Origin of the sequence: Pseudomonas sp. AL 58 (assembly GCF_036348395.1) — a bacterium.
Lineage (GTDB): Bacteria > Pseudomonadota > Gammaproteobacteria > Pseudomonadales > Pseudomonadaceae > Aquipseudomonas > Aquipseudomonas defluvii.
In genome coordinates, this window is sequence record NZ_JAZBQR010000010.1 from 1 (window position 1) to 55045 (window position 55045).

General features: G+C 59.2%; 55 protein-coding genes, 5 tRNA genes and 1 pseudogene (1 of these 61 cut by a window edge). 34 read left to right on the forward strand and 27 right to left on the reverse strand.

The annotated features are described in order from the left end of the window. The first annotated feature begins 206 nt into the window (after positions 1 to 206). The 3 genes from UIA24_RS12460 to UIA24_RS12470 are packed head-to-tail and all read left to right on the forward strand — an operon-like array spanning position 207 to position 3769. Positions 207 to 866, forward strand: coding sequence for a paraquat-inducible protein A (locus tag UIA24_RS12460; RefSeq protein ID WP_102053814.1), 660 nt, complete (start codon positions 207 to 209; stop codon positions 864 to 866). Beyond that, positions 853 to 1476, forward strand: coding sequence for a paraquat-inducible protein A (locus UIA24_RS12465; RefSeq protein WP_330522975.1), 624 nt, complete (start codon positions 853 to 855; stop codon positions 1474 to 1476). The genes UIA24_RS12460 and UIA24_RS12465 overlap by 14 nt, the downstream gene beginning before the upstream one ends. Next, on the forward strand, positions 1469 to 3769 hold the full coding sequence (locus UIA24_RS12470) for a PqiB family protein (protein ID WP_330522976.1): 2301 nt from the start codon (positions 1469 to 1471) through the stop codon (positions 3767 to 3769). Before UIA24_RS12465 ends, UIA24_RS12470 begins: the two co-directional genes overlap by 8 nt. A gap of 133 nt (positions 3770 to 3902) precedes the next feature. Here UIA24_RS12470 and rpsT read toward each other — a convergent pair whose 3' ends face one another. Beyond that, positions 3903 to 4175 carry a 30S ribosomal protein S20 gene (gene rpsT, locus UIA24_RS12475; RefSeq protein ID WP_065761566.1) on the reverse strand — a complete coding sequence of 91 codons (273 nt, stop codon included), beginning with the start codon at positions 4173 to 4175 and terminating at the stop codon, positions 3903 to 3905. A 251-nt stretch (positions 4176 to 4426) separates the two neighbouring features. On the opposite strand from rpsT, the gene murJ reads away from it, so the two are divergent. From murJ to ispH, 6 genes are all read left to right on the forward strand, one after another. Then, positions 4427 to 5965: a murein biosynthesis integral membrane protein MurJ gene (gene murJ / locus UIA24_RS12480; RefSeq protein WP_065761567.1), complete on the forward strand. Its 1539-nt coding sequence runs from the start codon at positions 4427 to 4429 to the stop codon at positions 5963 to 5965. 118 nt (positions 5966 to 6083) lie between these two features. After that, positions 6084 to 7034, forward strand: a complete 951-nt coding sequence (gene ribF, locus UIA24_RS12485; RefSeq protein ID WP_099775789.1) for a bifunctional riboflavin kinase/FAD synthetase — start codon at positions 6084 to 6086, stop codon at positions 7032 to 7034. Next, positions 7031 to 9862, forward strand: a complete 2832-nt coding sequence (ileS, locus tag UIA24_RS12490) for an isoleucine--tRNA ligase (RefSeq protein WP_330522977.1) — start codon at positions 7031 to 7033, stop codon at positions 9860 to 9862. Before ribF ends, ileS begins: the two co-directional genes overlap by 4 nt. Further along, positions 9855 to 10370 carry a signal peptidase II gene (lspA, locus tag UIA24_RS12495; RefSeq protein WP_099775787.1) on the forward strand — a complete coding sequence of 172 codons (516 nt, stop codon included), beginning with the start codon at positions 9855 to 9857 and terminating at the stop codon, positions 10368 to 10370. The genes ileS and lspA overlap by 8 nt, the downstream gene beginning before the upstream one ends. Next, positions 10363 to 10800, forward strand: coding sequence for an FKBP-type peptidyl-prolyl cis-trans isomerase (gene fkpB, locus UIA24_RS12500; protein ID WP_065761571.1), 438 nt, complete (start codon positions 10363 to 10365; stop codon positions 10798 to 10800). Before lspA ends, fkpB begins: the two co-directional genes overlap by 8 nt. Before the next feature lie 14 nt (positions 10801 to 10814). Further along, positions 10815 to 11762: a 4-hydroxy-3-methylbut-2-enyl diphosphate reductase gene (gene ispH, locus UIA24_RS12505; RefSeq protein WP_065761572.1), complete on the forward strand. Its 948-nt coding sequence runs from the start codon at positions 10815 to 10817 to the stop codon at positions 11760 to 11762. On the opposite strand, the gene UIA24_RS12510 is transcribed toward ispH, so the two are convergent. Beyond that, entirely contained in the window at positions 11739 to 12263 is a 525-nt protein-coding gene (locus UIA24_RS12510) for a GspH/FimT family pseudopilin (protein ID WP_102053817.1), read from the reverse strand. The two genes, ispH and UIA24_RS12510, sit on opposite strands and share 24 nt — an antisense overlap. Positions 12264 to 12371: 108 nt before the next feature. On the opposite strand from UIA24_RS12510, the gene pilV reads away from it, so the two are divergent. The 5 genes from pilV (at position 12372) to thiO (ending at position 15489) form a co-directional block, all read left to right on the forward strand. Then, positions 12372 to 12740, forward strand: a complete 369-nt coding sequence (pilV, locus tag UIA24_RS12515; protein WP_330522978.1) for a type IV pilus modification protein PilV — start codon at positions 12372 to 12374, stop codon at positions 12738 to 12740. Continuing rightward, positions 12737 to 13393, forward strand: coding sequence for a PilW family protein (locus UIA24_RS12520; RefSeq protein WP_330522979.1), 657 nt, complete (start codon positions 12737 to 12739; stop codon positions 13391 to 13393). The genes pilV and UIA24_RS12520 overlap by 4 nt, the downstream gene beginning before the upstream one ends. A gap of 20 nt (positions 13394 to 13413) precedes the next feature. Continuing rightward, on the forward strand, positions 13414 to 13905 hold the full coding sequence (locus tag UIA24_RS12525; RefSeq protein WP_371917263.1) for a pilus assembly PilX family protein: 492 nt from the start codon (positions 13414 to 13416) through the stop codon (positions 13903 to 13905). 12 nt (positions 13906 to 13917) lie between these two features. Continuing rightward, the gene (locus UIA24_RS12530) at positions 13918 to 14331 is read left to right on the forward strand and encodes a type IV pilin protein (RefSeq protein WP_330522980.1); all 414 of its coding nucleotides are present in this window, start codon (positions 13918 to 13920) and stop codon (positions 14329 to 14331) included. A 63-nt stretch (positions 14332 to 14394) separates the two neighbouring features. Next, positions 14395 to 15489 carry a glycine oxidase ThiO gene (gene thiO / locus UIA24_RS12535; protein WP_099775782.1) on the forward strand — a complete coding sequence of 365 codons (1095 nt, stop codon included), beginning with the start codon at positions 14395 to 14397 and terminating at the stop codon, positions 15487 to 15489. 54 nt (positions 15490 to 15543) lie between these two features. Here thiO and UIA24_RS12540 read toward each other — a convergent pair whose 3' ends face one another. Continuing rightward, on the reverse strand, positions 15544 to 15774 hold the full coding sequence (locus tag UIA24_RS12540) for a PP0621 family protein (RefSeq protein ID WP_330522981.1): 231 nt from the start codon (positions 15772 to 15774) through the stop codon (positions 15544 to 15546). Between the two features lie 91 nt (positions 15775 to 15865). Beyond that, on the reverse strand, positions 15866 to 16882 hold the full coding sequence (locus tag UIA24_RS12545) for an outer membrane protein assembly factor BamD (protein WP_065758831.1): 1017 nt from the start codon (positions 16880 to 16882) through the stop codon (positions 15866 to 15868). 150 nt (positions 16883 to 17032) lie between these two features. Here UIA24_RS12545 and rluD point away from each other — a divergent pair, with 150 nt between their 5' ends. The 7 genes from rluD (at position 17033) to UIA24_RS12580 (ending at position 22130) form a co-directional block, all read left to right on the forward strand. Next, positions 17033 to 17995, forward strand: a complete 963-nt coding sequence (gene rluD, locus UIA24_RS12550; protein WP_099776783.1) for a 23S rRNA pseudouridine(1911/1915/1917) synthase RluD — start codon at positions 17033 to 17035, stop codon at positions 17993 to 17995. Beyond that, complete coding sequence (gene pgeF, locus UIA24_RS12555) at positions 17992 to 18732, forward strand: peptidoglycan editing factor PgeF (protein ID WP_102053808.1); 741 nt, start codon at positions 17992 to 17994, stop codon at positions 18730 to 18732. Before rluD ends, pgeF begins: the two co-directional genes overlap by 4 nt. 125 nt (positions 18733 to 18857) lie before the next feature. Then, the gene (gene clpB, locus UIA24_RS12560; RefSeq protein WP_065758829.1) at positions 18858 to 21422 is read left to right on the forward strand and encodes an ATP-dependent chaperone ClpB; all 2565 of its coding nucleotides are present in this window, start codon (positions 18858 to 18860) and stop codon (positions 21420 to 21422) included. A 295-nt stretch (positions 21423 to 21717) separates the two neighbouring features. After that, positions 21718 to 21793 (forward strand) — tRNA-Asn (locus UIA24_RS12565). Between the two features lie 4 nt (positions 21794 to 21797). Further along, positions 21798 to 21874 (forward strand) — tRNA-Pro (locus UIA24_RS12570). Positions 21875 to 21880: 6 nt separating this feature from the next. Next, positions 21881 to 21956: transfer RNA gene (locus tag UIA24_RS12575), tRNA-Lys, on the forward strand. A gap of 97 nt (positions 21957 to 22053) precedes the next feature. Beyond that, positions 22054 to 22130, forward strand: a tRNA-Pro gene (locus tag UIA24_RS12580). A gap of 205 nt (positions 22131 to 22335) precedes the next feature. Here the strand turns inward: UIA24_RS12580 and UIA24_RS12585 are convergent. From UIA24_RS12585 to UIA24_RS12595, 3 genes are all read right to left on the reverse strand, one after another. Next, the gene (locus UIA24_RS12585) at positions 22336 to 23631 is read right to left on the reverse strand and encodes an NAD(P)/FAD-dependent oxidoreductase (protein ID WP_099775780.1); all 1296 of its coding nucleotides are present in this window, start codon (positions 23629 to 23631) and stop codon (positions 22336 to 22338) included. A gap of 84 nt (positions 23632 to 23715) precedes the next feature. Continuing rightward, a complete protein-coding gene (locus tag UIA24_RS12590; RefSeq protein ID WP_099775779.1) occupies positions 23716 to 23889 on the reverse strand; it encodes a DUF3094 family protein in 174 nt (57 codons plus the stop codon). Positions 23890 to 24057: 168 nt separating this feature from the next. Beyond that, the gene (locus tag UIA24_RS12595) at positions 24058 to 24687 is read right to left on the reverse strand and encodes a DUF1780 domain-containing protein (RefSeq protein WP_065758826.1); all 630 of its coding nucleotides are present in this window, start codon (positions 24685 to 24687) and stop codon (positions 24058 to 24060) included. A gap of 189 nt (positions 24688 to 24876) precedes the next feature. Between UIA24_RS12595 and UIA24_RS12600 the strand changes: the two genes are divergently transcribed. Further along, positions 24877 to 25566, forward strand: a complete 690-nt coding sequence (locus tag UIA24_RS12600) for an energy-coupling factor ABC transporter permease (RefSeq protein WP_065758825.1) — start codon at positions 24877 to 24879, stop codon at positions 25564 to 25566. Here the strand turns inward: UIA24_RS12600 and yacG are convergent. From yacG to UIA24_RS12620, 4 genes are read right to left on the reverse strand one after another with little or no spacing between them, the layout of a single operon-like run. Further along, on the reverse strand, positions 25563 to 25766 hold the full coding sequence (gene yacG, locus UIA24_RS12605; RefSeq protein ID WP_065758824.1) for a DNA gyrase inhibitor YacG: 204 nt from the start codon (positions 25764 to 25766) through the stop codon (positions 25563 to 25565). The two genes, UIA24_RS12600 and yacG, sit on opposite strands and share 4 nt — an antisense overlap. Next, positions 25763 to 26386: a dephospho-CoA kinase gene (gene coaE, locus UIA24_RS12610; RefSeq protein ID WP_065758823.1), complete on the reverse strand. Its 624-nt coding sequence runs from the start codon at positions 26384 to 26386 to the stop codon at positions 25763 to 25765. The genes yacG and coaE overlap by 4 nt, the downstream gene beginning before the upstream one ends. Next, on the reverse strand, positions 26383 to 27252 hold the full coding sequence (locus UIA24_RS12615; RefSeq protein WP_102052763.1) for a prepilin peptidase: 870 nt from the start codon (positions 27250 to 27252) through the stop codon (positions 26383 to 26385). Before UIA24_RS12615 ends, coaE begins: the two co-directional genes overlap by 4 nt. 2 nt (positions 27253 to 27254) lie before the next feature. Continuing rightward, a complete protein-coding gene (locus tag UIA24_RS12620; protein WP_330522982.1) occupies positions 27255 to 28418 on the reverse strand; it encodes a type II secretion system F family protein in 1164 nt (387 codons plus the stop codon). Between the two features lie 212 nt (positions 28419 to 28630). On the opposite strand from UIA24_RS12620, the gene UIA24_RS12625 reads away from it, so the two are divergent. Both UIA24_RS12625 and UIA24_RS12630 read left to right on the forward strand, forming a co-directional pair. After that, entirely contained in the window at positions 28631 to 29041 is a 411-nt protein-coding gene (locus UIA24_RS12625; RefSeq protein ID WP_330522983.1) for a pilin, read from the forward strand. Between the two features lie 82 nt (positions 29042 to 29123). Then, positions 29124 to 29199 (forward strand) — tRNA-Thr (locus UIA24_RS12630). 122 nt (positions 29200 to 29321) lie between these two features. Here UIA24_RS12630 and UIA24_RS12635 read toward each other — a convergent pair. From UIA24_RS12635 to UIA24_RS12645, 3 genes and pseudogenes are all read right to left on the reverse strand, one after another. Beyond that, on the reverse strand, positions 29322 to 29855 hold the full coding sequence (locus UIA24_RS12635; RefSeq protein WP_330522984.1) for a hypothetical protein: 534 nt from the start codon (positions 29853 to 29855) through the stop codon (positions 29322 to 29324). A 195-nt stretch (positions 29856 to 30050) separates the two neighbouring features. Further along, positions 30051 to 30660 (reverse strand): annotated as a pseudogene (locus UIA24_RS12640) (recombinase family protein). Between the two features lie 78 nt (positions 30661 to 30738). Next, a complete protein-coding gene (locus tag UIA24_RS12645; protein ID WP_330522985.1) occupies positions 30739 to 32121 on the reverse strand; it encodes an SIR2 family protein in 1383 nt (460 codons plus the stop codon). 221 nt (positions 32122 to 32342) lie between these two features. Here UIA24_RS12645 and UIA24_RS12650 point away from each other — a divergent pair, with 221 nt between their 5' ends. Then, a complete protein-coding gene (locus UIA24_RS12650; RefSeq protein ID WP_330522986.1) occupies positions 32343 to 32957 on the forward strand; it encodes a hypothetical protein in 615 nt (204 codons plus the stop codon). 106 nt (positions 32958 to 33063) lie between these two features. Here UIA24_RS12650 and UIA24_RS12655 read toward each other — a convergent pair whose 3' ends face one another. The 4 genes from UIA24_RS12655 to UIA24_RS12670 all read right to left on the reverse strand — a co-directional run bounded on the left by UIA24_RS12655 (position 33064) and on the right by UIA24_RS12670 (position 37083). Further along, positions 33064 to 33930: an isocitrate lyase/PEP mutase family protein gene (locus tag UIA24_RS12655; protein ID WP_065758814.1), complete on the reverse strand. Its 867-nt coding sequence runs from the start codon at positions 33928 to 33930 to the stop codon at positions 33064 to 33066. 244 nt (positions 33931 to 34174) lie between these two features. Beyond that, positions 34175 to 34783: a L(+)-tartrate dehydratase subunit beta gene (gene ttdB, locus UIA24_RS12660; protein ID WP_330522987.1), complete on the reverse strand. Its 609-nt coding sequence runs from the start codon at positions 34781 to 34783 to the stop codon at positions 34175 to 34177. Continuing rightward, complete coding sequence (gene ttdA / locus UIA24_RS12665) at positions 34780 to 35679, reverse strand: L(+)-tartrate dehydratase subunit alpha (protein WP_330522988.1); 900 nt, start codon at positions 35677 to 35679, stop codon at positions 34780 to 34782. The genes ttdB and ttdA overlap by 4 nt, the downstream gene beginning before the upstream one ends. Positions 35680 to 35742: 63 nt before the next feature. Then, positions 35743 to 37083: a dicarboxylate/amino acid:cation symporter gene (locus tag UIA24_RS12670; protein ID WP_330522989.1), complete on the reverse strand. Its 1341-nt coding sequence runs from the start codon at positions 37081 to 37083 to the stop codon at positions 35743 to 35745. Positions 37084 to 37278: 195 nt separating this feature from the next. Between UIA24_RS12670 and UIA24_RS12675 the strand changes: the two genes are divergently transcribed. Beyond that, positions 37279 to 38205 (forward strand): LysR substrate-binding domain-containing protein, encoded by a 927-nt coding sequence (locus tag UIA24_RS12675; protein WP_330522990.1) that lies wholly within the window; start codon positions 37279 to 37281, stop codon positions 38203 to 38205. 39 nt (positions 38206 to 38244) lie between these two features. Here UIA24_RS12675 and UIA24_RS12680 read toward each other — a convergent pair whose 3' ends face one another. After that, the gene (locus tag UIA24_RS12680; protein ID WP_330522991.1) at positions 38245 to 39285 is read right to left on the reverse strand and encodes a DMT family transporter; all 1041 of its coding nucleotides are present in this window, start codon (positions 39283 to 39285) and stop codon (positions 38245 to 38247) included. 179 nt (positions 39286 to 39464) lie between these two features. Here UIA24_RS12680 and chrA point away from each other — a divergent pair, with 179 nt between their 5' ends. Further along, entirely contained in the window at positions 39465 to 40757 is a 1293-nt protein-coding gene (chrA, locus tag UIA24_RS12685; protein WP_330523042.1) for a chromate efflux transporter, read from the forward strand. Here chrA and UIA24_RS12690 read toward each other — a convergent pair. Next, a complete protein-coding gene (locus tag UIA24_RS12690) occupies positions 40740 to 42335 on the reverse strand; it encodes a sensor domain-containing diguanylate cyclase (RefSeq protein WP_330522992.1) in 1596 nt (531 codons plus the stop codon). The two genes, chrA and UIA24_RS12690, sit on opposite strands and share 18 nt — an antisense overlap. Before the next feature lie 210 nt (positions 42336 to 42545). Here UIA24_RS12690 and UIA24_RS12695 point away from each other — a divergent pair, with 210 nt between their 5' ends. From UIA24_RS12695 to UIA24_RS12705, 3 genes are all read left to right on the forward strand, one after another. Further along, positions 42546 to 42884 carry a hypothetical protein gene (locus UIA24_RS12695; protein WP_065758808.1) on the forward strand — a complete coding sequence of 113 codons (339 nt, stop codon included), beginning with the start codon at positions 42546 to 42548 and terminating at the stop codon, positions 42882 to 42884. A 320-nt stretch (positions 42885 to 43204) separates the two neighbouring features. Further along, the gene (locus UIA24_RS12700; RefSeq protein WP_065758807.1) at positions 43205 to 43492 is read left to right on the forward strand and encodes a DUF3077 domain-containing protein; all 288 of its coding nucleotides are present in this window, start codon (positions 43205 to 43207) and stop codon (positions 43490 to 43492) included. 38 nt (positions 43493 to 43530) lie between these two features. Beyond that, entirely contained in the window at positions 43531 to 44475 is a 945-nt protein-coding gene (locus UIA24_RS12705) for an alpha/beta hydrolase family protein (protein ID WP_330522993.1), read from the forward strand. A gap of 871 nt (positions 44476 to 45346) precedes the next feature. On the opposite strand, the gene UIA24_RS12710 is transcribed toward UIA24_RS12705, so the two are convergent. From UIA24_RS12710 to UIA24_RS12725, 4 genes are all read right to left on the reverse strand, one after another. Beyond that, positions 45347 to 45688: a HopJ type III effector protein gene (locus UIA24_RS12710; protein ID WP_102052769.1), complete on the reverse strand. Its 342-nt coding sequence runs from the start codon at positions 45686 to 45688 to the stop codon at positions 45347 to 45349. Continuing rightward, positions 45681 to 45977, reverse strand: coding sequence for a DUF1244 domain-containing protein (locus tag UIA24_RS12715; protein ID WP_099775766.1), 297 nt, complete (start codon positions 45975 to 45977; stop codon positions 45681 to 45683). The genes UIA24_RS12710 and UIA24_RS12715 overlap by 8 nt, the downstream gene beginning before the upstream one ends. Positions 45978 to 46013: 36 nt before the next feature. After that, on the reverse strand, positions 46014 to 46709 hold the full coding sequence (gene folM, locus UIA24_RS12720) for a dihydromonapterin reductase (protein WP_099775765.1): 696 nt from the start codon (positions 46707 to 46709) through the stop codon (positions 46014 to 46016). A gap of 87 nt (positions 46710 to 46796) precedes the next feature. Then, complete coding sequence (locus tag UIA24_RS12725; RefSeq protein ID WP_330522994.1) at positions 46797 to 47372, reverse strand: antibiotic biosynthesis monooxygenase; 576 nt, start codon at positions 47370 to 47372, stop codon at positions 46797 to 46799. 218 nt (positions 47373 to 47590) lie between these two features. Between UIA24_RS12725 and UIA24_RS12730 the strand changes: the two genes are divergently transcribed. Next, positions 47591 to 48541, forward strand: a complete 951-nt coding sequence (locus UIA24_RS12730) for a MerR family transcriptional regulator (protein WP_330522995.1) — start codon at positions 47591 to 47593, stop codon at positions 48539 to 48541. A gap of 11 nt (positions 48542 to 48552) precedes the next feature. On the opposite strand, the gene UIA24_RS12735 is transcribed toward UIA24_RS12730, so the two are convergent. Next, a complete protein-coding gene (locus UIA24_RS12735; RefSeq protein WP_330522996.1) occupies positions 48553 to 49161 on the reverse strand; it encodes a hypothetical protein in 609 nt (202 codons plus the stop codon). A gap of 69 nt (positions 49162 to 49230) precedes the next feature. After that, positions 49231 to 49689, reverse strand: coding sequence for a PAS domain S-box protein (locus UIA24_RS12740; RefSeq protein WP_065758799.1), 459 nt, complete (start codon positions 49687 to 49689; stop codon positions 49231 to 49233). A 146-nt stretch (positions 49690 to 49835) separates the two neighbouring features. Here UIA24_RS12740 and UIA24_RS12745 point away from each other — a divergent pair, with 146 nt between their 5' ends. Both UIA24_RS12745 and UIA24_RS12750 read left to right on the forward strand, forming a co-directional pair. After that, positions 49836 to 50291: a flavodoxin gene (locus UIA24_RS12745; protein WP_099775761.1), complete on the forward strand. Its 456-nt coding sequence runs from the start codon at positions 49836 to 49838 to the stop codon at positions 50289 to 50291. A gap of 204 nt (positions 50292 to 50495) precedes the next feature. Next, complete coding sequence (locus tag UIA24_RS12750) at positions 50496 to 51395, forward strand: alpha/beta fold hydrolase (protein ID WP_330522997.1); 900 nt, start codon at positions 50496 to 50498, stop codon at positions 51393 to 51395. A 743-nt stretch (positions 51396 to 52138) separates the two neighbouring features. Here UIA24_RS12750 and UIA24_RS12755 read toward each other — a convergent pair. Continuing rightward, a complete protein-coding gene (locus UIA24_RS12755; protein ID WP_125862918.1) occupies positions 52139 to 52357 on the reverse strand; it encodes a hypothetical protein in 219 nt (72 codons plus the stop codon). Positions 52358 to 52690: 333 nt separating this feature from the next. Here UIA24_RS12755 and UIA24_RS12760 point away from each other — a divergent pair, with 333 nt between their 5' ends. After that, positions 52691 to 55045, forward strand: the 5' portion of a protein-coding gene (locus UIA24_RS12760; RefSeq protein WP_330522999.1) for a hypothetical protein. 417 nt of this gene lie beyond the right edge of the window; the window shows 2355 of its 2772 coding nt (coding positions 1-2355); its start codon is at positions 52691 to 52693; its stop codon lies off the right edge, out of view.

Sequence of the window (55045 nt, forward strand, 5' to 3'; positions counted from 1 at the left end):
CCCATGTGAGAGTAGGTCATCGTCAAGATTAAATTCCGAAACCCCTATCTGCACATGCAGGTAGGGGTTTTGTCTTTTCGCCTCCAAAGCTTGTCGGTAACGCCGGTTTTGACGCTGGCCCTTTCCCGGTCGATCTTTCGTTGTGTTCCCACAATTTGAGTTGGAACACTAGAATAGAGGTCGACGTTTTTACTCAGAATTCATTCATGCCTGATCCTGCCAATTCCGATCCACTCGCAGACCTGCCGCTGGACCAACTGGTAGCTTGTCATGAGTGCGACCTGCTGATGCACAAGCCGGTGCTCAAGCACAATGAGAAGGCGCAGTGTCCTCGCTGCGGCTATGAACTCTATGCGCATCGACATAATGTAGTTGAGCGCAGTATGGCCTTGGTGCTTGCTGCGCTTCTCCTCTATGTGCCCGCGAATTTTCTTCCGATCATGCAGCTCCACCTGTTGGGGCAAACTTCTGACGACACAGTCTGGAGTGGTGTCCTTGGGCTGTATGACAGCGGCATGCGTGAAATCGCTATCGTGGTGTTTCTGTGCAGCATGGCAATCCCTTTGCTCAAGCTGTTATGTCAGCTCGCTGTACTGCTCAGCATCAGGTTGGATGTTGGGCGCAGCTATGGGCTGCTGCTGTACCGTATGTACCACCATATGCGCGACTGGGGCATGCTTGAGGTTTACTTCATGGGTGTACTGGTCGCCATCGTCAAGCTGGTCGATCTTGCCGAGTTGAGTCTGGGGCTTGGTCTTGTCTGCTTTGTGAGTTTATTGCTGGTTCAGGTATGGCTGGAGGTGGTGATGTCACCTCACCAGATTTGGGTGGCTTTATCCGGGGAGGACGTTCATGCGGGCAATTGATGCAGGCATCCTGATTTGTATTGAATGTCACGAGCTGAATCGGCAGGAGCCTGATACCGATGAACAGGTCTGCACGCGTTGCGGTGCACTGGTGCATGCGCGGCGCCCGAACAGTCTGATACGAACCTGGGCGCTACTCATCACTGCTGCCATTCTTTACATCCCTGCCAACATTTTGCCGATCATGACAGTCAGTACATTGGGGCAGGGCAGTCCCGATACCATCATGTCTGGCGTCATCACGCTAATGAAGCACGGAATGTTTCCGATTGCCGCAGTGGTATTTGTCGCCAGTATTCTGGTGCCGACCTTCAAGCTGGTCGGGATTGCGCTGTTGTTGTACTCGGTGCAGCGCCATCAGCCGCTTTCTGCTCGTCAGCGAATAGTGATGTACCGTTTCATCGAATTCATCGGACGCTGGTCGATGCTGGATATCTTCGTCATTGCCATTCTGGTGGCGGTGGTGAATTTCGGCCGCATCGCCAGTGTTGAAGCCAATTTGGGTGCTGTCGCTTTCGCTAGCGTGGTGATTCTGACAATGCTCGCTGCAGTAACTTTCGATCCCCGACTGATCTGGGACAACACGGAGTCGGATGACGACAATGAGTGATTTGCCTACGGCTAAAACCCGCCCTGCCTCGAACTGGTCTGCTATCTGGATACTGCCTCTGATCGCCTTGGTCATTGGTGGTTGGCTTGGTTGGCAGGCTTACCGTGAGTCGGGAGTCGACATCGAGGTCCGCTTCCAGAGTGGCGAGGGCATCGTCGTCAACAAGACTGAAGTGGTTTACAAGGGCATGCCAGTCGGCAAGGTGAAGAACCTGGTGCTTGATGCCAAGGGCAGTAACACCGGTGTGATTGCCACGATTGAGATGAACAAGGCTGCTGAGTCTCAGCTGCGCACCAATACGCGTTTCTGGCTGGTGAAGCCGAGTGTAAGCCTGGCGGGTATTACCGGGCTGGAAACCTTGGTCTCAGGTAATTACATCGCTGTGAGCCCTGGTGACGGTGAGCAAACCCGGCGCTTCAAAGCGCTGGCCGAGGCACCACCGCTCTCTGACAACGAGCCGGGTTTGCACCTGACGCTCAAGGCCGATCGACTGGGTTCGCTCAATCGGGACAGCCCAGTGTTCTACAAGCAGATTCAGGTGGGCCGAGTGAAGAGCTATCGTCTTGCCGAAGGCCAGGGGATCGTTGAGCTCAAGGTATTTATTGCACCGGCCTATGCAAACCTTGTTCGCAAGCACACGCGTTTCTGGAATGCCAGCGGCATCAGTATTGATGCCAATCTTTCCGGCGTGAAAGTTCGCAGTGAGTCATTGGCCAGTATCGTGGCGGGTGGTATCGCCTTTGCCACGCCTGAGCACCGCAAAGACAGCCCGCCTACTGATACCAACCTGCCATTCCGTTTGTACGAGGACTTTGATGCTGCGCAGGCAGGCATCAAGGTCAAGGTCACGCTGAGTGACTTTGAAGGTTTGCAGGCCGGCAGAACGCCGGTGATGTACAAGGGTATTCAGGTCGGTTCGCTCAAAACGCTCAAGGTAGACCCTGATCTTTCCAGTGCTACGGCCGAGCTGACCCTGGACCCGTTGGCGGAAGACTACCTGGTTGCGGGAACCCAGTTCTGGGTGGTCAAGCCGTCGATCTCGCTGGCCGGTATCACCGGGCTGGAGGCTTTGGTCAAGGGGAACTACATTGCAATTCGCCCGGGCGATAAAGGCGCTTTGCCACAGCGGGAGTTTGAGGCGCGCGCCAAGGCACCACCGTTGGATCTGAAAGCGCCTGGTTTGCACCTGGTACTGTTTAGTGACAGCCTGGGTTCGCTGGAGGTCGGTAGCCCAATCCTCTACCGTCAGGTCAAGGTCGGTACCGTGCAGAGCTATCAGTTCTCAAAAACCCATAAGCGTCTGCTGATTGGTGTCCATATCGAAAAAGAGTACGCCAATCTGGTTAATGGCTCGACACGCTTCTGGAATGCCAGTGGTATTACCCTGAGTGGAGGTCTCTCTGGTATTCAGATCAAGAGTGAGTCCTTGCAGAGTCTGATGGCTGGCGGTATCGCTTTTGATACCCCGACACCGGATGTACCGCTAAAACGTCGTGTTCCACGGTTCAAACTGCACCTTGATCAAGAGGCGGCGAACCGTAGTGGTGTCACCGTGATGATCAAGGTGGAGCGCGCCGACGGGCTCAAGGCGGGTACGCCTATTCGCTTCAGGGGCCTGGACATTGGCAAGGTGGAAGATGTCAGGCTGAGTGATGATCTGGAGTCGGTCATGCTCAAGGCGCGTATTACCGAAGTGCCTGATCGTATTGCGCGGGTCGGAACGCAGTTCTGGGTAGTGAAGCCGGCACTGGGTATCGTCAAGACTGCCAATCTGGAAACACTGGTTACTGGTCAGTATCTTGAGGTTTTGCCCGCGGTGAAGAATCAGGGGCCGCAACGCAACTTTGTCGCGCTGGCCGAGGCGCCTGACCGCACCGAGCGTGAAGCAGGGCTCGCGTTGGTATTGAGTGCTGCGCGCCGAGGTTCGATTAAGCCAGGCGTTCCTGTGACCTATCGTGAAATCACGGTAGGCAAGGTCACAGGGTACGAACTGGGTCAAACAGCAGATCGCGTGTTGATCCATATTCTGATCGAGCCGCGTTATGCCTCACTGGTGCGTGGTGGTAGCCGGTTCTGGAACAGCAGCGGCTTTGGCATGGACTTCGGGCTGTTCAAGGGCGCAACGGTGCGTACTGAGTCGCTGGAAACGCTGATTGAGGGTGGGATTGCGTTTGCGACCCCGGACGGGGAAAAGATGGGTAATCCGGCGCTGCCTAAGCAGACCTTCGCCTTGTTTGATAAGGCTGAGGATGAGTGGCTGCAGTGGGCGCCAAAGATTCAGATCGGTAAATAGGCCGTGTAAGTGCTGGAGCGGTGGGGGCTGGGTTCCGGCTCCCATGCGTTCAGAGTGAGGTCGGGCAGGGCAGCGAAAAAACGCAGGCAACAAAAAACCGACCCTAAGGTCGGTTTTTTTACAAGCAGGTCACTTAGGCAGCAGTTTTCAGCGCCTTGATGTGGCCATTCAGACGGCTCTTATGACGAGCTGCCTTGTTCTTGTGGATGATGCCCTTGTCGGCCATACGGTCGATTACAGGGACAGCCAGAACGTAAGCGGCTTGTGCTTTGTCAGCGTCTTTTGTGTCGATGGCCTTAACTACGTTTTTGATGTAGGTACGGACCATGGAACGCAGGCTGGCGTTGTGGCTGCGACGCTTCTCAGCCTGTTTTGCACGTTTTTTGGCGGAAGGTGAGTTGGCCACCGTCGAGCTCCTCGAAAGACTTTAAATAGCAAACAAAATAGGCCGCGAATCATGCCGATGAGTTAAGCAGTTGTCAAGGGTACATATGCCCTTCTGCTAAGCGGTCGATGTAACCACGGAGATGATTCCCTTCTGGCACATGACCTGTAAACTCGGTCGTTTTCACTCGGCATCGCGGATGCGGCGCGGATTATCGCATATCCGCGCGCTCAGATGCCCAACCCTTCGTCTACAGGCGTGAAAATCTCTCGATGAATTTGCTCAAATCCTTGGCCGCCGTCAGTTCCATCACCATGGTTTCACGGGTGCTGGGCTTCGTCCGCGACACCATACTGGCGCGCATCTTTGGTGCCGGCGTGGCCACCGATGCCTTCTTCATTGCCTTCAAACTGCCTAACCTGCTGCGGCGGATCTTCGCCGAAGGCGCGTTCTCTCAGGCTTTTGTACCTATTCTGGCCGAATACAAAAGCCAGCAGGGCGAAGAGGCGACACGTACGTTTGTCGCGTATATCGCAGGGCTTTTGACATTGGTGCTGGCCGTGGTCACGGCGCTGGGGATCATCGCTGCGCCTTGGGTGATCTGGATAACGGCGCCGGGTTTTGTCGACAGCCCTGAAAAGTTCGAGCTCACCACCGACCTGTTGCGTGTCACGTTCCCTTATATATTGCTGATCTCGCTGTCGTCTCTGGCGGGCGCGATCCTTAACACCTGGAACCGTTTCTCGGTGCCAGCCTTCGTGCCGACGCTGCTTAACGTGGCAATGATCTTTTTTGCGTTGTTCCTCACGCCTTACTTCAATCCACCGGTCATGGCCTTGGGCTGGGCGGTGCTGGCAGGCGGGCTGTTGCAGTTGCTTTATCAACTGCCACACCTGAAAAAGATCGGCATGCTCGTTCTGCCGCGCCTGAATCTGCGGGACAGCGGCGTTTGGCGTGTGTTGAAACAGATGCTGCCGGCGATCCTCGGGGTATCGGTCAGCCAGATTTCGCTGATCATCAATACGATCTTTGCCTCTTTTCTGGTGGCGGGCTCCGTGTCCTGGATGTACTACGCCGACCGCCTGATGGAACTGCCCTCTGGGGTGCTGGGTGTCGCCTTGGGCACGATCCTCTTGCCGACCCTGGCCAAGACCTACGCCAACAAGGACCGCCACGAATATTCGCGGATTCTCGACTGGGGCCTGCGGCTTTGCTTCCTGCTGGTGCTGCCGTGTACCTTCGCCCTGGCGATTCTGGCTGAGCCCTTGACCGTGTCGTTGTTCCAGTACGGCAAATTCAGTGCCTTCGATGCTGCAATGACCCAGCGCGCGTTGATCGCCTACTCGGTTGGCCTGCTCGGGATCATTCTGGTCAAAGTGCTGGCGCCTGGTTTTTATGCCCAGCAGAACATTCGGACGCCGGTGAAAATCGCAATTTTCACCTTGGTGACGACCCAGTTGCTCAACCTGGCGTTTATTTCGCATCTGCAGCACGCGGGGCTGGCGTTGGCGATCAGTGTCGGCGCCTGTCTCAATGCCGGCCTGCTCTATTGGAAACTGCGCCAGCAAGACCTCTTCCAGCCACAGCCAGGCTGGACCGTGTTCCTGCTCAAATTGCTGGTGGCGGTCCTGTTGATGGCCGGTGTGCTGGTCGTGGGGATGAAGCTTATGCCTGCCTGGGAGCAAGGGCAGATGCTTGCCCGCTTCCTGCGCCTCGGGGTGTTGATTGGCGCTGGCATTGCCACCTATTTTGGTTGTTTGTTCCTGTTTGGTTTCCGCCCGCGGGACTTTGCGCGCAAGGCATTGCATTAATGGGCGACGTCGGTCAGACGTCGGTTTTTGGCGTTGACGATAAACGCAGCACGCTGCTGCCTGTCGTCAGCGCGCGGGTGTGGTTATAATCGGCCACTTTATGATCAAGAAGTGCGTTATGCAGCTGGTTCGAGGCCTTCACAACCTGCGCCCCCAGCACCGGGGCTGTGTCGCCACTATTGGCAACTTTGACGGTGTCCACCGTGGCCACCAGGCAATCCTGGCACGTCTGCGCGAGCGGGCGGCGGCGCTGGGTGTTCCTAGCTGTGTGGTGATATTCGAGCCACAGCCGCGCGAATACTTTGCGCCGGACACAGCGCCAGCCCGTCTAGCGCGGCTGCGTGACAAGGTTGCCCTGTTGGCGGCTGAAGGTATCGACCGGGTGCTTTGCCTGGCCTTCAACCAGCGCTTGAGCAAGCTCAGCGCCGCCGAGTTCGTCGAGACCATTCTGGTCGATGGCCTGGGTGTGCAGCATCTGGAGGTCGGTGACGATTTTCGCTTTGGCTGTGACCGGGCAGGCGATTTCTCGTTCCTGGAGCAAGCCGGGGCCACTTACGGATTTACCGTCGAAGCAGCCCAAACGGTTGAGCTCGACGGTTTCCGGGTTAGCAGTACCGAGGTACGCAATGCCTTGGCCGACGCCGACTTTGCCTTGGCCGAGCGGTTGCTGGGACGGCCTTACCGTATTACCGGGCGGGTGCTGCACGGCCAGAAGCTGGCGCGTCAGTTGGGCACCCCTACCGCGAATGTCCAGCTCAAGCGGCGTCGTGTGCCGTTGACGGGCGTTTATCTGGCCAGCGCCGAAATTGATGGCCAGCGTTGGCCGGGCGTCGCCAATATTGGCGTACGGCCCACTGTTTCAGGTGATGGCAGTGCCCACCTGGAAATACACCTTCTGGATTTTGCCGGCGACCTGTATGGCCGGCGTTTGACGGTGGTATTCCACCACAAGCTGCGCGACGAGCAGCGTTTCGCCTCCCTGGAGGCGCTTAAGTCGGCGATCGATGCGGATATCGCCGCCGCACGTGCCCATTGGCACGCTCAACCGCTAACGAAGAGCCTGAAATGACCGACTATAAAGCCACGCTTAACCTTCCGGACACCGCCTTCCCAATGAAGGCCGGCCTGCCACAGCGCGAACCGCAGATCCTGCAGCGCTGGGACAGCATTGGCCTGTACCAGAAGCTGCGTGAGATTGGCAAGGATCGTCCGAAGTTCGTACTGCACGACGGTCCACCCTATGCCAACGGCAAGATTCATATCGGTCATGCGCTGAACAAGATTCTCAAGGACATGATCGTCCGCTCCAAGACCCTGGCCGGCTATGACGCGCCGTATGTACCGGGTTGGGACTGCCACGGCCTGCCGATTGAGCACAAGGTCGAAGTGACCCATGGCAAGCACCTGACCGCAGACAAGACCCGCGAGCTGTGCCGCGCCTATGCTGCCGAGCAGATCGAAGGCCAGAAGACCGAGTTCATCCGCCTGGGTGTCCTGGGTGACTGGGACAATCCCTACAAGACCATGAACTTCGCCAACGAAGCCGGTGAAATCCGCGCGCTGGCGGAAATGGTCAAACACGGCTTCGTGTTCAAGGGCTTGAAGCCCGTGAACTGGTGTTTCGACTGTGGTTCGGCACTGGCCGAGGCGGAAGTCGAGTACGCCGACAAGAAATCGCAAACCATCGACGTGGCATTCCCGATCGTCGATGAGGCCAAGCTGGCTGCGGCCTTCGGTCTCGGTGCACTGGCCAAGCCTGCCTCGATCGTGATCTGGACCACCACGCCGTGGACCATTCCGGCCAACCAGGCGCTGAACGTTCACCCTGAGTTCAACTACGCGCTGGTTGATGTCGGTGACAAGCTGCTGGTACTGGCCGAGGAACTGGTTGAGTCCTGCCTGAGCCGCTACAAGCTGGAAGGCAGCGTCATCGCTACCGCGCCAGGCGCTGCGCTGGACCTAATCAACTTCCGTCACCCGTTCTACGACCGTTTGTCGCCGGTTTACCTGGCCGAGTACGTTGAGCTGGGCGCCGGTACGGGTGTGGTTCACTCCGCGCCTGCCTACGGCGAGGACGACTTCGTCACCTGCAAGCGCTACGGCATGTCCAACGACGACATCCTCACGCCGGTGCAGAGCAACGGTGTGTATGTCGAGTCGCTGTCGTTCTTTGGCGGCCAGTTCATCTGGAAGGCCAACCCGGCGATCGTTGAAAAGCTGTCTGAAGTCGGTGCGCTGATGCATACCGAAACCATCAGCCACAGCTACATGCACTGCTGGCGTCACAAGACCCCGCTGATCTACCGCGCCACCGCGCAGTGGTTCGTGGGCATGGACAAGCAGCCAGATCAGGGCGACACCCTGCGTCAGCGCGCGATCAAGGCCATTGAAGACACCAAGTTCGTGCCGGCCTGGGGCCAGGCGCGCCTGCATTCGATGATCGCCAACCGCCCGGACTGGTGCATCTCGCGTCAGCGTAACTGGGGCGTCCCGATTCCGTTCTTCCTGCATAAACAGACCGGTGAGCTGCACCCGCGCACCGTTGAGCTGATGGAAGAAGTGGCCAAGCGCGTCGAGCAGGAAGGTATTGAAGCCTGGTTCAAGATGGATGCCGCCGAACTGATTGGTGAAGAGGCCGCCCAGTACGACAAGATCGCCGATACGCTCGACGTCTGGTTCGACTCAGGCACCACTCACTGGCACGTACTGCGTGGCTCGCATAACGTCGGTCACGAAAGCGGCCCGCGTGCAGACCTGTACCTGGAAGGTTCCGACCAGCACCGTGGCTGGTTCCACTCCTCGTTGCTGACCGGTTGCGCCATCGACAACCACGCACCGTACCGCGAGCTGCTGACGCACGGTTTCACCGTCGACGAAAACGGTCGCAAGATGTCCAAGTCGCTGGGTAACACCATCGAGCCGCAGAAGGTCAATGACACCCTGGGTGCCGACATCATGCGTCTGTGGGTATCGGCCACGGACTACTCCGGCGAGATGGCGGTTTCTGATCAGATCCTGCAGCGCAGTGCTGACGCCTACCGTCGTATCCGTAACACCGCGCGCTTCCTGCTGTCGAACCTGTCCGGTTTCGACCCGGCGACCGATCTGCTGCCTGCTGAAGACATGCTGGCGCTGGACCGTTGGGCCGTGGACCGCACCCTGATACTGCAACGCGAGCTTGAAGAGCACTACGGCGAGTACCGTTTCTGGAACGTCTACTCCAAGGTTCACAACTTCTGCGTGCAGGAGCTGGGTGGTTTCTATCTGGACATCATCAAGGACCGTCAGTACACCACCGGCGCCAACAGTGTCGCACGGCGCTCCTGCCAGACCGCGCTGTACCACATCAGTGAGGCGCTGGTGCGCTGGATCGCGCCGATCCTGGCCTTCACCGCTGACGAGCTGTGGCAGTACCTGCCGGGCGAGCGTAACGAGTCGGTAATGCTCAACACCTGGTACCAGGGCCTGAGCGAGCTGCCAGAAGGCTTCGAGCTGGGCCGTGCCTATTGGGACCGGATCATGGCGGTCAAAGCGGCGGTCAACAAGGAGCTGGAGAACCAGCGTGCAGCCAAGGCCATTGGTGGCAACCTGCAAGCTGAAGTGACGCTGTTTGCCGATGAAGCCTTGTCCGCTGATCTGGGCAAGCTCAGCAACGAGCTGCGTTTTGTACTGATCACCTCGGCTGCCAGCGTTGCACCATTCGTGCAGGCACCGGCCGATGCCGTGGTTACCGAAGTGGCAGGCCTGAAACTCAAGGTGGTCAAGTCGGGTTACACCAAGTGTGGCCGTTGCTGGCACTTCCGTGAGGACGTGGGTGTGAACCCTGAGCATCCGGAAATCTGCGGCCGTTGCGTCGACAACATCAGCGGCACTGGTGAGGTGCGTCACTATGCCTAACCCTGCCGTGGGGCGCTTCGGGCGCCTCAGCTGGCTCTGGTTGAGCGTGCTGGTCCTGGTCCTTGACCAGGCCAGCAAGTTCTACTTTGAGGGCTTACTGAGCCTGTACCAGCAAATTGTGGTCATTCCGGACTACTTCAGCTGGACCCTGGCCTACAACACCGGCGCCGCATTCAGCTTCCTGGCAGACAGCTCGGGCTGGCAGCGCTGGCTGTTTGCCCTGATTGCCCTGGTCGTCAGTGCGGTACTGGTCGTCTGGCTCAAGCGTCTTGGGCGCAACGACACCTGGCTGGCCGTTGCCCTGGCGCTGGTGCTGGGTGGCGCGCTGGGCAACCTGTACGACCGTATCGTTCTGGGCCATGTGATCGATTTCATTCTGGTGCACTGGCAGAACCGTTGGTATTTCCCGGCCTTCAACCTGGCCGACAGCGCGATTACCGTTGGCGCGGTAATGTTGGCGCTGGACATGTTCAAAAGTAAAAAGTCCGGAGAACCCGTCCATGACTGACATCCGTATCGGCCAGAACACCGAAGTTACCCTGCACTTCGCGCTGCATCTGGAAAACGGCGACACCGTCGACAGTACGTTCGACAAGGCGCCAGCGGTCTTCAAGGTCGGCGACGGCAACCTGTTGCCAGGTTTTGAGGCCGCCTTGTTCGGTTTCAAAGCCGGTGACAAGCGCACCGTGACCGTTGCGCCGGAAAGCGCGTTTGGCCAACCCAACCCGCAGAACGTTCAGGTCATGCCGCGCTCCTCGTTCAACGACATGGAATTGTCCGAAGGCCTGCTGGTGATCTTCAACGACGCGGCCAATGCCGAGTTGCCTGGCGTTGTAAAAGCCTTTGACGATGCTCAGGTCACCATCGACTTCAACCATCCGCTGGCCGGCAAGACCTTGAGCTTCGAGGTGGAAATCCTCGGGGTCAAGGCGCTTTGAGCCAGGAGCACTCCATGCAAATCAAACTCGCCAACCCTCGTGGTTTCTGTGCCGGCGTGGATCGGGCGATTGAAATCGTCAACCGTGCCCTGGAAGTCTTCGGGCCGCCGATCTATGTGCGCCATGAAGTGGTGCACAACAAGTTTGTCGTTGAAGACCTGCGCGCACGCGGCGCGATTTTCGTCGAAGAGCTGGAGCAGGTGCCCGATGACGTCATTGTCATCTTCAGTGCCCACGGTGTTTCCCAGGCGGTACGCCAGGAAGCAGCGGGGCGTGGCCTGAAGGTTTTCGATGCCACCTGTCCATTGGTGACCAAGGTGCATATCGAAGTGGCGCGTTATAGCCGCGACGGCAGGGAGTGCATCTTGATTGGTCACGCCGGGCATCCGGAAGTCGAAGGCACCATGGGCCAGTATGACGCGGCCAACGGCGGTGCCATCTACCTGGTCGAGGATGAGGAAGATGTCGCGAACCTCCAGGTTATTAACCCGGAGCGCCTGGCATTCGTCACTCAGACCACCTTGTCGATGGATGACACCAGCCGCGTTATCGATGCTCTGCGTACGCGTTTCCCAAGCATCGGTGGCCCGCGCAAGGATGACATCTGCTACGCCACCCAGAACCGCCAGGATGCCGTCAAGCAGCTTGCCGACGAGTGTGACGTCGTTTTGGTAGTCGGTAGCCCTAACAGCTCCAACTCCAATCGTCTGCGTGAGTTGGCTGAGCGCATGTCGACCCCGGCCTACCTGATCGATGGCGCCGAAGACCTGCAACGTAGCTGGTTCGACGGTGTTGAGCGAGTCGGTATCACGGCGGGTGCTTCTGCTCCTGAAGTGCTGGTGCGTGGTGTGATTCAGCAACTGCAGGCGTGGGGGGCGACGGGGGCTGAAGAGCTGGATGGGCGTGAAGAGAACATCACCTTCTCGATGCCCAAAGAGCTACGGGTGCGTTCGCTGACCTGACCCGGCAGCCGCACACAGCGGCTGCTCATGCAAAGCCTGCCTCAGGCTGACCCGACCCGAGCGGGACAGTACGACCTGATAATGGCTTCTGGCAGTGGCATCTTCACAGACGTGCAAGGTGCCCGCCAGAAAGGCTCCACTGCCCTGTAGCGGCGTGCCCAGGCCACTGAAACGCACCTGGTGTGCCAGTGGTTGGTTGCCAACAATCAAGACCCGGCCGCTGGCGCGATACTCGTGCAACAGCGTCCGGGTTTCTTGTTCCAGCACGGTGCGCCAGCCGTTGCGCCAATCCCCCTCAATAGCCTGTAGCACCACGATCTGGTTGCGCTGCAGCGCTTCGCTGCGGGCATGGTTCAGTGCCTGAGTCAGTTGCTGCGCGCTCGCCTGGCGCTGTAGGCGGGCGCTCATATCGCTGTAGGCCGGTATCCCCAAATGCAGCAGCAGGGTTATCAGCATCAGCGCGTACAGCAGTTGAATCAGTGTTACTCCCTGTTGCTGCATGCGGCATTCCTCCCTGGACGTGCTTCGCTTCAGGGTCAGATTCGGCGGGAAGTTTGTCCAGTCGGCCGAGTTGTCTGGAGTAGGTGGAAAAATCGCAGGAGGCGATATATGGCCAGGAGGTCGCAGGGCGGTATGACCCTGATTGAGGTAATGGTGGCGTTGGTGGTCGTCGGGCTGGGTTTGTTCGGCGCAGCCATGCTGCAGTTGCGGGCATTGCAGGCCACCGACAGCGCACGGATGAGCACTCAGGGCGCCTTTGTTGCGCAAGGGTGGCTTGAGCAGGTTCGCGCTCGCGGTGAGGTGAGTGACCTCGCAGGCGCAGCGTTGCGCCGTGAGGCTGAAGCGTTTGCCGGCGCATCGGCTCATGGGCAAGTGGCGCAGGCTGGCGCTGAGACGCTCGTGACGCTGACCTGGGATGATCGCCGCGCTGGCGGTGCTCCCCGTGTGCTGCAAATCGCCGGGTGGGTTTTGCCATGAACGACCAGAAGGGTTTCAGCCTGGTCGAGTCGCTGATCGCATTGAGCCTGGGTTTGCTGCTGATGCTGGCCTGCAGCCGCTTGTTCTTGGGCGCGATTCAGGTTTGGCAGTCGCAGGCGCTGGCGGCGCATCTGCAGGACGATGCCCGTTTTGCACTGCTGCGTATGGCGCGGGATATCCGCATGGCCGGCATGACCGGGTGTTTACGGCATGAGGCAATCACCTTTGCCGACTCCACGGTGGCCGATAGTTTTCGGCAACCACTGAGTGTTGACCTTGCCAATGACGGCAGCCTGCGCGCCCTGAGCCTGATTGTTGGCGAGTCTGGTGAGGCGGGTGGCCCGCCCGACTGGACGCTGGTCACCGATTGCCTGATGAGCGCACACGTCTACCCAGGGGCTCGCAGCGCCGGAGCAGGGCAGATAGCAATGCCCTTACGGCGGCAGACCTACCGCCAGCAGGGGCGGCAACTCCTGCTGAGCAGTGGCGGTAGCAGTGCGGTGCTGATCAACAACGTGAGCGCGTTACGGTTGATGTTTGATCCCGCTGCGCCCCGCGAGCTGCACTTGAGCCTGACCTTGAGTGATCCGCATGGGCTGGGCGCCGCGCAGACTTACCAACTGACCGCAGCTCCGCGCAACAGGTTGTTCTAGCGATGTGCAGACAACGAGGAATGGTGCTGTTGCTAAGCCTGCTGTTAACGATGTTGCTGGGGTTGCTGGGGCTTTCATCGCTGCACAGCGCGCTGTTGCAGGAGCGCATGTCGGGGAATCTGCTGATGTCTCTCCAACTGCTTGAGCGGGCTGAGGCTACCTTGCGTCACGGCGAGGCGCAGGTGCGGGCCGGGCTTGAGCTGGTGCCGTGTCGTTACTGCCAGCCACCACCGGAAGCGGGGCGTGTGCAGGTGCCGGGTATCTATCACGGCGTGGGCAGGCGCTCCGGGATGGTTTGGTCTGCTTCGGACTCAGGGCTGTTCATGATTCAACGGCTCGGGGTCAGTACCCGTGCAGCCCACATGCCTGACGAAAAGCCGGTCACGCTCTATCGCATCACGGCCGTCGCCCGCCAAGGTTCCGCCCGCACGGTACTGGAAAGCACCTTGGCCTTGCCGCTGGCGGCGGATGGGGCATCGGCGCAACGCATTCTCTGGCGACAAATTCTTTAGAGAGGGTATCCGATGAATAGCTCATGCAAGGGGCTGACCCTGATCGAACTGTTGATTGTCATCGCCGTCGTCGGCATTCTGGCGAGCATTGCCTACCCCAGCTACAGCGAAAAGGTCAAAAAGGCCGCACGCACGGAAATCGCCGGGTTGTTGTTCGAGAGCGCATTGAGCCTTGAGCGGCACCGCTCACGTGCGGGTCAGTATGCCGATACCGACGCGGTGGTAACCCCTCTGCCCACTGGCACCGACTACTACAGCCTGCATGCCAGCCGTACTGCCGGAGACTTCGTGCTTTCTGCCAGGCGTAGGCCAGGTACGTTGATGGCGAATGACCGCTGTGCGGACTTCGCGCTTGGCCATGACGGCATTCGCCGTAACCCAGGCGTGGCACCGGATCACAGCCTTGAGCACTGCTGGGGCAACTGAGGATTTTGCAGGTTCATGGCGCCGAGGCGGCGTCACGGTTCATTTCGGGTATTGGATCAACAGATGACTAAGCACGTAGTGATTGTCGGTGGCGGGGTGATTGGCCTGCTGACTGCGTTCAACCTGGCTGCAGAGGTCGAACAGGTGGTGCTCTGTGACAAGGGCGAGGTGGGCAAGGAGTCCTCCTGGGCGGGAGGCGGCATCGTATCGCCGCTCTATCCCTGGCGTTACAGCCCGGCCGTGACGGCCCTCGCGCACTGGTCGCAGGACTTTTATCCACAGTTGGGCGAGCGTCTGTTCGCCAGCACCGGGGTTGACCCTGAAGTGCACACCACGGGCCTTTACTGGCTAGACCTGGACGATGAAAGCGAAGCGTTGGCTTGGGCCGCGCGTGAAGGGCGCCCCTTGAGTGCCGTGGATATCGCCCAGGCGTATGCGGCAGTGCCGGTATTGGGCAGCGGTTTCAGCCGGGCTATCTACATGTCGGGCGTTGCCAATGTGCGTAACCCACGGCTGGTCAAGTCACTCAAGGCGGCGTTACAGGCGATGCCTAATGTGGTCTTGAAAGAGCATTGCGAGATTACCGGGTTCTCCCGTGACGGCGAGACAATCACAGGGGTGGAAACCGCGACCGGGCCCATTGCGGCTGATCGCGTGGTGCTCACCGCCGGGGCCTGGAGTGGCGAGTTGTTGGCTTCCCTGGGGTTGAACCTGCCGGTAGAGCCGGTCAAGGGCCAGATGATCCTCTACAAGTGTGCCGCCGACTTCCTGCCAAGCATGGTGCTGGCCAAAGGGCGTTATGCGATTCCGCGTCGTGATGGGCATGTGCTGGTGGGCAGTACCCTGGAACATGCCGGTTTCGATAAAACCCCGACCGAAGATGCGCTGGAAAGCCTCAAGGCGTCGGCGGTGGAGCTGCTACCTGCGTTGGCGGATGCAACGCCAGTGGCCCATTGGGCAGGTTTGCGCCCGGGCTCCCCTGAGGGGGTTCCCTACATTGGTGAGGTGCCCGGCTGGCAAGGGCTTTGGCTGAACTGCGGGCACTACCGCAATGGCCTCGTACTGGCGCCAGCGTCCTGCCAATTGTTTGCCGACCTGTTGTTGGGGCGAGCCCCAATCATTGATCCGAGCCCGTATGCTCCGGCGGGTCGCATATAAAACAACAGCTGTTCGAGTAGCCCGCGACGCTGGAAAAGCCAGCGTCAGCGGCGCTTAGCGATCCGCTACCGGCCCTTTTTCCAGGTGCGCGGAGCTGCAGTACCACTCGTTGCCCCGGCGCAAGGCGCGATCGTTCGGCACGTGGACGCCACAGTGCGCACAGCGAACCATTTTCAGGGTGTTCTCAGGTGAGGCATCGCGAGAAGCGGCGTTGCCGGCCTTGAATTTGCGCCATAGCCAAAAAGCTGCAGCAATCAGGGCAATCCAGAAAAGTAAGCGAACCATGATGTCCAGCGTGTCAGTGATTAAGCCACCAGTTTAACGGCGGGCATAAAAAAAGGGAGGCCTTGGCCTCCCTTTATCTTTTCCGTGACGATCAGTCGAAAACACCGAAGGTCATGCGGCTGAACCACGAGCGATCGGTGCTGCTGTCTTCTGCCTCGTGGTTCTCTTCCTCGGCAGCCGCGCCTTCTTTGGGCAGCAATTCTTCCGGGATGGCTTCCTTGGCGTCTTCGTACTGGCGGATCACGTCCTGGTTGGCACGGGTTTCACCCGGCGGCAGCGGCGTATCGGTTTCGATCAGGCCCAGGGTTGCCTTGGACAGCCAGGAGCGGTTATCGGCTTCTTCCTGCTGTGGCACGAACTGGCCATCAACCAGGCTTGGGTGATCGGGGTAGTTGAGCTTGAGGGTGTCCAGGCTGCTGGCTGCCAGTTCGTCCAGGTGCAGGCGCTGGTAGGCCTCAACCATGACGGCCAGGCCATCGCCGACCGATGGGGTTTCCTGGAAGTTTTCCACGACGTAACGGCCGCGGTTGGCCGCTGCGACGTAGGCCTGACGGGTCAGGTAGTAGTCGGCCACGTGGATTTCGTAGGCCGCCAGCAGGTTGCGCAGGTAGATCATGCGCTGCTTGGCGTCTGGCGAATAACGGCTGTTCGGGAAGCGGTTGGTCAGCTGGGCGAACTCGTTGTACGAGTCGCGGGCAGCGCCCGGGTCACGCTTGGTCATGTCCAGCGGCAGGAACCGCGCCAGCAGGCCGCGGTCCTGGTCGAACGAGGTCAGGCCCTTGAGGTAGTAGGCGTAATCGACGTTCGGGTGCTGTGGATGCAAACGAATGAAACGCTCGGCAGCGGACTTGGCTGCCTCTGGCTCGGCGTTCTTGTAGTTCGCGTAGATCAGTTCGAGCTGCGCCTGGTCGGCGTAGCGGCCGAACGGGTAGCGCGACTCCAACGCCTTGAGCTTGGCGGTGGCGCTGGTGTAGCTATGGTTGTCCAGGTCGCTCTGCGCCTGCTGATAAAGCTCGGCTTCGCTGAGGTTTTCGTCTACGACTTCCTTCGAAGAACAAGCAGCAGTGAGTCCTAGGATGGCGATCAGCAGCAGGTGTTTCACTTGCATGGCGGCTTGCGTCCCTTTGACGGCTGCTGTCTTGGGCGAGGCCGTCCTGTTATGATGAACACCCCGTTGCAATACCCGGGGCAAAAAGAAGCCGTATTTAACCACAAGCCTGCAGCCGAAACCAAAGGCTGTACCGCCGCCGATCCGAGCATGTCTGAGATTATTTCACTTCGCGCAGAGGTGCCGTCCGAATTGGGCGGTCAACGCCTCGACCAAGTCGCCGCCCAATTGTTTGCCGAGCATTCGCGCTCGCGCCTGTCCGCCTGGATCAAAGAGGGCCGCCTGACTGTCGATGGCAATGTCCTGCGCCCGCGCGATATCGTTCATGGCGGTTCGTTGCTGGCGCTGGACGCCGAGCAGGAAGCCCAAGGTGAGTGGGTGGCCCAGGATATCGAGCTGGACATCGTCTATGAAGACGACCAGCTTATGGTCATCAACAAGCCTGCCGGGCTGGTTGTGCACCCGGCTGCAGGGCATGCCGATGGCACCCTGCTCAATGCCTTGCTGCACCACGTACCTGACATCGTCAACGTACCGCGTGCCGGTATCGTCCACCGTCTGGACAAGGACACCACCGGTTTGATGGTGGTGGCCAAGACCATTCAGGCGCAGACCCAACTGGTTAGCCAGCTGCAAAGCCGTACCGTCAGCCGTATCTACGAATGCATCGTGGTGGGCGTGGTGACTGCAGGTGGCAAGATCAACGCACCGATTGGCCGTCATGGCACCCAGCGTCAGCGTATGGGCGTGATGGAAGGTGGCAAGCCTGCTATCAGCCACTACCGCGTGCTCGAGCGTTTCCGCTCGCATACCCATGTGCGGGTCAAGCTGGAAACCGGCCGTACCCACCAGATTCGGGTTCACATGGCGCACGTTAACTTCCCGCTGGTCGGTGATCCGGTCTATGGCGGACGTTTCCGTATTCCGCCGGCGGCCAGCCCGACAATGGTCGAGGCGATCAAGAACTTCCCTCGTCAGGCCCTGCATGCACGCTTCCTGGAGCTGGACCACCCGGTGACCGGTGAGCGCATGAGCTGGGAGTCGCCGTTGCCGGATGATTTCGTCTGGCTGCTGTCGCTGCTCAAGCAAGACCGCGAGGCGTTCGTCGGATGAGTCGGCTGGCGTGCGACCTGCTGACCCCGGACTGGCCTGCGCCAGCCTCGGTCAAGGCGTGCGTCACCACACGTGCCGGGGGCGTCAGCCAGGCGCCTTACGACAGCCTCAATCTGGGCGATCATGTGGGTGATGAGCCCGCAGCGGTCGCCGAAAACCGTCGGCGCCTTACCGCTGAGTACGCTATCCAGCCGGCCTGGCTCAAGCAGGTACATGGCGTTGTAGTGGCGCACGCCGACCCGCATGTAATCGCTGAAGCCGATGCCAGCTGGACCGAAACCCCGGGCGTGGCCTGCACCGTGATGACGGCCGACTGTTTGCCGGCATTGTTCTGCGACCGTGCCGGTACCCGGGTCGCGGCCGCCCATGCGGGCTGGCGCGGTTTGGCCAACGGCGTGCTCGAAGCCACGCTGGACAGCCTGCAGGTTGATCCGCACGACGTGCTGGTCTGGCTGGGGCCGGCCATTGGCCCAGCGGCCTTCGAGGTCGGGGCCGAGGTGCGTGAGGCGTTCATGGCCACGCACCCAGAAACGGCTCAGGCCTTTGTGCCTGGCGACAAGCCTGGCAAATACATGGCCGACATCTATGCGCTGGCGCGGCTGCGCCTGGCCGCTCGAGGTGTCACCGCGGTATACGGTGGCGGTTTTTGTACCGTCAGCGACCCTCGCTTCTTCTCCTACCGGCGTAATCCCGGTACTGGCCGCTTCGCTTCATTGGTCTGGCTCACGCCACGCTGATCTGCATCAAGCCCGCTACGCTTGAATCTTCCAGAATGATCCCAAACTACAGTGGTATCTCTGGCAGGTTTTTCTTCATCAGGTGTGTCCATCGCTCCGACCTGCCCTAACTAGGAAGGTAACTTATGCGTATTGACCGTTTGACCAGCAAGCTACAGCTGGCGTTATCCGACTCCCAATCTCTGGCGGTGGGCATGGACCACCCGGCCATTGAGCCTGCGCACCTGCTTCAGGCGCTGATCGACCAGCAGGGTGGCTCTATCAAGCCTTTGCTGATGCAGGTCGGCTTTGACGTCAACAGCCTGCGCAAGGCCATTGCCAAAGAGCTCGACCAACTGCCGAAGATCCAGAACCCCACGGGCGACGTGAACATGTCCCAGGACTTGGCACGTCTGCTCAACCAGGCCGACCGCCTGGCTCAGCAGAAGGGTGACCAGTTCATCTCCAGTGAGTTGGTGTTGCTCGCGGCCATGGACGAGAACAGCAAACTGGGCAAGCTCCTGCTCGGCCAGGGCGTCACCAAGAAGGCTCTGGAAAACGCCATCAGCAACCTGCGTGGCGGCGAAGCCGTGAATGACCCGAATGCCGAAGAGTCTCGTCAGGCCTTGGACAAGTACACCATTGACCTGACCAAGCGTGCCGAAGAGGGCAAGCTTGACCCGGTAATCGGTCGGGATGACGAGATCCGTCGCACCATTCAGGTACTCCAGCGGCGTACCAAGAACAACCCGGTGCTCATTGGTGAGCCAGGTGTGGGTAAAACGGCCATTGCCGAAGGCCTGGCGCAGCGCATCATCAATGGCGAAGTGCCGGATGGCCTCAAGGGCAAGCGCCTGCTGTCGTTGGACATGGGCGCCTTGATTGCGGGCGCCAAGTTCCGCGGCGAGTTCGAAGAGCGCCTCAAGTCGCTGCTCAACGAGCTGTCCAAGCAGGAAGGCCAGATCATCCTGTTCATCGACGAACTGCACACCATGGTTGGCGCGGGCAAGGGCGAGGGCTCCATGGACGCCGGCAACATGCTCAAGCCCGCGCTGGCGCGTGGTGAGCTGCACTGCGTAGGCGCAACCACCCTCAACGAGTACCGTCAGTACATTGAGAAGGACGCAGCCCTGGAGCGGCGGTTCCAGAAAGTACTGGTGGATGAGCCGAGCGAAGAAGACACCATTGCCATTCTGCGGGGCCTCAAAGAACGTTATGAGGTTCACCACAAGGTGGCGATCACTGACGGCGCCATCATCGCTGCGGCCAAGCTCAGCCACCGCTATATCACTGACCGGCAGTTGCCGGACAAGGCCATCGACCTGATCGATGAAGCCGCCAGCCGCATCCGTATGGAGATCGACTCCAAGCCCGAGGTGCTTGACCGCCTTGAGCGTCGCTTGATCCAGCTGAAGGTCGAGTCCCAGGCGTTGAGCAAGGAAAAGGACGAAGCCGCCCTCAAGCGCCTGGAGAAACTGCAAGAGGAAATTGAGCGCCTTGAGCGTGAGTATTCCGACCTGGAAGAAGTCTGGACCTCGGAAAAGGCCGAGGTACAAGGTTCAGCCCAGATCCAGCAGAAGATCGAGCAGTCCCGTCAGGAACTGGAAGCTGCGCGACGTAAAGGTGACCTGAGCCGCATGGCTGAGTTGCAGTACGGCGTGATCCCGGATCTGGAGCGCAGCCTGCAGATGGTCGACCAGCACGGCAAGGCTGAGAACCAGTTGCTGCGCAACAAGGTCACCGAGGAGGAAATTGCCGAAGTCGTCTCGAAATGGACTGGCATCCCGGTTTCGAAAATGCTCGAAGGCGAGCGTGAGAAACTGCTGAAGATGGAAAGCCTGCTGCACGAACGCGTGATCGGCCAGGAAGAGGCCGTGGTGGCAGTGTCCAACGCCGTACGTCGCTCCCGTGCCGGCCTGTCCGACCCGAACCGGCCAAGTGGTTCGTTCCTGTTCCTGGGCCCAACCGGTGTCGGTAAGACCGAGCTGTGCAAGGCATTGGCCGAGTTCCTCTTCGATACTGAAGAGGCGATGGTGCGCATTGATATGTCCGAGTTCATGGAGAAGCACTCCGTCGCTCGTCTGATTGGTGCGCCACCGGGCTATGTCGGTTACGAAGAGGGCGGTTACCTCACCGAAGCGGTACGTCGCAAGCCTTACTCGGTCGTGTTGCTCGACGAGGTCGAGAAGGCGCATCCGGACGTGTTCAACGTATTGCTGCAGGTGCTGGAAGACGGTCGCCTGACTGACAGCCATGGGCGTACCGTGGACTTTCGCAATACCGTGATCGTGATGACCTCCAACCTGGGCTCGGCACAGATCCAGGAGCTGGTGGGTGATCGCGAAGCCCAACGTGCGGCGGTGATGGATGCGGTCGGTTCACACTTCCGGCCAGAGTTCGTCAACCGTATCGACGAAGTGGTGGTGTTTGAGCCATTGGGGCGCGAGCAGATCGCTGGCATCACGCAGATCCAGCTTGGACGCCTGCGCAGCCGCCTGGCCGAACGCGAACTGAGCCTGGAGCTCAGCCCGGAAGCGCTGGACAAGCTGATTGCCGTTGGTTACGACCCGGTTTATGGCGCACGGCCACTGAAACGCGCCATTCAGCGCTGGATCGAAAACCCGTTGGCGCAGCTGATTCTGTCGGGGCACTTCCTGCCTGGCAGCGCGATTACCGCGAAAGTGGAGGGCGAGGAAATTACCTTCGCCTGAGTTTTCTGAGGGTTACGCTAAGGCCTCGATTTTCGAGGCCTTTTTTTTCTTTGCAATTTTTCTCCAGTGCTTGTAAAGTGCGCCCCGCTGTAAGTCACCCCGCAGATTCTTGGTTGGTTTGAAGAATCTGAGAAAACTGAAAAAAAGTTGCAAATCAGTAATTTGGGGGTTGACAGAGGTTTTGGAAATTGTAAAATAGCGCGCCTCAGAGACATGAACGTAGCGATACGGAAACGTCAAAGAGTTCGAAGCGGTAGAGATACAGTTTTCGAAATTGCAGTAGCTGAAATGTAGTTCCGCGATAGCTCAGTCGGTAGAGCAAATGACTGTTAATCATTGGGTCCCTGGTTCGAGTCCAGGTCGCGGAGCCAATTTCGGGGTGTAGCGCAGTCCGGTAGCGCGCCTGCTTTGGGAGCAGGATGTCAGGAGTTCGAATCCCCTCACCCCGACCATTTTCAGGGTCGTTAGCTCAGTTGGTAGAGCAGTTGGCTTTTAACCAATTGGTCGTAGGTTCGAATCCTACACGACCCACCATTTTCGAGTCTGACCCGTCAGGCTCGAATCTTAAAAGGCATGACACCGTATGTGTCATGTAACGGAAAGAAGGTGCTGAAAGGCATCATCTTTTTACCGGGGTGTAGCGCAGTCCGGTAGCGCGCCTGCTTTGGGAGCAGGATGTCAGGAGTTCGAATCCCCTCACCCCGACCATACATGTAAAGAAGGCGCCCCTAAAAAGGCGCCTTTTTTCGTTTCTGTGTCCCTTCCCCGTGTGAGCTTTCTACAGCTCCTGCCGTTTGTTCCGCTATCAAAAGCGTTGAGCCTGAAAAATTGCCTCAATCTACGGGCGCTATGTGCCATGCAGCGCAGAGCACCGTCGGGTGATCACCTGAGCGACCACCCGACAGGTGTGGCATCAGTGCAGCTTCAAGCGTGGTTCAGTACCGCGCCCGATGCGGCTGCCGAGCATCAGCATCAAGGTGCGGAAGGTGCCGTAGAGTGCCATCTGGTGCATGCGGTACAACGAGACGTAGAACATCCGCGCCAACCAGCCTTCAAGCATGACGCTGCCTGTCAGGTTGCCCATCAGGTTACCCACTGCCGAGAAGCTGGACAGCGACACCAGCGAGCCGTAATCACGGTAGGCATAGGTCGGCAAGGGCTTGCCTTCCAGGCGAGCCTTGAGCCCCTTGGCCAGCAGCGAGGCCTGTTGGTGAGCGGCCTGTGCCCGTGGCGGTACATTGCGGTCGCTGTCAGGTTGTGGGCAGGCGGCGCAATCACCAAAGGCAAAGATGTCGTCATCCAGGGTGGTCTGCAGGGTAGGGCGTACCAGCAATTGGTTGATGCGGTTGGTTTCCAGGCCGTCGATATCCTTGAGGAACGCCGGTGCCCGAATACCCGCTGCCCAGACCTTGAGGCTGGCTTCGATGACCTCGCCAGTGCTGGTCTTGAGCGACTCGGCTGTCACTTCACTGACTGCCGCGTTGGTCATGACCGTCACCCCAAGCTTCTCCAGCGTCTTGTGCACTGGCACGCTGATACGCTCCGGCAGGGCCGGCAGCACACGTGGGCCTGCCTCGATCAGGGTAATGTGCATGTCCTGCGGCTTGATCCGGTCCAGGCCATAGGCCGCCAGCTCGTGCGCCGCGTGGTGCAACTCGGCTGCCAATTCCACCCCGGTAGCCCCCGCTCCAACAATCGCCACGCTGATCTTCTGGTTGGCGTTGTCGCCTGCGTGGGCGCGCAGGTAGTGGTTGAGCAACTGCTGGTGGAAGCGCTCGGCTTGTTTGCGGGTGTCGAGGAACAGGCAGTTTTGCGCCGCGCCCAAGGTGCCGAAGTCGTTGGTATTGCTGCCGACGGCAATCACCAGGGTGTCGTAACCCAGGGTGCGCGCCGGCAGCAGCTCACGACCGTCCTCGTCCAGGGTGGCGGCCAGTTGAATCTGCTTGTCGGTACGGTCCAGCCCACTCATGCGCCCGAGCTGAAACTGGAAATGATTCCACTTGGCTTGCGCCACGTAGTTCAGTTCGTCCTCGGACGTGTTGAGCGACCCGGCCGCCACCTCGTGCAACAGCGGTTTCCAGATGTGCGTCAGGTTGGCGTCTACCAGGGTGATTTGGGCTATGCCACGCTTGCCCAGGGTTTTACCCAGGCGGGTCGCCAGTTCCAGGCCGCCAGCGCCGCCGCCGACAATCACGATACGGTGAGTCATGGAGATATCTCATAAGGTTTACGGAATTCGGGGCCTGAGTGATCAGCCGCAGGCGGCGTGCGGCGTGGGCGAGCGCAAGGCAGCTCATAGCACCAGTTGACTCAGGAGGCGACTGACCAGGCCCAAACCGATCGTCACGACCAGCACCAGCACAAGGAGCAGCCAAGGCCGGAAAGGCTTGCGCTCGACTTGATGTTGCGGGGCTCGCAGGTAGTGATCGACACGTTGTTGATCTTCGGGGGTCAGACGGCTTGTCATGGGGGCCTCGCCAGATAGACGTTTGTGACTATGGGAACGCTATAGCGTTCACTCTAGTCGCTTGCCAAAGGTCCGTCCGGCGGTAATGAAAGGGTGTTCACAACGAATGGTTAGGCTTTTTATCACCGGCGTTGATTTTTTGCCATAACGCTTTTGCACAAGGGTGGGTCAGAGGCTGATACCGACATCAAAGAGAATGCTGCGGCCCAGATTACTGCGCAAAAAGTCTGGGGCATCAGGGTGCGCGAACAGCACACGGGCAAAGGTCGGGCCGACCAGCGACAGCGACCGCCAGCCCTGACGCAGGTACTCGGTGGGCGGCGGGAAATGGCTGTTCAGATCAAGCACCTCCCGTTTCAGGCTGGCAAAGGCAATGATGTCCAGCTCACCTAAATCGAGGCCGCGCTCCTTGTAGTTGTGCGCTTTTTTCCTCAGCGTTGGCGCCAGGCGGGCCAGCAGTTCGTGGGCGCTGATGCGCCTTGGGCGGGCCTCGCGGCGTACCAACTGGCTCAGTGAGAAAGCACTGCGGCGACGTTGCAACTCTTCGCGCCACTCATCGTTCAGGCGGCGACCCTCGTCGAGCACGAAGAACACTTCAAAGGCCGCATCACGAAACAGTACATCCGGCGGCTCCTGGCCAGCAGGTGTAAAGTCGTCGTTGCGGTAGGGTATGTTCAGGCCTTGCAGCAGGCGCTGGCAGACCCAACGCTCGCGTTCCCATTTACGAGCATTGGAGAGGAACGCATTGGCCTGCTCGGCCTGAATCGTGAGCAGGCGTAGATAGTCTGAGTCGTCCATGGGACAAGCTTAGCGCTCAATTGTGATGCTTAAAGAAAAAATCTGTCGAAACAGAGGGTTCGGGGCGTTGGCGCTACTAAAGTGTCATCGCTCGACCCTCAATCGCAGCCTCTGAGCATCGGTTGTAGACTTTGCAGCAGCGTGACACTACCCCACAGGTGCTCTCAACATCAAAAGGGCAATGAACGAGTGATAAGTGCTGAAGTTCTTTCCGATACAAGCCTGAGCGTTGGCTGGCTAGCCTACGTCCCGCTGCTGATATGGGCGGTGGCGCGTACGCGCTGGGTTGAACTGTTTGCCGACAGTCGTCGCCAACACCTGTTGTTCGGTACCGTCTTTGCGTTGTTCGCGCTGTGGCTGGTACGACGGGACTTCGACACCGGCGTGTCCTATCACTTTATCGGTATGACCGCGGTAACCCTGTTGCTGGACTGGCCGCTGGCGCTTGTAGGGGGCTTTATCGCACAGGTGGGCTTGGTGATGCTGGGGCGCCAGGACCTGGCGGCCATGGGCGTCAACGGCCTGTTGTTCATTGGCCTGCCAGTGCTGGTCACCGAGGTGTGCGCGATAGCCGTCGAGCGCGCACAGCCAAAAAACCTGTTCGTGTACATCTTCTGTTCCGGCTTTTTCGCAGCGGCACTGGCGGCATTGCTCTGCCTGTTGGCGGGTTTGGGCCTGCTATGGCTGGATGGTCGCTTTGTAATGCCGGAATGGCTTGAGGATTTTATCGGTTACCTGTGGCTGATCATTTTCCCCGAGGCCTTCATCAACGGCATGGTGGTCAGCGCATTGGTCGTGTTTTGCCCAGAGTGGCTGGAAACCTTCAACAGGACCCGCTATCTGCAGGCCCCGTGGAAGGATGATGAGCCCAAGCCTTAGTGTTCGCGGTGGTTGAGTTCACCTGAAAACAGCTCATCTTCAGCGTCCGGTGCTACCGGAATCTTGTGCTCTTCGGCGGCCCAGGCGCCCAGGTCGATCAATTTGCAGCGGTCGCTGCAGAAGGGGCGGAAAGGGCTGGCAGCGCTCCATTCGACGGGGGCGCCACAGGTTGGGCATTCTACGGTCAGGGGTTGGCTCATGGTTGGCCTCCACGCAAAGTCAGGTAAAAGTGATGCAGGCGGTCGACCTCCGAATGCAGCCAGCTCAGATCGCGGTCGTTGACCACTACGTCGTGGGCGTGGCGCAGGCGTTCTTCACGGCTGGTCTGGGCCTTGAGAATGGCCTGGACCTGCTCGGGGTTGGTCTGGTCGCGCAATAGCGTGCGCTCGACCTGCAGGGCTTGCGGCGCATCAATCACCAGCAAGCGCTGGGTGCGCTTGAACTGGCCGGACTCGATCATCAAGGGCGAGACGAACACGGCATAAGGTGATTCGGCCTTGGCCAGGTAGCTGAAGATTTCCTGGCCGATCAGCGGGTGCAGCAAGGCCTCCAGCCAGCGGCGTTGCTCCGGGTCGGCGAAGATCAACTGGCGCAGTGCTGCACGGTCCAGTTGGCCATCGGCTTGCAGCACGCCAGGGCCGAAGCGCTCGACAATGCTGGCCAGGGCAGGGCGCCCGGGCTCGACCACCCAGCGTGCTGCTTGATCGGCGTCTACCAGGTGTACACCCAGTTCGACGAAGCGCTGTGCAGCGGCGCTTTTGCCACTGCCAATACCGCCGGTCAGGCCGAGAATCCAGGGGGTGAAGGCAGGTGTTGTCATCGGAATCCAGCAAGCTGCAAATAGGAAGTGGTTATTTGACCACCCCAGAGCAGTGCGATCCAGCCTGCAATTGCCAGATAGGGCCCGAAGGGGATCGGCGTGCTACTGAGCTTGCCGCTCAGGCGCAACATGATCAGGCCCAGCACGGCACCGATCAACGATGACAGCACCAGCGTCAGGGGCAGTATCTGCCAGCCGCCCCAGGCGCCCAGCATGGCCAGTAGCTTGAAGTCGCCGTAACCCATGCCCTCCTTGCCGGTCACCACGCGGAACAACCAATAAACCGTCCACAGGCTAAGGTAGCCAGCGATGGCGCCCCAGAACGCGTTTTCCAGCGGTACGAACAACCCAAAGGCGTTGCACACCAACCCCAGCCAGAGCAATGGCAGTACCAGCGCGTCGGGCAACAGCTGATGCTCGATGTCGATCAGGCTCAAGGCCAGCAATCCCCAGCTCAGCACCATGAAGGCTGCCGCTTGCAGGGTGAAACCAAAGTGCCAGGCGGCAAACCCGGTCAGGGTCGCGCACCCCAGTTCAACCAACGGGTAACGACAACTGATAGGGGTTCGACAGCTTGAGCAGCGCCCCCGTAAAAACAGGTAACTCAGCAGCGGCACGTTTTCCCAGGCGCGGATGCGGTGCTGGCAATGGGGGCAATGTGAAGCGGGCAGGAACAGGTCGTAGCGCTCAGCTGGCTGTGTTGGCAGCTCAAGGACTTCACGCGCCTCCTCGTGCCATTGCCGTTCCAGCATGATCGGCAAGCGGTGGACCACTACGTTGAGGAAACTACCTACGACCAGCCCCAGCAACAGGGTGGTGCTGAGGTAGACCAGGGGCTGGCTGGCCAGCGTATCCATGAGGTTCATGTTCAGATCACGTCGCCCAACTGAAAGATTGGCAGATACATTGCGATTACCAAGCCCCCCACCAGTACCCCCAGGATCAATACAATCAAGGGCTCCAGCAGGCTGGCCAGGGTATCGAGCATCTGGTCGATGGTCGTTTCATAATGGCTGGCAGTTTTATCGAGCATATCGTCCAACCTGCCGGATGTCTCGCCTACCACGCACAACTGCACCGCAAGGCTGGGAAACAGATGGCTGGCGTTCATGGCTGTGCTCAGTGGCAGGCCATTCGCGACCTCTTGGCGAAGCCGATGCACCGCCTGCTCGAACAGCGGATTGCCGCAGGCTGCTGCCACCGAGTTCAACGCTTCGACGAGTGGCACGCCAGCAGAAAAGGAAGTCGCCAGCGTGCGCGCGAAGCGTGCCAAGGCGACCTGTTGCAGCAGAGGGCCAGCCAGTGGCAGCTTCAGCGCATGGCGCAATGCCCACAGCTTGAACGCCGGCTTGCGGCGCCAGGCCCAGTGCCCGGCCAACAGCCCAGCCCCAGCCATCAGCAGCAACCCGCCTATGTGATCGCTCAACCATTGGGACACACCAATGACCTGGCGCGTAAACAGCGGAAGCTCTGCGCCAAAGCCTGCGAACAGTGACTGGAACTGCGGCACCACCTCAAGCAGCAACACCGCCGACACCCCAAAGCCGACCAGCAGCACCAGTACGGGATAGGTCATGGCCTTTTTCACCCGCGCTTGCAGCGCCTGGCGCTTTTCCTGAAGGTTCGCCACCTGGTCCAGCAGCGTATCCAGGCTGCCCGAGTGCTCACCGACCGCAATCAGGTTGCAGTACAACGCATCGAAACAACGCGGATGCTTGCGCAGCGCATCGGCCAGGCTGCTGCCGGCAGCAATTGCCTGTTTAAGCGCCAGCAGCAGGCGGCGCAGGTGCACGTTACTGCAGCTTTCGGCCAGCATGTCGAAGGCTTGCAGCAGTGCGACGCCGGCCTTGAGCAAGGTCGCCAGTTGCCGGGTAAAACGGGCCAGCTCCGCTGAACTGATGGGGTTGCCGAGGTGCAAGGTGAGCAACTCGGCTACCCGCCCCGATGTGTATCGGGCCTGTGTATCGACTGAACGCCTGTGCGCGTTTCGTCGCAGGCGCTGTGCCCTGGGGCGTGTGATTCTGTTGGTCATCGCGACATCCTTGTTGCGCTGAACAGGTTCAAAATTGGTTACAGCTTGAGATGCTGTAGGGGGTGTGCGTTTACATCCCAGCCTCTAGAGTAGTCGAGGCCGGATCAGGGATAGCGTCTGGCAGGGTGACAAAAGGTGTCTATTCGGGCCTACTGCGCGGCTGCCGGCAGAGCACCCCGGCAACCGATTCGGTCCAAACAGGGAGAACGTCCATGAACGGGCAGCGTGGCATCACATTAATTGAGCTGATGATCGTCGTGGCGATCATCGGCATCCTGGCGACCATCGCCTTACCCATGTACACCAACCACCAGGCGCGAACCAAGGCCACCGCCGGGCTGGCGGAAATCTCCGCCCTCAAGACCGCCCTCGAAGTGCGCTTGAACCAAGGCGCAGACGTTGCCAACGTCGCCGCCATTGGTGGCCAGGAGCGTACCGCCAACTGCGCCATTACCGCCGTGGGCAGCGCGGTGGCGGGCACCGGCAGCATCGTCTGCAGCCTGCTCGATGCACCAGCGCCAGTGCTGGACAAAACCATCAGCCTGACCCGCTCGGCCACCGGCTGGAACTGCACCACCACCATTGCCAAAGACTACGCCCCCGCCGGTTGCAGCACGCCTTGAGCGGCTGGCAGAACAGGGAGCAATAGCTGTTATTAAACAGTGATTTGCGTAACCGTCGCGGCAGTGGTAGCGTTGCTGTCACGCCGGTGTAGCTCAGTCGGTAGAGCAGCGCACTCGTAACGCGAAGGTCGCAGGTTCGATTCCTGTCTCCGGCACCAGTAAACGCAAGGCTTATAGCGCTTTTGGTTATTACCCCATGTTTTCCCGCGTGACAGCAGGATGACAGCAAAAGAAAGCCCCACTCAGGATAATCTGGTGGGGCTTTTTCATGTTCTCGTCCCTACGGGAGTGTTACTGAAAGTCCAGAGTTTGGGCCTGGCGGCAGACCTAAGACGGTGTCGATTCCTGTTGTTGCTCGCAGATCATCTAGTAGCTGCTGCGGATTAAATTTCTTACCAATAATTGCTTGAGACTCTGGGCGAGGGTTAGCAGAGGTGCGAGCCCGGTAAGCGATCAGATAGGGAACATCCTCGGCTAACGCCTTCAGGCACAACCCCCTGATGTAAAAACGGTTGAACTCGCCTTCCGCAAGCGTATCCGGAGCCGTAACCGGGATCTGCGCTTGCGTGAACCCACCACTCGGCTTGGCGCGATTTTCATGACTTTTGAGGAGCCGACGTTCTCTAATTTGATTTGCCAACCATACATCGGAGTGGTTGCCTGCTGCCTCCTTGAGGGTTTCTGGCCAGAGCCTTACACCTTCATCGTTCAGGCGCGGACTTTTGTAGATACTTCCTTTATCTAAATCGAAAGTCACTTCTCGGACCATATTTGCGCGAACATCCGCATCCATGTCCCTGTATTCAAGACCCATGATTACTTCCCTTCGTTGTCCATCGCGGGCAAGACCTTGCCCTCTTGAGGTTCAGGTATGGCGTCGATTAGCTAGCATACCCATCGTCCACTGCGTCACCACTCCGGCGCAGTCGATTCGACGCTAGCATTTTGATGGCGCAACGTCCAACAAGCCCAAATCAATAGGAATCGAAGAAGTGTTGCAAGGAATCTCTTAGGACGTTGTTGCATCTCTAATGCGGAGTACGGTTGTGGTTGAGCAATTCGCGTGTCGAGCAGTTACGCGGATGCCGAGGCCAGCGGCGAGCAGTTAATAAACACGTTTGTGCAGATCCGTGTCGACTGGGCGTCCCAGATATTTGCCAGCAGCCTTGGCCTTTTGAATGTCCTAGGCCTGCTGCTCCCGGCGCTGTTCCTAGTCCTTGCGTGCGATTGCTGCGATCATCTTCACCAGCATCGAGTTGATCGCAGCAAACATCCGGTCGGTGAACTCGTCGCCTTTGGTGTCGCGCATACCATGGTGGCTGGTGGGCAGATCGAGCGCGACGACGCGTAGCCCCTTGGCATCAATGGCAGGCTTGAGTTTGGCCCAATCATCGGCGGGCAGGCGGTCGATTGGATTCGACCAGCAGCACGTCCCCCTTGCGAGCGTCCTTGAGCAGGCGCAGCAGCTCGGGCCGATCGGCGGCGACTCCGCTGGTATTCTCCAGGTACTTGCAGGCTATGACCTTGTTGTGGTCGCTGGCGAACTTCTCCAGCGAGGCACGGGTGCGGCTGGCGTCCTTTTCGTCAGTCGAAGCTCGAAGGTAGGCGCGGATGAACATGATGCAAACTGTATCAGTTATGGGTTTGTCCTAGGTGTGAAGGAACTTGCTCGATAGCAGGTTCCTCATTCAAGGTTTTCAGTTACGCTGGCCCTTGGCCTCTGCCTCCATCTCCACTTCTTGGATGTACTCCTCTCCCGACCGCACCTTTTCCAAGATGTCTTTGCAAGCTTCTGAATAGCGGTGCGACTGGACTTCTGCACCGTTCATGATCGCGCAGTGATACTTATTGTCGAATCTCTTGATATCGATACCGGTGGTTTCAGCAATCGTCCTCAGTAAGCGATCGCAAGCATGCCAGGCTTGATATCCCATCGCCTGACCCAGAGTGGTAAGGGTATAAGGGAAGTTAAGGTTGAATGCCAGGCCATCGGCGCCGTCGGCAATTCCATATAGCTTGGCCAACTCCCCATCGGCTTCCGTTACGTTGGCCAGCACTTTGTAGTCTACCTGGATAGGGTTTCTAGGGATGTCGGTCCGCACTAGTTGGTAGGTGCGAGCGAGCAAAGCCCTGAGCAATCTGGGATTCACACTCTTCAACGCTTCGTTTGCTCCGAAGGCTGAATAGACCCAGCTAAAGTCATTGGCGACGACACTTTTGATGATCACGCTGCGATGATCAGATACCGGAATGAGCCTCTCACGGCGAGGGTATTCTTCCGAGAAATCACGATCTTCCCACTCCAGAATGTAAATATTCGGGATGAGCTTGCCTTCCTCCGATAGGATTTCGTCAATGTCCGCGAGGATTGCTTTGATGTTCGGGTCCTCAGCCCTGTAGCCAATGAACACTAACGGGTGTTCAGCGAAAAATGCGAGAAGCTTGGCGGACAAATACTTTTTACGTTTGATGAATTCCTCGTAGTCAGCTCTGGTTAGTACGATACTTTCGGGTTGAGAGGCGCAGCCATGGATTTTGAAAATCTCTCCGATACTCGAATGGTTGGCGTAAAGGATCCGTTGCCCCACGATAGCTTCGTAATCGGGGAAGAAGCCCTCCAGCAGCTCATCGTAATTGGTGGTAATCACGGAGTGCGGCCGTATTTTCTTTAAAAGCTCAATCTCATCCGGCAGGCCGGGTTTTTCCGTTGCCAGGAGTTCTTTGAAAATCTTGGCAACGGTGTACTTGATGTAGACCTGCGGAGAGCTTGTTTCGTCAAATAATTCCTGTGGAAACTGATCTTGACCCGTCCCCCACGCCCAGTCGTTGTACTTCTCCGAGAATTCTGTGCCAATGTCCACGAAGTCGGGGTAGCGTTGCTTGTAGTAGGCAAACTGTCGTGTGATCTCAGGGCACTGCGTCGCTAGCTCCTTCAGTAGCTCCTCCCAGTTGGGGCCCTTCAAGTAGCGCTTCGTGAAGCCTGACCCCACAAACAATATGGGCTGGCACGCCATATCTCCTATGCAGGTTTTGATGTCTTCCGTCACATCTTCGATGTATTTCACGTAGTCCCTTGGCATGGCACTTCCCTCTCCTGACAGTAATGGCAAAACGTCATATCGCATTTCCTGGATTGTCTTTCAAGAGATAAGGAAGGGCTTGCCAAGCTCATGTATGGATAGCTGGATACGGCCTTGCGGCCCACCAGTGCTAAACCCTACATGAAGGGATGCCGGCACAAGCCACACGGATGCCTGTAGGCTTGCAGGAGCAGGATGAATTTTGCGGAGTAGTCAGAACGATGATCGTAGTTGTCGACGGTATCAGCGCCAGCGGAAAAACCACCTGGTGCGCAAAGCATGGAGGGCAATATGTTGTTCCTGAAAATGGACGTTTCAAGGACGAGCCGAATCGACTGCAAGACCCCGTCGGAGCCGCAGCGTTCTGGGCTGAGCGAAACGTAGATCGCTGGCAGGCAGCGCTCGCTACGGAAGCAATGTCTTCGTGGGTTTTGTGCGATAGCGACCCTCTCAAGCTCCACTACATTTGGAGCTTCTGGCAGATCGGCGAGGCCAGCGAACACGACTGGCGATTGGAGTTGGCGGCTACACGAGAAACGGTAGCCCAAAGGCGGATTGGCTTTGCTGACTGTTACATTGTTGGCCGCATCGATCCGCAGCTCGCGCGCGAACGAGCCAACGCAGACACCACCCGCCGACGGAGTAAGTTCGAGCTACACGTGCGCCTCCAAACCGCTCTTTTGAACTGGTACTCAGCCATCGAAGAGGTACTTCCAGGCCGGGTGCAATTCGGTTTTCCTTCAGAAATGCCGACTTTGAAAAGCCTTGATGGAAGGTATGCGCTAGAGGCTTTTGATCAAATGATCGCATCGCTCCCACGACCTCATACCGCTTAGTGTTTCAGTGCCTGGCCCAGGCTGCGCTTGTTTAAAGCGCTGCCATAAGCGCGGCGACGATTTTTTCGTGGCGGGCCTGGGTCGAATCTCGCCCCAAGCTGGCGCGTTATTCCTTCACGTTCATGTATTCCCGCGCCCAGGCGATGTAGTCGTTCGGGGCGGTGTACTTGGTTACCAGTTCCGAGGCGTTTAGCGCGTTTTCGACAGGGATGCCGCGCTGCTCACGAAGGCTGTCGTAGGTGGCTTTGATTGCCGCGAAGTAGGCGGCATGGCCGTCGACCACGATGCGCACGCCCAGTTTGGCCAGGCGGCTGTCGTCGCGCAGTTCCGGGTTGCCGTAGGTGACCAGCATCAGTGGCACGCTCAGGCCTTCTGCGATGGCCTCCAGGTGTTCAAAGTCTTTCACCCCGACCAGGCAGATGCCGTCGGCGCCTGCGTCCTGATAGGCGCGGGTGCGGTGGATGACGTCGGTCAGCGGCTGCACGCCGGCATGGGTGCGGGCGATGATTGCCAGGGCGCTGTCGTCGCGTACTTCCAGGGCGGCGCGCAGTTTGCCAACGCCTTCCTCGACGCTGATCAGGTCGTAGGACTTGCGGCCGAATTGGGCTGGCAGCAGGGTGTCTTCAAGGGTCAGTGCGGCGACGCCGGAGCGCTCCAGTTCGATGACGGTACGCATGGCATTGAGGGCATTGCCGTAGCCGTGGTCGGCGTCGGCGATCACGGGCAGGCGGGCCACACGGCCGATGCGTGTGGCTTGTTCGGCAAACTCGCTGAGGGTGATCAGGGCGATGTCCGGGGCGGCGAGCACTTGCAGGGACGCGACCGAGCCGCCGAGGATGCCGACTTCAAAACCGAGGTCGGCGGCGATACGCGCCGACAACGGGTCGAACACTGAGGCAGTGTGGTAACAGGCATGGCTGGCAAGCAGGGCACGAAAGGCATTGCGCAGCTCATGGTGACAGGTTTTTTGCATGGTCTGATCCCTTGAGTCTTGGTCTGGTCTTTTACGGTTCAGCTTTTGCAAGACCTGTACCCGAAGGTTGTAATGCACATGTTACGGTTGTTGGATTGGCGTTTCTGGCGATTGTGCGGGGAAAAGACGCCACTTTTCAGGACACGGATGGCGGAAATCCGCCGGAAACCGCGTAATGGTGCGCCTTAGGCGCCGATGTGTGAAGGGGCGATCACGGTTTTCCTGCCGTGGCCGCCCGGCCGGGTCACTTGATAAAGCGGACCTGGCTGTTGATCTTCTCGATGACCGATCCTTTGCGCTCGTTGAAGCGCACCTTGTTCTGCTCGAACAGGTTGTTGCCCTTGGTATCGATCGAGATGATCAGTGGGCCGAACTCGCGCACCCGGTTTACCCACAGGGTTTCCGGCATGCCAAGGTCTTGCCACTCGGCGCGCTCGATTTCCTCTACCTTGGTGGCGGCAAGTACTGCGCAGCCACCGGGAAACACGGCATGCACGGCCTTGTTTTCCAGGCAGCCGGCGGTGGTTTCCGGGCCCATGCCGCCTTTGCCAATGATCAGCTTCACACCGGTTTCCTCGATGAACTGCTTCTCGAACTTTTCCATCCGCATGCTGGTGGTCGGCCCGATCGACACCATCTCGAAGCTGCCATCATCTTTTTTCCGCACAATGGGCCCGGCGTGAAAGATCGCTCCGCCGCGTAAATCCACTGGCAGTTCGCGCTTGAGCTCAATCAGCCGGCGGTGGGCTACATCGCGGCATGTCACCAACTGACCGGTAAGATAAACAACGTCGCCGACGTTAAGGGTTGCGAGGTCTTCATCCTTGATCGGGGTGGTCAGAACTTTAATCACAGTACTACTCCTTCGTGGGAGAGAATGTCGTAGGACAGGTCGGCGTTGATGCGGATCTTGCCGCGGCGGTGCGCCCAGCAGCCTGTGGATACAGCGACACCAATGGTCGACGGGTGTCGTGCCGAAGACTCAATGTTTACGCCCATCACGCTGCTGTTCCCGGTCAAGCCTTGCGGGCCAATGCCGATCTCGTTCAAGCCCTCCTCGAGTAGCTTTTCCATCAGTGCGGCGTTTTCGTTGGGGTGGCTAGAGTCCACCGGGCGCAGAATTGCCCGTTTGGACAGGCGCGCTGCCGTTTCCACCGAGGTAGAGACGCCCACGCCAACCAGCAGTGGCGGGCAAGCGTTCACGCCGCGAGAGGTGATGACGTCGAAGACAAACTCGGTCACGCCCTCATAGCCCTGTCCTGGCATCAATACCTTTGCCGATCCCGGCAGGGTGCACCCACCCCCGGCCATGTAGACGTCGATCAGTGCGTAGTCGGCGTCGGGAATGATTTCCCAGTCCAGCCAAGGGATCTTGGAACCGGTGTTGGTCCCGGTGTTTTTCTCGACAAAGGTTTCCACGGCGTTGTGGCGCAGTGGGCCTTTGATGGTTGCTTCCAGCGTCGCGTTTTCCAGGATGCTTTCCAGTTCTCCCAGCAGCGGGAACCTGGCACCCGCCGAGATGAAGTACTGAATCACCCCGGTATCCTGGCAGCTCGGGCGATCCAGCTTGTCGGCGAACTCCTGGTTCTCTGCCATAGAGTCGTAGACCGCGATAGCCAGAGGATTGGTTTCTGCCGCGCGCAACTGGGCGGTTTTTTTCTTTACGTCGGTAGGAAGGCGTTTACCGATATAAGCGGTGAACTTGGCCATCACGTCGGTGAGTGATTGAACGGCTGATTCTTTGTCCACTTTCATTCTCCTTACTGCATCACAAGGCGGGTTTGCTGGGGCGTTGCTGGCGTGTGCTCTGGGTCAGGCGCCGCTGGCTGTCGTTGTCGGTTTTTCGGTTTGGTTTAGCGGCGATGACTTCAGCGCCTGGCTCTGTTCCGGCAGTGCGTTGCCGTTCAGCACCTGCTCCATTCGGGATTTGTCGAGCGAGCCAACCCACTTGGCGATCGCCATGGTGCCGACCGCGTTGCCGATGGTGTTGGTGATGGCGCGGGCCTCGGACATGAAACGGTCTACGCCGAGTAGCAGCACCATGCCGGCAACCGGAATGTTGTCCATGGTGGCCAAGGTGGCGGCCAGCGTGATGAAGCCGGAGCCGGTAACGCCGGCAGAGCCTTTCGAGGTGAGCAGCAACACGCCGAGTACGATCAATTGGTCGGTCAGGGTCAGCGGCGTGTTGGTGGCCTGAGCGATGAAGATGGCCGCCATGGTGTAGTAAATGCACTGGCCGTCGGGGTTGAAGGTCAGCCCAGAGGGGATCACCAGGCCCACCACCGGCTTGGAGACGCCGACATTTTCCAGCTTGTTCATCAGTTGTGGCACCACGGACTCTGACGAACTGGTGCCCAGTACCGTGAACAGCTCATCCTTGATGTACTTGAGGAACTTCCACAGGCTGAAACCGGACAGGCGGGCGATGAAACCGAGGACGATGCCCACGAACAGAAAGCAGGTCACGTACATGGTCGCCATTAGCTTGCCCAAGGAAACGATCGAGCCCAGCCCGTACTTGCCGACGGTGAACGCCATTGCACCGCAGGCGGCCAGCGGGGCCACACGCATGACCATGCCGACGATGTGGAACATGCCGTGCGAGAAGGCTTCCAGCACATCGACCAGTGGTTTACCGCGTGGCCCCAGATGGGAAAGCGCAATACCGAACAGGGTCGAGAACAGCAGGATCTGCAGAATCTCGTTTTTTGCGAAGGCGTCGGTGACGCTCGCAGGAATCACGTGCAGCAGGAAGTCAGTGAAACTGCCGGAACCGCTGGCTGCGGCGGCCGTGTAACTGGAAATGCTCTGAGTGTCGAGGGTGGCGGGGTCGACGTTCATGCCTTGGCCGGGTTGTACAACGTTGACCACAACCAGGCCCAGCACCAGGGCGAAGGTGGAGAGAACCTCAAAATAGATCAGCGCTCTTATGCCGACCCGGCCGAGCTCCTTCATGTTCTCCATCTTGGCGATGCCGAGCACCACGGTGGCGAAAATGATGGGCGCGAAGACCATCTTGATCAGTTTGATGAAGGCATCGCCCACTGGTTTCAGATCGACGCCGACGTGCGGCCAGAACACACCGAGCGCGATGCCGATGGTCACGCCAATCAGGACCTGGACATACAGCTTTCCTATGAATCGCTTGGCCATAGCCTTCTCCGCATTATTGTTATGAGTCGGATTACTTACTGGCGGTTGGGCTATCTGACGAATGCAGGCAAAGCCGTGCTGTGGCAGATGAACAGCCCAATAGGTTTGTGGTTAATCACGGGAGTAAAAGGTAATGGTTTTTCTAAAATGGCGTAATACAATGAAATTCACTTCATTGTTTCCTTAGAGTTAATTATGAATCAGGTGTCGGAGCTGGCCTTTTTCGCCCAACTGATCAAGATGGGTAGCCTTGCGGCCACCGCCCGCGAGCTCAATCTGACACCGCCCGCAGTCTCAAAGCGGTTGGCGCACCTGGAGCAGCGGCTCGGTGTGCGCCTGCTCAATCGCACCACGCGTAGCATCAGCCTCACCGCCGAGGGCGAGCTTTACCTGATCAATGCCCAGCGGATCCTCGGTGAAATCGAGGAAATGGAGCGTCAAGTGTCGAGTAGCCGGGCCGAGCCCAAGGGACTGCTGCGCGTTAATGCCCCGCTGGGGTTTGGCCGCACCCATGTTGGCCCGGCGATCTCGTCGTTCCTCAGGCGCTACCCGGAAGTCGAGGTGCAATTGCACTTGAGCGACCGACCGATCAACCTGCCGGATGACGCCATTGACGTTGCCATTCGCTTCGGCGAGCTGCCCGACTCCCGCTTGATTGCCCGCAAGATCGCCTCGAACCGCCGCCGCTTATGCGCTGCTCCGGCTTATCTGGAGGCGTTCGGATGCCCTGAAATGCCAAAGGACCTGATGCAGCACAACTGCATCGTGCTACGCCAGAATGATGCGGCTTTCGGCATCTGGCGGCTGAGCCGGGGCAAGCAAACCGAGTCGGTCAAGGTGCGTGGCAGCCTCAGTACCAATGACGGTGAGGTGGCGCTGAATTGGGCTCTGGATGGCCATGGCATCCTGATGCGCGCCGAATGGAACCTTGCCAATCACCTGCGTGCTGGCCGGTTGGTGGAGGTGCTGGGAGACTACGAAACACCGCCTGCGGACATTTATGCGGTCTATCTTGAGCGCCTCAATCTGTCCGCGAAGGTGTCCTTCTTCATCGAACACCTGCGCGACTTTTTTCGGCGTAACGCTGACGGGCCGGGCGATAGCCTGTCGGCGTGGCAGTGAGTGCACCCTGGGCGAACCCATCAACAACCAGGCACACCCTCAATGCTTGTGCCGGTGATGGATATCGGGAAAGTGCGGGTGGCTGTGTCGGATCGGTGCGTGGTGGTGCAGGTGGTTGTGGGGTTCAGTGCCATCCCAATCGAAGTCGTGTTCATGTTGGTGATGCTCGTCATGGGTATGTCGATGGCTGTGCACCAGCGGTTCATGTTGATGCTCGTGTGCATGGTTCTCGGTCAGGTGTATCCAGACACCCAGCGCCATCAGCGCGGCGGCGATCCAGAACAGCCATGACACCGACTCCCCAAGCATCAGGATCGAGAGGGCCGCGCCCAGAAAGGGCGCCGTTGAGAAGTAGGCGCCGGTACGTGCGCTGCCGAGCCCACGCAGGGCCAGTACGAACAACACCAGGCTGACGCCATAGCCAAGAAAGCCCACCAGCAAGGTAGGCAGCAGTGTGCTGATTGCCGGCAGTTGGGCGCCGATAGCCAATGCCAGCGCGCAGTTCACCACACCCGCGCTCAAGCCTTTGAGGCCTGCGATGAACACGGCATCGGACGCTGAGACTTTGCGCGTCAGGTTGTTATCAATGGCCCAGCACAGGCAGGCAAACGCCACGGCCAGCGGGCCGGTCCAGTCATGGGCCGATGTGCTTTCCTGAGGCCAGGAGAGTACACAGCCCCCCAGAACGATGACGATCATGCCGAGCACGATTCGACGATCAGCGTTCTCCTTGAACACGACCCAGGCCAGCAGGGCGGTCAGTACCGACTCCAGATTGAGCATCAGGGAGGCGGTCGCCCCTGAGGTACGTGTCAGGCCGAACATCAGCGCAATCGGCCCAAGCACGCCGCCGAATGCGATGGCGGCGAGCAGCCATGGCCATTCAGGGGCTGTCAGGCCGCTGCTGTGCCAGCCTCGGTCTCGAATGCACCGCACAAGGGTCAGGCCCAGGCCGCTACCCAGGTACAACAGCCCGGCCAACAGCACAGGAGAAAGGCCCACGCCCAGAAACTTGGCCAGTGGTGTGCTGGCGCCAAACAGGGCAGCTGCGGCCAGCGCGTACAAAACACTCACGTTCATTCGGGGGGAGCCTTCCACTTGAGCGGTTCAAGCGTTCATCATACGGCCTCACCCGAATGAATACCTTTACCGGGCCTTAATACGGGCAATCAGGGATCCTCAATATGACGCACATCGCCCCGAAGGCTGCCGACACCCTAGCCGTACCACCGCCGCCGGTGAGTTTTTGGCACGCCTTTATGTTTTGGCTCAAGATGGGTTTTATCAGCTTCGGCGGCCCAGCCGGGCAGATCGCAATCATGCACCAGGAGTTGGTCGAGCAGCGGCGCTGGATTTCCGAGCGTCGGTTCCTGCATGCCCTGAACTACTGCATGTTGCTGCCCGGCCCCGAAGCTCAGCAACTGGCCACCTACATCGGCTGGCTGATGCACAGAACCTGGGGCGGGGTGATTGCCGGTGTACTGTTCGTGCTGCCATCGCTGTTTATCTTGATTGGCCTGTCCTGGGTCTACATCGCCTTTGGTGACGTGCCGGTGGTGGCCGGGTTGTTCTATGGGATCAAGCCTGCCGTGACCGCCATCGTGATCCAGGCGGCTCACCGTATTGGCTCACGGGCACTGAAAAATAGCTGGCTGTGGTCGATTGCTGCGGCGTCCTTTGTCGCGATCTTCGCCCTCAATGTGCCGTTCCCGTTGATTGTGCTGGGCGCCGCTGTGTTGGGTTACCTGGGCGGTCGTTTTGCGCCGGCCAGGTTCAGTAACAGCGGTGGGCATGCTGCAAGCCGGGCCGCCTATGGCCCCGCGCTGATCGACGATGAAACCCCTACACCCGCACATGCACGTTTCCGCTGGTCGCGTCTGGCGCAACTGTTGGTTGTTGGCGCGGTGCTCTGGGTATTGCCAATGGGGGTGTTGACGGCGCTGTTTGGCTGGGGCGGTACCTTGACCCAGATGGGCTGGTTTTTCACCAAGGCTGCACTGCTGACCTTTGGTGGTGCCTACGCGGTGCTGCCCTACGTTTATCAAGGCGCGGTCGGCCACTATGGCTGGTTGAGCCCAACGCAGATGATCGATGGCCTGGCGCTGGGTGAGACCACCCCCGGGCCGTTGATCATGGTGGTGGCTTTTGTCGCCTTTGTGGGTGCTTACCTGCAGCAGGCGCTGGGCGGCGAGCACCTGTTCCTGGCCGGCGCGGTTGCCGCGTGCCTAGTCACCTGGTTCACCTTCCTGCCGTCGTTTCTGTTCATTCTGGCGGGTGGCCCGCTGGTGGAGTCGACGCACAACGTGCTGAAGTTCACCGCACCGTTAACCGCCATCACCGCGGCTGTCGTCGGGGTGATCCTCAACCTGGCGCTGTTCTTCGGTTATCACGTGCTCTGGCCCAAAGGCTTCAGCGGTGCGTTCGATGGGGTATCGGCGTTGATCGCCGTGTCGGCCGCGATTGCGCTGTTCCGCTTCAAGCGCGGCGTGATCCCGGTTCTGATGGCGTGTGGGCTGGCCGGGGTGGTCGTGCAGTTACTGCGGCACGCATGACTGAACGGTGCCCTCAACGGCACTCGCGACCACGCGGTTGCGGCCCAACTGCTTGGCCTGGTACATCCGGTCGTCCGCTAGCTTCAGGGTTTCGGAGAGCTCTTTGGCGTCGTCCGGCCAGTGGGCGACCCCCAGGGAAATCGTGATGCGCCCAACAAGCGCCATGGGCGCTTGTTCAACGGCCACGCGCAGGCGCTCGGCAAAGTTGCCGGCGGCTTCAAGTGAGGTGCCAGGCAGCAGGATCAAAAACTCTTCGCCACCCACGCGGCATACGCTGTCCGCTTCGCGCGAATACTTCTGCATGATTTTCGAGAGCTGCACCAGGACCTTGTCGCCGGTGTCATGGCCATAGGTGTCGTTGACCCGCTTGAAGTGATCGATGTCGAGCACCACGACGGAGAAGGCTGTCTGCTCGCTGCGGTAGGTTTCCAGTACTTGGGCCATGGCCCGCCGGTTGAGCAGGCCCGTCAGCGGGTCGGTTTGTGCGTCCTTGTTCAACTTGCCGATCTTGCTTTGCAGCAAGGAGATGCCTAACAGCAAGGCGCGCTTGATCTGGGTTGACTCGAAGTACCAGGATTTTACCGCGCGGATCTTGCCCTGCGCTTCCGGGCTGTCCATGTTCTTGGCGCAGTCGGCCAGTTGCCCCAGCGGCGTCGAGATCAGCCGTGCCAGCCACCAGATGGCAAGCATTCCCAGCAGGCCAACCGGCAGAATGCCCTTGAGCATGTTGATCATCAGCGTGTTCAACGCCAGCAGCGATGTCTCGATCGGCTGCTGAGAAACGATGCCCCAATGCGCCGAGGTAATGGGCGCGTAGCCGGCCAGCATCTCGACATCGGCGGTGTTGATGACCTGGCTTTTTCCGCTTTCGCCACGAATCACGGCATCAATCACCGTGTTGGGGCCGACGGCCTCGCCGATCCGATTGGGGTCGGGGTGGTAGAGCAGCTTGCGGTTTTCATCGACGACGTAAATGTAGGAGCTGTCGGTGTAGAAGTGGCTGCCCAGCAGGCTGTGCAGCATGCTCTTTTGCTTGAGGTAAATAGTGCCGCCGATAAACCCGAGGTAGACGCCTTGGTCGGAAAAAATCGGATGGGAAATGAACACCACCAAGTTGCCGGCGAACGAGACGAAGGGTTGGCTGATAAAGGGCTTCTGTTCAGTCAGTGCGCGCTGAGCATTCACCGAAGTAAGTGTACTTCCCACGATCTGAATCGTTTCAGGTGATATGGCTACAACTTTTCCCGTGGCATCGGCAACGGTTACCGAGTTGAAACTGTCGGTCTGGGATTTCAGGCGTTCAACTTCGTCTAGTGCTTGGCCAAGCCCGTCCGGCTTGCTCATCATGCGCGCACTGTAGGCGAGTTGTTGTTGGGCCGAATGCAGAAACTGATCGGTACTGGCAGCCAGTTTCGCCGCATAAATACGGTTTGATTCGAGTGTGTTGTCGATCAACTGCTGGCGCTGAACGCGATAACTTGAATAGAGCGCGTTGCCTAGCGTAATAAGTGCAGTCGCAATCGCGAGAAGCAGTATTAAACCACGAAGGTCAATCTTGAAAAGCGACTTGCCACTCATCTAAAACGAACCGATATTTGCATTTGGGCGGCATTATCATACGGCATTTCACCCTCGCTTGGCCGTGGCTTTTTGTCTAAGTTGGCTGAGCATTTTTGCAATCTGTGCTTGTACCCATGCACTGTGCGCGCTCATTCTGGGCAGCGCCCGCGCCTGTTAACAGGTGCGGTGCGGGTCAATATTCCCTGCATTACCCAGGTGGCATATCGCATGAAAGAGGCAACGCAGCACTTGGCACTGTATGTTCGCGCGCTGCATGGCGCAGAAAGTACGGTGTGTGTTCGCGACTATACCGTCAGCTCAAACAGCACCGTGGATGAAGGGCTTGAGGTCAGGGAAGACACCCTGACCGCGACGTTTACCAACGGTGTGGTCATTCGGCGCACCCTTGAACAAGACCGCTTGCCGGTCAGTGCGGACACCTGCCCCGAGTGCTGGATCATCTATGAAGTGCTGGAGTGCCCGGTCGACCAGTTTACGGTTGCACCCGCACACATGACCTTCAATTCGACGTGCCGCGAAACCTGGTGGATGACCTACCACAACTAGTGCCCGCGCGCAGGTGAAGCGCTTTCACGCACAGAGCCACGCTTTGCTGTTGCGTGCACCGGGGGCCGCCGGTATGGTTGCGCGGTCACGGTCAATTCCGTGACCGACCTTGGCCGGTCGAATCAATCAAGGCGCACAAGCGCCCACCATCCGAATGCAGGCGCTTTTTGGCGCTTGCATGTCGTGCTATGGCGGCTGTGCGCGGGACACCTTCGGGTGTGCCGGGTGCCTTGATTCCCGGTCGGCCAACCTGCGTACAGTCGCCACCATTCACTTGCTTGGCCGCAAGCGGTGACGGCTCCTCTAATCAAGGAGTTTCTATGCACACCTCCGATTCCCCTCCGATTACGACCGCACAAGGTGTGGTGTTCCATTGCACGGGCGATGCACACCAGCAGCGCGCGCTGTTCTGCGTGGTTGACGGTGTACCGATAGCCGATGCGCTGAGCAGCATTTCCGATTTGCTGGCCCCCGCGCGAGCGGCGGTGTATGCCGCTGCCATGGGTGAGCAGGTGCTGGCCGGAGACAGCGCCTGGCTGGTGCACCATAGCCTCGACAGCGCCAAAGCCGTGGTGGATGCCCTGATCGGGACACTCAACCCGCCGTAAAGGTGCTAGCGTTGACCCCACTATAAAAAGGGGGGCGCATGTCGATCATCCTTCAGCAGCACCCGGCGCCGGTTGCCGGTGCCTCAGGCGAGGCTTTTCGTGAGCAGGCCGCCGATGGTTTCAGCCTCGGCGGTTTTACCTGGCGTCATGGCAAGGCCGATTCCGCGCGGGCGGTGGTCATCATCAACGCCGCGACCTCGGTACGCTGCCGGTTCTACTTCCGTTTCGCCGAGTACCTGTTTGCCAATGGCTTCGATGTGATCGTCTACGACTACCGGGGCATCGGTGAGTCGCGGCCGGCGTCGATGCGCGGGTTTCAGGCGTCCTGGTCCGACTGGGGCGTACTGGATTTCGAGGCGATGCTGCAGCGGGCGATGCGTGTGTTTCCCGGTCAGCCCATTGATGTCATCGGCCACAGTTTTGGTGGGTGTGCCGCGGGGCTGGCGCCTTCGTCGGCGGTGATTCGGCATTTGGTCACGGTGGGGGCGCAATTTGCCTACTGGCGTGATTACGCGGCGGCCAGCCGTTGGCAACTGGTGTGCAAATGGCATGTGTTGATGCCGTTGCTGACACGGTTGTGTGGCTATTTTCCGGGCAAGCGGCTGGGCTGGCTGGAAGACACACCGGCTGGCGTGGTGCGTGACTGGAGCCGATCCAGTGCGCGCTATGAAACGCGGCCCAGTGGTCAGGCGTTGGCCGAGTTGCACTTTGCCCGGGTGACGGCGAAAACCCTGGCCATCAGCCTGAGCGATGATCCGTTTGGTACCGTACCGGCGATTGAGCGATTGCTGGCGTATTTCAAGGCCAGCCCACGGGTGCACCTGCGTATTGCCCCTGAAGATATCGACGAGGCGCAGGTGGGGCATTTTGCGTTTTTTCGTAGCCGCTACGAAGGGCGTTTATGGCCGATTGCGTTGGGGTGGTTGAAGCGTGGCGAACTGACCGCGTGCGCACCGGGGCGGGTGATCCCGCCCTACGCCTGACGTGCAGCCTGTAGGAGCCGGGCTTGCCCGCGATGCAGGCGCCGCTCAGCCACTGGCCCCCCGCTGACGCCATCGCAGGCAAGCCAGCTCCAACAGGGATTGTAGGAGCCGGGCTTGCCCGCGATGCAGGCGCCTCGTATCCACTGGCACCGCGCCGGGGCCATCGCAGGCAAGCCAGCTCCAACAGGGATTGTAGGAGCCGGGCTTGCCCGCGATGCAGGCGCCTCGTATCCACTGGCACCCCGCTGACGCCATCGCAGGCAAGCCAGCTCCAACAGGGATTGTAGGAGCCGGGCTTGCCCGCGATGCAGACGCCGCGAACTCACTGGCACCCCGCTGACGCCATCGCAGGCAAGCCAGCTCCAACAGGGATTGTAGGAGCCGGGCTTGCCCGCGATGCAGACGCCGCTCAGCCACTGGCACCCCGCTGACGCCATCGCAGGCAAGCCTGCTCCAACAGGGATTGTAGGAGCCTGGCTTGCCCGCGACGCAGGCGCCTCGTATCCACTGGCACCGCGCCGGGGCCATCGCAGGCAAGCCAGCTCCAACAGGGATTGTAGGAGCCGGGCTTGCCCGCGATGCAGGCGCCGCTCAGCCACTGGTACCCCGCTGACGCCATCGCAGGCAAGCCAGCTCCAACAGGGATTGTAGGAGCCGGGCTTGCCCGCGATGCAGACGCCGCTCAGCCACTGGCACCCCGCTGACGTCATCGCAGGCAAGCCAGCTCCAACAGGGATTGTAGGAGCCGGGCTTGCCCGCGATGCAGACGCCGCGCAGCCACTGGCACCCCGCTGACGCCATCGCAGGCAAGCCTGCATCCCACAGAGAATGCAGTGTTCTGCACAGATCCCTGTGGGCGATGCCGTTTGGGTCAGGCTTTGCGCTTCAGCGGCTGTGCGCTGAATTTCACGCCCGCCAGGCCATGCTCGATCAGGGCACGAATGTTGGCGTGGTCGGTGCCTTGTGGTGTAGCCACTACGCTGCGGTAGTGTTCGCCGAACGCCAGCAGCGCTTCCTGGTCGCTCAGGCCTTCCAGCAGGGCCAGGCCCAGGGTTTTGCACGAGCCTTCGTTCTGCCCGGCTGCGTTTTCGACGCCGCCATTGTTGAACGCCTGTGGCTGGTAGTCGTAGCCCGCCGCGATGAACGCCAGGGTGTCGGCAAAGACGTGTTCGCCGCTGTTGAGGCTGGCGCGCAGGGTGGTCAGGTCAGTCATGGGGTTTTCCTTTGGCAAACGCCGCCTGTTGTTCTGGGCTGGCTTCTTTCTGGTATTGGCTTTTCCACTCGGCATAAGGCATGCCGTACACCACTTCGCGGGCGTCATCCAGGCTGAGGTCGATCTGGCGCTCGTCGGCAGCAGCCTTGTACCACTTGGACAGGCAGTTACGGCAGAAGCCGGAGAGGTTCATCAGGTCGATGTTCTGCACGTCGGTACGCTTGCGCAGGTGTTCGACCAAGCGGCGAAAGGCCGCCGCTTCGAGTTCGAGTTGCTCTTGAGGCGTCATGGCTAGTCTCGTGAAGGTGTGGCGCAGTGGGTCAGTTTACCGCGATACGGCTTTTTTCAGGTGGCGACCACCGTTGATCACCACGCTGCTGCCCGTGCTGTACTGGCTCTCCAGCAGGAAGAGCACCGCGTCGATCAACGGTTGAGCCCCGGGCTCGAACTCCAGCAGGGCCTTTTTCAGGGTTTGCTGGCGGTACTCTTCGTCGCTGTTTTCCTTGAGGATCAGCAAGCCCGGAAGGATCGCGTTGACGCGTACGCGCGGTGCGTACTTTTCTGCAAAGGACAGCACCATGTTCTGCAGCGCCGCCTTGGTTGCGGCATAGCCAATATGGCTTTTGCTGCCGCGCGAGGAGGTTTCATCGCAGATATGGATGATGTCTGACTTGTCCAGCTTCAGCAGGTGTTCGCCCAGGGCCAGGTTGAGGTGGTAGGGCGCCTCTACATGCAACTTGAACATGGTATTGAGGTTGGCCAGGCTGTCGTCCAGCCACAGCGAGGCGTTGTGGATGATAGCGCGCAAGCCGTCGAAGTTGTCTTGCAGGAACTGGATCAGCGCCAGGCGATCTTGCTCGTCGCACAGGTCGGCCTGGAACTGGATGATGTTCGGGTGCGCGGCCTCTGGGCTCTTGCTACGGCTGGCGCTGACGACGGTATGGCCGGCTTGCGCAAGCCTCAGAGCCAGTGCCAGGCCAACACGTTGGCTGGCTCCGGTGACTAGAATTGGGCTGTTCATGTAAGGGCGGTCAACTTTTCTTACGTGTTCGCAGGGTTAGTGCCCAGCATACCCGAACTGCGCAGTGTTGCACGCGCCCTGAGCCGGCTAGCGGCTTTCCAGTGTGGGTGCCGTGGGCGCGGCGGGGTGTGTGCTGCTGGCGTTGAGCCAACCGGCCAGGCAACGGGTCGACAGTGGGATGAAGACGTAGACCATCATCGGCGTCAGGGCCAGGGTGCTGAGCAGCACGCGCGGCAGCAGGCTCAGCTCGGCGAGCCAGTGGCCGAACAGCAGGTTGAAGGCCAGCGATACCGGGAAGAACGCCAGCCAGATCGCCACGGCTTGTTTCCAGCGAGGTGGGCGCTGTGCGGCATTGCTGCCAAACCAGCCGTCGATACCACTGACACGGTGTTCCGACGGTTGTTGAAACAGGCCGTTGCCGCGGGCGAGCCATGCCGTGCGTGAGGCCGAGTGCTCCCAGGCATGCAGGGTTTTTTCGTCGGCAAAGCGAAAGATGATCTGGAATTCATTGTCTTGCGGCGGCGGGGCCAGCACGCCCGAACCCAGATAACCGGGAAAGTCGGTGGCCAGTTGTTCGCCTTCACGTAACCAGGCGATCAGGTCCTGGTAGCGGCCATTGGCAACGCGGCGCGCCACCATCAAGGTCACGGGTGGGGTAGACATCGTGTATCTCCTGGCAATAGGGAGGCGGCGGGTAGCCGCGCCCATGGAACGCTGCCCGGGGTGGTGGGCAGCGTTTGAACACAAGCAAGGATTATTCCGTAAATGGGCTGGCGCGTCAGTGCTGATCTACGCCGGGCGGGTTCAGATCGGTCTTGTGCCTTGGCGGCATTAGCGGAGTAGAATGGCCTCCACCTTCTGAACATGCGGCTGTCCCGGCGATGACTGAATCCGCTCATCCCTCCCTGAGCTCCACTGCCCTCGATCACGAGGAGCTGTTTCCTATCCGTGAGGTGTCCCGATTAACCGGTATCAACCCGGTGACGTTGCGTGCCTGGGAGCGCCGTTATGGGTTGATCCAGCCAACACGCACCGAAAGTGGGCATCGGCTGTATTCCCAGGCCGATATTGATGAGGTCCGTAATATCCTCGGCTGGATCGAACGCGGTGTGGCGGTGAGCAAGGTCGGTAGCCTGCTTGCCAAGAGCCAGGTCATCAAGGCGCAGACGCTGCAGGCACCACCACAAGGCGTGCAGAGCGATTGGGCGCAGTGGCAGGTTCAGTTGCGCCAAGCGGTCCGCTCGTTCGATGAGCGCCAGCTTGAGCAAGTGTATGGGCAGGTGTTTGCCAGTTATCCGCTGGTGGTGGTGTTCCAGGACATTCTGATGCCCGTGTGGCAGGAACTGCGCACGGCCCAGGAGGTGTTTGGCCAGCTTAGCGAGTGGTTGTTCCTCGACGGTTTCCTGCGGGCCCGCGCCTTGCAACGTTTGCAGTTGGCGCGTGAGCAGCAAGAGCTCCATGTCGTGCTGGCGGCAATCCCCGGGCAATGCCGTGAGCTGGAGCTGTTGGTGGCCGCGTTGTTGCTAGGCAGCAGCGAGGTCGCCGTGAGCGTGCTGTCGCTGGGGCAACCGCTGGAGGAGTTGAGCCTGGTGTGCGAGCGCATCAAGCCTCATGCCCTGGTGTTGTTTTCCAATCATCCACCGGCCCCTGATCTGCCCAAGCGTCTGGCGCGCCTGGCATTGGGCCTGGAGTGCCCGCTGTTGTTCGCCGGCGAAGCCGCAGACCTCGCCCAAGACCTGTTGATCGGCTCGCAGGTGGCGTGTCTGGGCAGTGAAGGGCGGTTGATGCGCAGGCGGCTGCAGCAGTATCTGGCGGGTCACCTCGATACCTGAAGGTGCGGCCTTCAGGCCGCGTGCACATCCGGATGCGCGCGGCGGTGTTGTTGCAGAATGTACTCGCGCAGGCGCTCGGTCTCGGCAGAATGGCGCTGGCTCAGGCGATAGGCTGCAAGGCCGTCAGCCGCACGCCGTTGCAGGGTGCCCTCAAGTGCAATGGGTGCCTCTGCGCTCCCGGGGTTGAACCACAGCGAGAATCGCGCAGGTGGCTCTGGCTGGCGCACTTCAAGCAGTACCCCTTTGAACGATATCTCCCGTACCCATAGATCCGTGCTCAGGCCCATGTCGTCTTCCAGCGCAACCGGCGTGTCCAGGGTCAGGCGCCAGGGGCGTACCATCGGCCCGTCCTCGTAGATGCTCGGCGCGCCCACTTGCAGGTGCGTGGCGTGGAACTCGTCTTCGACCAGTTGCAGGGGAAAACTCATCTGGTGGTTTTCGAACTGCGCCTGCAGGGTGACCTGTTCGTGGGCGATCAGGCGGGTCAGCAGGTTCTTGAGTTGGCTGTCGCTATTGAGCAGCAGGCTGGCGGTCGCATCCGCCACATCGAACTGCGGCGAATGTTGCATGTTCTGAATGAAGTCCAGCTCATCCTGGGTGAGTAGGGCGTCTGTTTGCATGGTCAAACCCGGAAATCTTGATCGGTCTACGAGGCGGTAAATTGATGGACAACAATCTGCCCGCTTTGTTTACGACCGTTGGTCGCTTTCCAGTACCTTGATGCGGGCCAAGGCTTCGGCCAGTTGCTGCTCCAGCTGTGCCGCACGCTGTTCGGCTTCCACCTGGCGGCTGACATCGTTCTGAATGCCAATGAAGTACTTCAGCTGATCGGCTTCATTGTAGACGGGCGTGATCGACAGTTCGTTCCAGAAGGCGGTGCCATCCTTGCGGAAGTTGTGCAGGATTTCTCGGCAGGGGCGGCCTTCCTTGATGGCTTGGCGGATACGTGCGCGTGCCGGTTGGTCGCGCTCGTTCTGTTGCAGGAAACGGCAGTCGCGGTAGAGCACATCGTTGGCGGTATAGCCGGTGATACGCTCGAAGGCGGCGTTTACGTAGATCAGGATGGTGTCGTCGCCTTCCTGTTCCGCGACCACAATGCCGTCTGTGGAGGCGTCAATCATGCGTTGCAGCAGTTTGGCGTTGATCATGGACAAGGGCCTGCAAAATGGGAAGAACGACCTGACAGGATGGCTGATTCTAGAAGATTGCGCGTAGCCCTACACCTTTGGCGTGGGGCCATTTGCCAGCCTGCGGTGTTAGTATCCTACGTTTTTACTCAGTTTCGGAATCTACTATGAAAGTCGCCATCCTTTCCGGTTCGGTCTATGGTACTGCCGACGAAGTTGCTCGCCACGCCGAGTCGTTGCTCAAAGCCGCTGGTTTTGAGGCTTGGCATGCTGGCCGGGCGACCCTTCAAGACCTGCAAGGTTTTGCCCCAGAGGCTTTTCTGGCCGTGACGTCGACCACCGGCATGGGCGAATTGCCAGACAACCTGATGCCGCTGTTCTGTGAAATCCGCGATGCCTTGCCGGCAATTTGGCGTGGATTGCCAGGTGCCGTGATCGGTCTGGGCGATTCGAGCTACGGCGATACCTTCTGTGCTGGCGGTGAACAATTGCGCGAATTGTTTGCCGAGATGGGCCTGAAGGAAGTGCAGCCGATGCTGCGCCTGGATGCTAGTGAGACCGTTACCCCGGAGACCGATGCCGAACCCTGGTTGGCCGGGTTTGCTGCTGCCCTGCGCGGCTGAGCGGTGCTGTTGGTCGCCTTGTCCTGACATTTTTGCGCAATGACTCACACGGTCAATAGGCTGGCTGGCAATGCAACTCTCGGGTTGATCAAAGCTGGCTAGACTGTTTGCCAGCAGCGCACATGAACGTGCCGAGGTGATTGCAATGAATACCGCCAATGCCTTGCTCAACAGGACTTCGACCACGCCACGGGGACTGCGCAGATGCCTCTTGCCGAGATACCGTTAAGTGTCTGGCGCACCCGGGGGCATCATTTTTCGTTCCGGGGCCAAACCCTCCGTTACTGGACCGCCGGCCATGGCGAACCACTGCTGTTGCTCCATGGCTTTCCAACCGCCAGTTGGGATTGGCACTATCTCTGGCAGCCTCTGGCACAGCGCTATCAGGTGATTGCCTGTGACATGCTCGGTTTTGGCGATTCCTCAAAGCCCCTGCACTACAGCTACAGCCTGCTGGAGCAGGCGGATATCCAGCAGGCGTTGCTTGAGCACCTGCAGGTCACTGAGCCTGTGCATCTGTTGGGGCATGATTATGGGGCTACGGTCGCTCAGGAGCTGGTGGCGCGTCACCATGAAGGGCGGGCGCAGATCGCCAGTTGCGTGTTCCTCAATGCAGCGCTGTTCCCCGAGTGCCATCGGCCTCTGCTGATTCATAAGCTGCTGCTCAGTCGGCTTGGCTGGTTGGTGGCACGCTCTTTCCGGCGTGATGATCTGGTCAATTGCGTCAGCAAGATCTACGGGCCTCGTACCCGTCCCAGTGAAAGTGCGCTGGATGACTGCTGGAGCCTGATGGTTGCCAACCGTGGCATGCGGGTATTGCACAAGCTCAGTACTTACCCGTTGGAGTGCATGACCTACCGCGAGCGCTGGGTCGGGGCGTTGCTGGTGGGCGATGTGCCGCTACGGTTTATCAATGGCCTGGTGGACCCAGTCTGTGGCGGCCATGTGGTTGAGCGTTACCGGCAGTTGGTGCCGGAGCCCGATACGGTGCTGCTGCCGGGAATTGGCCATTACCCACACACTGAATCACCGGTCCAGGTGCTGTATCACTACCTGGCGTTCCGCGCTTACTCCCGGCTGGGGCGGCCACTGAAACAGGCCTGATCCTGAATGTTGAGGATGTTCCTGTTGGTGTGGGCCCGGTGACGCTGCCACAAATGATTTGATTCTGGCACCGATCGCTCATCGCTTCACTGCGATGACGCGGCCACTGAAGCCCGCAGCGGTACAGAATAAAAAAGGCCGCTGCAAAGCAGCGGCCAAGTAAGACGTAGATCAAGGAGCTTCAAAATCAACGTCGGTGAACTGGGTAGGTACTCCGCTATTGAGTAAGCCTACAAGCCTGCCAGGAGTTGCTTGTTGAGCGGCTCTACTGGGCAGGTGGGCTTAGAATAAGGCGCTGATCTTTCAGGAAAAATAGTGGTTTCTGACATTCTCTTTTACGCAGGCTGTAATAGTTTTAGGTTATGCAGCACTTTCACCGCAGGCAAGACGGCGTGTTGGTGTTTTGTTTGCGGGTGTTTTTTTATGTCAGAAAACAGGCAGTAAGTGGGTTGTAAAAAAGCGCGCTGAAGGAAAACATTTTTAAGTACTGGGCGCATTAATTGGATCCATTAGTTCTGATTAATTTTGATACTTTTCAGGCACTTTCTCCTCTTGGGTTTGCACGTTCTTGTGGGTAGTTTCTTGGCCGCTAATAACCACATTCACAAGGATGGCGAATGAATACCTCTACACCGTTTACATTGTCCACTGAACGACTGGAGAACTTCAGTGTGCAAGAACTTCTACTTGAAATGACCAATACCGTATTGAAGATACAGTCAGTTTTAAGCACGGCCCCTTCTTTAGCGCAGGTCATACGTCAACAGTTTCAGGTGCGAATGGCTGCGTTGGGTTGCGATGTTGATCTTCAGGCCTTGCGGGTTCAACAGGGCGTACCGCTGATCGACCTTGCGCTGCAGGCCATGATTGATCAGCAGGCACTGTCGCTTGAGCAAATGGGCCCGCAGCTTTTCGCGGCGGGTGCAACTCAGCCCATCGATGCCGATGTAAACCTTATTCATCAGGTGCTTGGCGAACTGCTTCCCCAGTGGGCTGATACATGGTTGGAGCAACTTCAAGATTTTTGGGCGGGTGCGTTAAGCCCCGATGAAGCGTTTGGCCCAAACAGGCTTCACCAACTGCTGGCCTATCTGTTCTTTCTCGATATTCATTTATGGGCCAAGGGGCGACCTGAAAGGGCCGCCCGTTGCAAGCAGTTGGAGGAGAGCATCTTTAATGCTGATGCGACGCTCAGGACACTTTCGCTGCTTGACGATAGCGGGCAGGCCATTCCACTTTCGCAGGCCTTCGTATCAGGTGATTTTGCCGAGCATCCCGCCGACACGGTGGTGTGTTTGTACAGCACCTGGGATGGGCTGGGGCTGTATGGTGATCTTCAGTCGCTGCTGGGTGACGTGACGTGGCGCCTGCAAAAAACTGAAACGCGTCAACCACTGTTACAGCACTTGGCGCCTGCGCAACAGGCCCTGCTTCATGGGCAGACGCTCACGGTTGTCGAGCAGCCTTTTGCTGAAGACGTGTTCAAACAACACGTTGCAGATCTGCAGCGTACTCAGCGACAGTGGTTTCTCGACATCCTGCAGAACGCACGTGCTCACTCGCAGCCTGCACCTCAGGTGTGGGAAGCGCTGGCTGCGATGGAGCAGCAGCGCGTACTGGTTTCAACGCTTCAGGCGCGTCATGCCGATCGCCTCAGGCAGTACCGTGTTTCCCGTCAACCAGACTGGTTGCGGTTTCTGGTCGGTGACGAAAAAGTCGCTTATGAGCAGCGTGAAAAAACGCTCGAAGATGCCCAACTGCGTGTAGATACGTTGCTTGAGGGGCATGCCAGCCATGAGGATTATGCCCGCCTGCAAATCCAGGCATATGTGCAAAAGCATCTGGGGCTGACCATTGACGCTGAGCAGGTTGTGCTCAATGTCGCGTACTCAATAGACCTCGATGGCCATGTACAAACCGGCAGCCGGCAATTGAGCCTTGGCCAATGGGTGCTCTCGGGAGGCTATCAAGGGCAAGAGGCTCAGGTCGTTGTGCAGGTTGTCCAGGGGCCAGACCTCTCGGCGCAGTTCATTGCTGCGATGATTGCCGAGCTGAATCTGCGCATGGGTTACATCGATGCCGTGCGAGCCCTTTACCTGACAGAGGAGGGAACAGCTGCGATGGCCGACGCCCTGCAGGCGCGCTTGTCGTTGTCGTTTCTGAGTGCGCGTTATCAGGGCATGGACCCAACGGCATTTGAGGTGTTTGAACGTCTTGGTCAGCACAACGGCTCGTTGGCGTCGCTGGGTGTCGAGGTGGGATGTGTGTTGCTCAATGAGCAAGGGGTGGTACTGAAGGATCTTTTCTATGTGCGTTATCCCCAGGGTGATGACTGGCGCTATATCGTTTACGCGCCGGGTGCGCCAGGGGGTGATGTCAGGGTGTTTGACGCTGTGCATCATCTGAGCGACGCCATGGCTGGGTGGTCAGCTACAGCGCCAGGCTGTGATTATCTGGTCGGCCAGGTTGCCTTTGCAGAGCGGTCCGGCTTCAGGCGCCATCTTGAGCAACAGCATCGCTCCACCACGCATTGGATACGTAACAGCATGGTGCTGAAGCCTTGGGAGGCAAGCACATGGAGCGACGCGCTGTCCAAGATTGCCTCAATGAAAGTGGAGGGTCTGCTGGATGAGCTGCAGGCCGTCACGCCGCAATGGTACCGCGATGCTACCCCCAACGACCGTCAGGCACTGAGCAACCTGGACTTCATGTTGCAGGCACTTGGGCAGGAATATGAAAAACACTACAGCCTTCCCCATTTCCGAAGCTTTGCCCACCATGAAGTCGGGCAATGGCTCAACACGTTGCTCGGTTCGAACTCAACGGGTGGCTGGGTAGACCCTGACACGGTGTTGGTAACACTTGAGGCGGGCGCCGAGATGACGTTGACTCAAGTGGTGATAAGCGGATACGACAGCAGTTTCAATTTCGAGGAGTTCGCCAGGTTCGCCTCAACCCGCGGGCAGGATCTGTCGAGGCTTGATCGTCGACGTGTGGCGAGCTACATACGTTCGGCAAAGTTGGGGGAGCGCTATATCGCGCAGGCCAAGCAGACACTGGTGAAGACCGATGCGAAATACGGCCTGTATCGCGCATCGCATGGCCACTTGTTGCGCCTGCAGATCACGCGGACCGCGCTCTGCGAAGTGTTGCAGGGGAACCTTTCGTCAGCGCAGCGCCGCTGGATGAAGGCGACGGTCGAATCGCTGCTGGAACTCGAACCGCCCGTGGTGGGTGGCGACAGAACCTACCAAAAGGACGGTGTGTACCAGCTTGCCTTGCGCGGCCAGCGTATCGAAGGTGTCTATATTCTCCGGCACATGCAGGGCAAGGCCGCGGACGACCTGCTGTACACCCCGGATGCCCCTGATGGCCGCTGGTTGCGCAGTCGGGAAGACCTGATCAGTCAATGGAAGGCGTATGGCCTCGGTGATTACTTCTATCGCCGAGTGGCGATCAAGGATCAGCGGATCATCGGTACCTTGATTAACGATATCGCGCGCGCGGGTGACCCCACCGATCTGATCGTCAGTGCCTACGGTGAGTACACCCGGATCAGTGATCTTGGTGATGAGTTCGATGCCATGACGCTGCGCATCATCGACGATGTCGATCATGACACGACCAGCGTTGCCGAGCGGATATCGCGG

Bases quoted from the DNA above. Each gene is read 5' to 3' on its own strand.
- UIA24_RS12705 (WP_330522993.1), top strand. From the start codon at position 43,531: ATGTCGATCATCCTTCAGCAGCACCCGGCGCCGGTTGCCGGTGCCTCA.
- coaE (WP_065758823.1), bottom strand. From the start codon at position 26,386: ATGACAACACCTGCCTTCACCCCCTGGATTCTCGGCCTGACCGGCGGT.
- ispH (WP_065761572.1), top strand. From the start codon at position 10,815: ATGCAAATCAAACTCGCCAACCCTCGTGGTTTCTGTGCCGGCGTGGAT.
- lspA (WP_099775787.1), top strand. From the start codon at position 9,855: ATGCCTAACCCTGCCGTGGGGCGCTTCGGGCGCCTCAGCTGGCTCTGG.
- UIA24_RS12735 (WP_330522996.1), bottom strand. From the start codon at position 49,161: ATGCAAACAGACGCCCTACTCACCCAGGATGAGCTGGACTTCATTCAG.
- UIA24_RS12590 (WP_099775779.1), bottom strand. From the start codon at position 23,889: ATGACAAGCCGTCTGACCCCCGAAGATCAACAACGTGTCGATCACTAC.
- UIA24_RS12625 (WP_330522983.1), top strand. From the start codon at position 28,631: ATGAACGGGCAGCGTGGCATCACATTAATTGAGCTGATGATCGTCGTG.
- UIA24_RS12460 (WP_102053814.1), top strand. From the start codon at position 207: ATGCCTGATCCTGCCAATTCCGATCCACTCGCAGACCTGCCGCTGGAC.
- UIA24_RS12740 (WP_065758799.1), bottom strand. From the start codon at position 49,689: ATGATCAACGCCAAACTGCTGCAACGCATGATTGACGCCTCCACAGAC.
- UIA24_RS12715 (WP_099775766.1), bottom strand. From the start codon at position 45,977: ATGACGCCTCAAGAGCAACTCGAACTCGAAGCGGCGGCCTTTCGCCGC.
- UIA24_RS12530 (WP_330522980.1), top strand. From the start codon at position 13,918: ATGAATAGCTCATGCAAGGGGCTGACCCTGATCGAACTGTTGATTGTC.
- UIA24_RS12755 (WP_125862918.1), bottom strand. From the start codon at position 52,357: ATGAATAAGGTTTACATCGGCATCGATGGGCTGAGTTGCACCCGCCGC.
- ribF (WP_099775789.1), top strand. From the start codon at position 6,084: ATGCAGCTGGTTCGAGGCCTTCACAACCTGCGCCCCCAGCACCGGGGC.
- chrA (WP_330523042.1), top strand. From the start codon at position 39,465: ATGTTTTGGCTCAAGATGGGTTTTATCAGCTTCGGCGGCCCAGCCGGG.
- UIA24_RS12520 (WP_330522979.1), top strand. From the start codon at position 12,737: ATGAACGACCAGAAGGGTTTCAGCCTGGTCGAGTCGCTGATCGCATTG.
- UIA24_RS12645 (WP_330522985.1), bottom strand. From the start codon at position 32,121: ATGCCAAGGGACTACGTGAAATACATCGAAGATGTGACGGAAGACATC.
- UIA24_RS12670 (WP_330522989.1), bottom strand. From the start codon at position 37,083: ATGGCCAAGCGATTCATAGGAAAGCTGTATGTCCAGGTCCTGATTGGC.
- folM (WP_099775765.1), bottom strand. From the start codon at position 46,709: ATGAACAGCCCAATTCTAGTCACCGGAGCCAGCCAACGTGTTGGCCTG.
- thiO (WP_099775782.1), top strand. From the start codon at position 14,395: ATGACTAAGCACGTAGTGATTGTCGGTGGCGGGGTGATTGGCCTGCTG.
- UIA24_RS12635 (WP_330522984.1), bottom strand. From the start codon at position 29,855: ATGGGTCTTGAATACAGGGACATGGATGCGGATGTTCGCGCAAATATG.
- pilV (WP_330522978.1), top strand. From the start codon at position 12,372: ATGGCCAGGAGGTCGCAGGGCGGTATGACCCTGATTGAGGTAATGGTG.
- UIA24_RS12695 (WP_065758808.1), top strand. From the start codon at position 42,546: ATGAAAGAGGCAACGCAGCACTTGGCACTGTATGTTCGCGCGCTGCAT.
- UIA24_RS12700 (WP_065758807.1), top strand. From the start codon at position 43,205: ATGCACACCTCCGATTCCCCTCCGATTACGACCGCACAAGGTGTGGTG.
- UIA24_RS12465 (WP_330522975.1), top strand. From the start codon at position 853: ATGCGGGCAATTGATGCAGGCATCCTGATTTGTATTGAATGTCACGAG.
- UIA24_RS12750 (WP_330522997.1), top strand. From the start codon at position 50,496: ATGCCTCTTGCCGAGATACCGTTAAGTGTCTGGCGCACCCGGGGGCAT.
- rluD (WP_099776783.1), top strand. From the start codon at position 17,033: ATGTCTGAGATTATTTCACTTCGCGCAGAGGTGCCGTCCGAATTGGGC.
- murJ (WP_065761567.1), top strand. From the start codon at position 4,427: ATGAATTTGCTCAAATCCTTGGCCGCCGTCAGTTCCATCACCATGGTT.
- UIA24_RS12745 (WP_099775761.1), top strand. From the start codon at position 49,836: ATGAAAGTCGCCATCCTTTCCGGTTCGGTCTATGGTACTGCCGACGAA.
- ileS (WP_330522977.1), top strand. From the start codon at position 7,031: ATGACCGACTATAAAGCCACGCTTAACCTTCCGGACACCGCCTTCCCA.
- UIA24_RS12710 (WP_102052769.1), bottom strand. From the start codon at position 45,688: ATGACTGACCTGACCACCCTGCGCGCCAGCCTCAACAGCGGCGAACAC.
- UIA24_RS12655 (WP_065758814.1), bottom strand. From the start codon at position 33,930: ATGCAAAAAACCTGTCACCATGAGCTGCGCAATGCCTTTCGTGCCCTG.
- UIA24_RS12690 (WP_330522992.1), bottom strand. From the start codon at position 42,335: ATGAGTGGCAAGTCGCTTTTCAAGATTGACCTTCGTGGTTTAATACTG.
- yacG (WP_065758824.1), bottom strand. From the start codon at position 25,766: ATGAGCCAACCCCTGACCGTAGAATGCCCAACCTGTGGCGCCCCCGTC.
- UIA24_RS12725 (WP_330522994.1), bottom strand. From the start codon at position 47,372: ATGTCTACCCCACCCGTGACCTTGATGGTGGCGCGCCGCGTTGCCAAT.
- UIA24_RS12585 (WP_099775780.1), bottom strand. From the start codon at position 23,631: ATGACTCACCGTATCGTGATTGTCGGCGGCGGCGCTGGCGGCCTGGAA.
- UIA24_RS12545 (WP_065758831.1), bottom strand. From the start codon at position 16,882: ATGCAAGTGAAACACCTGCTGCTGATCGCCATCCTAGGACTCACTGCT.
- clpB (WP_065758829.1), top strand. From the start codon at position 18,858: ATGCGTATTGACCGTTTGACCAGCAAGCTACAGCTGGCGTTATCCGAC.
- UIA24_RS12650 (WP_330522986.1), top strand. From the start codon at position 32,343: ATGATCGTAGTTGTCGACGGTATCAGCGCCAGCGGAAAAACCACCTGG.
- UIA24_RS12680 (WP_330522991.1), bottom strand. From the start codon at position 39,285: ATGAACGTGAGTGTTTTGTACGCGCTGGCCGCAGCTGCCCTGTTTGGC.
- fkpB (WP_065761571.1), top strand. From the start codon at position 10,363: ATGACTGACATCCGTATCGGCCAGAACACCGAAGTTACCCTGCACTTC.
- UIA24_RS12615 (WP_102052763.1), bottom strand. From the start codon at position 27,252: ATGAACCTCATGGATACGCTGGCCAGCCAGCCCCTGGTCTACCTCAGC.
- pgeF (WP_102053808.1), top strand. From the start codon at position 17,992: ATGAGTCGGCTGGCGTGCGACCTGCTGACCCCGGACTGGCCTGCGCCA.
- UIA24_RS12470 (WP_330522976.1), top strand. From the start codon at position 1,469: ATGAGTGATTTGCCTACGGCTAAAACCCGCCCTGCCTCGAACTGGTCT.
- UIA24_RS12620 (WP_330522982.1), bottom strand. From the start codon at position 28,418: ATGACCAACAGAATCACACGCCCCAGGGCACAGCGCCTGCGACGAAAC.
- UIA24_RS12675 (WP_330522990.1), top strand. From the start codon at position 37,279: ATGAATCAGGTGTCGGAGCTGGCCTTTTTCGCCCAACTGATCAAGATG.
- UIA24_RS12525 (WP_371917263.1), top strand. From the start codon at position 13,414: ATGGTGCTGTTGCTAAGCCTGCTGTTAACGATGTTGCTGGGGTTGCTG.
- UIA24_RS12730 (WP_330522995.1), top strand. From the start codon at position 47,591: ATGACTGAATCCGCTCATCCCTCCCTGAGCTCCACTGCCCTCGATCAC.
- UIA24_RS12510 (WP_102053817.1), bottom strand. From the start codon at position 12,263: ATGCAGCAACAGGGAGTAACACTGATTCAACTGCTGTACGCGCTGATG.
- UIA24_RS12595 (WP_065758826.1), bottom strand. From the start codon at position 24,687: ATGGACGACTCAGACTATCTACGCCTGCTCACGATTCAGGCCGAGCAG.
- UIA24_RS12540 (WP_330522981.1), bottom strand. From the start codon at position 15,774: ATGGTTCGCTTACTTTTCTGGATTGCCCTGATTGCTGCAGCTTTTTGG.